We start from the raw sequence: 53,591 nt of genomic DNA on the forward strand, positions 1-53,591 counted from the left end.
ATGCCGGAATCCAGTTTGGAATGACTGTAAGACGATTGAATATCATCGAGCAAAAATGCTCGATGCACAAAAAACAGTTTAAGGGAATTTATTTTTTTTCTTTTTTCCCCCCGCAGTAAATACACTCAGAACCAACCTGCACCTTAAATCCGCATTCCGGACAATCCCATTCCTCGGTTTCTAAATCTGAATATGAATCATCCTCCCTGTTTCGGTTGGCAATCAGCATGGAAACCGCAATGCCGCCTGTGACGATAAGAAAAAAGGTTATGAGGTAAATGCCCATAGCTGTAGCAGAAAATTAAACAGATTGAGTAAATGAACTGTCACACAAACTCGGCATAAAACATTGAGCCTAATCAGCCCATAGCTTAGATACGTTCCAACAACCACGGTAAGGATCGCAGCCGACAATGGAATGATTGGATTTACATATCCAAAAGAGGTGAAAATCAGCAAGACAGCATAGACGGGGAAAAAGATGATTCCGAATTCTGCATTCGGTCGTCCAAGCATTTTGCCAAAAGGGGTTTCAACAATCGAAGTGCATTTCGATGTTTCTATTCTGATAAAAGACGGAATCCACCACAGGTGCTTTTGGAATTTTCCGGAATACACACCGTGGAAATAAAACGAAAGAGCCCCGCCGACCGATGCCAACAGGGCTCCCAAAAGATAAACGATTTGATTCACTTTATTGCTTTAAGCGGTAAACACAACCTTCCACAGTTGACAGAAATTTAATAACCTGCGTCTGAGTGTGAAACATCAAATCCATCGGTTCATATGTATCTATCGGATAAAAATAGGCATCATATTCACGCAAAAAATTGGCTTCAAGTTTTACAATCATATCCCGTAGGACTTGTTTTGGTAGTTCTTTGGACCTTAAAAAATTGATTTGAAGATTAAGCTGTCCTTCAGATGTCATATGGAAAAGCGGAATGATGCCAACATCAGAATTCGTCCGAAAGGTAAATGTACCGTGATCCTCGCCTCTTCCCCATGTTACCTCTTCGGCATATTTTTCTGAAAAGTCGATTATTTGTTCGCCAATTTTAGCAACTTCGCGGCTACATTTATCCCGCATATCCTCAATAAATATTTTTTTTGTCCATTTTGGCATGTTTTTTCCCTATATGAAGTACCAGAAATGCTATCGAAAACGCAGAAGTAATTTAAGTCAGTTTATAACCTAGAAAAAAGCGTAGAATTTCTTTTAGCACATTTATGGTAAAAATCCCGGCGTGTGGCGAGGTTTTTACTCGAATATTCTTTATTATTTAGAACCCTTGTATTGTTGCCGACTTCTTATAAATCTGAAATACCAAATGCCAACCTACAATGACAATTACCAATAACACACCATATCCGCCAAGATAATGAGAAACTTCAACGGTATGTTCATTGATCATGGTCCAAATCAACGGAACGCTCATATAGGTATTGTGCTTGGAACGAAGTCCCGCCATGCCTGCATCAGCTGGATCCGGCGCATCACCATTTTTAATTGCGGTAATGATTCTTTGCTGTGCGGGCCAAATCCTGAACCAGACATTATAAGCCATCATCGAGCCAAACATGGCGCCGAGATGAATATTGTATGCACGATATTCCACCATTTCGGAAACACAAATCAACAGACACAAAACGCCTGCAATTCCCAGAAAACTAATGATTGTTGCAACCCGCGTATTTTTTGCCAAAGGACTTTTATAGAATGCATCATACACAAATACCATAATAAATGGCAATAAATACGCTAAATGTTTAAACGGGTTGGCATCTCCATCCATTTCAATTTCCTTAAACATTTCATCATTCATCCCCATCCAAAAGACAAGCAGCATCAAGACCAATCCTGTAATCCACGTCCACGCCGCGCCCCAGCGGAAAAAGTAAAGGGTTCTTGGCATCAGCTCGGGAATGACTTTCTTTTTTGTATCGCCATCCATTGTTGCTGCAACATGGCCATTGATCCAGTTAAAGAAATAAAGCAACCCAATCCAAAGAACGCCGGCAATAATATGTAACCATTTAAATATGGGGGTAATGAATTCCATTGTTATTCTCCTATTTGTAATTAATTATGTTCAAAAATAAGCCCGGAAAATAAATCTTATTCAATTACCTTCCAAACCAAAGAGTCGTTTCGCCTACACCTATCCTGCATTACATTATTTGACAATTAGTATTGGGCAATGGCAGGATTTCATCACCTTTAAGGGTTTACTTCCTTTAAAAAATTTCATGATTGGATTTACATTGGATGCGCCCATGACGATAATATGATTATCTGATGCTGTTGATACAATTTTATCTTTAAAAGATCCCGTCTCAAAATTTATCGTATGTTCTGTCTCACTACGGCGCATCATTTTTGCCGCCCAAGCAGAAGATGCTTTATAATCTTCACGAAAAATCGTTGATTCGGATATCGTCAACATATCTACACCAAAATTAAATGCACGCGCAACCCTTACGCCAAATTTAACCGCTTTTTGAGTATTCGTTGCATCATTCACAGCTAACAAAACACGATAATCTTGATCAGGATTATATTCGTTTACAACAAATATCGAACTGTCAATGTATTGAATCAAGTCATGCGCCATTCTGCGTTTTTGACTTCCCCCAATAATGGTTACATCAATTTCACTTCGATTCACCTCATCTCGCAACTGCGATATGATTTCGCCATTTCGCAAAATGAGTTTTACTTCATCAGATTGCGTCCCTTCTAGATAGAGTTCACAACGGTCATTATCTGTCTGCACTAATTCATTTTCGGTAATACTACCTTCACCCTCAGGAACTGCAATATATTGTCGTTCTTTCAGGATATCGTAAGCCCATTCCAACACTTCCACACCGGGACGATTTACATCCCAATTGGCAAGGTTTTCCTGAGCCATTAACACTTCACTCGTGCTAAATGAGCTAATTTTTTCACCGACGTAGGCGATTGTAACATCCGCATTGAATGCGCGCGCAACTTTCATCCCGAGCTTTAAGGTCGGGCCAGAGTACTCTTTACTTCCGATGGCAATAAGAAATTTCATGCTATGCTGATATTATTCCCTTCTCATTTGAAAATCACCCAATAGGTATTGACGTAGATTAGGAGTAAAACGATGGATACCAATCCAACTTTCCATCCTGCTTTTAAGAAATCTTTTGCATGCACCATACCGCTGGAATATACGATAGTGCAAGCAGGAGCTGCCACAGCTGTAAAATATCCAAATGAAGATGCAATAGCCGTTACAATCCCGGCATGAAGCGGATCTGAAGTCATATTCAAAGTTATTGGACTCAAAACTGCAACCGTGGCAGAACTGGATAAAATGTTTGCAAGAGTAGCTGTCAATCCTACGATCAAAGCATCTGTCAAAATTGGAAAAGTTTCCAGTACGGATCCTGCTATATTTACCAAATGATTGGCTAACCACAAAGCGGCCCCCGTACTTTTTATATAAGACCCGAGAGAAATTGTAGATCCGAATAAAATGATTACCCCCCAATGCGTATTTCGATTGATATCCTCCCATCGAACCAAACCTGTAACGAGATACAAAAAAACTCCAGCCAGAGCAATGGTGCCAAGTCCAAATGTTTCACTTAAGAAAATCCATCCTGCAAATACAAGCAGAAAAATGACAATTGCCAGGGTTGCTTGGGTTGTCATTCTTCCCGATTTCGCAACTTGCACAACCAACTTTCGCACTCCGCTATCCAAACGTTTGTATTCTGGTTTAAAACTGGTAAGAAGAAGAATTGTGAGGATTGGTATTTGTATAAGTACAAGCGGATACACCATTTTCATCCAATCAACATAGGATATTGAAACATCAAAAAATTGTAAGTATGTGATCAAAATAGCATTCCTTCCTCCTCCGGAAGGGGTTCCGATCGACCCAATCAGGGCACCGTACGCAATGGATAATAATAGAAGGGCCGACAATTCTCTAACTCTCTTCTGATCTTTAGACGTATTTCGAATCAGTGTCATTGCTAGCGGAAGCATAAGTGCTGCAACCGTGTGCTCCCCTATAAATGAGGACAACAATGCTGACATCGTTACAAATCCAAAGACGATATTTCTAGTCCGATTCCCCGTGATACGAATAATACCAAGTGCAATACGGGAATCCCAACCTTGTTTCACAAAGGCAACCGCAAGCATCAAAGAACCCATGATAAAAAACACTGCATCATTCATGAAGGAAGATGCTACACCATCCGGAGAGTCAAGCCCAAGAAGCACCTCCATAACAATAATTAAGATGCCGACAGCAGGCAAAGAGATGACTTCACCAACGATTAATATTAACGCTGTAACTGCAATAATAATGGTTCTATGCCCCTCCGATGAAAGTCCTTCGGGAGACGGTACATAAAACAAAATGATGCTGATCCCGAATGCAAGAATGAGCCACTTTTTGCGCGTGATCCAATAAAGGGCATTGCTGATACTTGTATTAGATAAGCCAAACACGATGGGCTAATTTATATTAAAGTTTTGGGATCATCCAGCAGTCGTAATAGATTTTATTCAATCAATTAGAAACCAAATAATTCTTACTAAAAAGATAAAACGATGAATTAATTACACTCCGCCATGGTGTTTTCAATCAGCATATCAACGACTTCTTTCATAGAATCATTTTCTTTATATTTCTGTAATTGCCGATCTGCACTGGTACCTTCTTTCATAATCGTGCGGATATATTCAATTTCCTTTCTGCTTCCCAACGGATCCACCACATCATCCACAAATTCAAGGATTTCTTCCATGAGTTGTGGAATGGGCGTTTCAATATTTTTTCCCAAATCAATCAGTTTCCCCTGAATACCATCCTTCATAGCTCGCCATTTATTTTCTGAAATAAATCCGGCTCTGTAATGTCGCCATGTTAGATTATTTCTTCTCAATTGGATTAATTTCGCAACCAATGCCTGAATCAAAGCTGCAATCGCTGTTACCTCTTTTATTTTTGTTGTACAATCACAAATCCTGAATTCTAATGTAGGAAATTTGGAATGGGGACGAATATCCCACCAAATTTTTGTCGGCTCATCAATACTTCCGCATTTAATTAAGGTATCCACATATGAGTCATAATCAGCTGCCGAATCAAAATGCTCAGGATTCCCAGTTCTGGGTAAATCCTCAAAGATAATGCTTCGGTAAGATTTAAATCCGGTGTCTTCACCATGCCAAAAAGGCGAAGAAGTGGATAAAGATAAAATATGAGGCATAAAATACCGCATTTGATTCATGACATCAATTCTCAAGTCTTTATCTTGGATGCCAACATGAACATGCATCCCAAAAATGAGCATGCGTTTAGCTACAATTCGCATCGAATCAAAAAATCCGTGGTATCGTTCCTTATCGGTTACAATCTGATCACGCCATTGGGAAAACGGATGGGTTCCAGCTGCAATGATCGCCCGATTATTTTTTCCGGCCAAATCACCGACCATGCTTCGTAAACGTCGAATTTCTTCCGTTATTTGCTGAATATTTTGGCAAACATTTGTCCCAATTTCAATTTGAGATTGAAGTAATTCCGGCTGTAATTGATCTCGAAAAAGGAATGCACCCTGCTCCAAAAATTTCCCTACATAAGATGTAAGCTCCCGGCTTTCAGGATCAATAATTTGATATTCTTCTTCTACACCAAGGGTCAGATTTTTAATGTCATTCATTTACTGATCCAATTTATCAAGCCTTGTCTGATGCCTACCTCCTTCAAACGGTTCATTGAGCCACAACTCAACCACATCGAAAATTTCATTCTCACTCATAAATCGGGCGCCTAGGGACAGGATATTTGCATTATTATGTTCTCGTGATAGTCTAACAATTTCTTCCGGACCGTTATAAAATACTGCCGCACGAACTCCTTTTATCCTATTGGCTGCCATTGCCTCTCCTTGTCCACTTCCTCCTAAAATAATTCCGCGACTTTCCGAATCAGCTACAACTGCGTGAGCACAAGGGAAAATGAAATCCGGATAATCATCCAATGCATCATATTCATGAGCGCCGTGATCCGTTACATCATGACCGTTCTCGATCAAATATTTTTTAAGCACATTTTTTAAATCAAGTCCCGCGTGGTCTGTGGCTAAATGTATTTTCATCTTGGTCTAAATTGCAACAATTGGTACCATTTTGTAAAGATTAAAGTTACTCCTGCTTAAACGGTTGGTAAACCAGCGATTTATAAAAAAGATAGCTTTATGGTGCTTCCCAATATTGCCCGTTTATCATTATTTTATTTTGGCGGATGGTTGAAATACATTACAATCGCCCCTAAGATGCAGGATACACCAGCAATGATAAACGGAATCATCCAAACTGACGGATCGTTTGCGGATTCCGCAGAATCCTTGAAAAACCCTGCTATAAACGGCCCGGCGATTCCGGCAATTCCATAAGCAGAAAACACCCAACCATAATTACTTCCAACATTCTTATTTCCAAAATAATCAGCAGTAATTGCAGGAAATAATGCAAAATTTCCTCCAAAATTGAACCCAATAATGGATGCAGAAATTATGAACCCGATGGATGAACCAACTGATATAAAAACGTGATATACCATGAGCATTATTATTCCTTGAAAAATCGTCATTACAATGATTGAAATTCTCCGCCCAATTCGATCGGATAGAATTCCCCAGATAATCCTTCCTGCGCCATTAAAGATTGCATACCACGCCATTGCAGTTCCAGCCAATATCCCTGCATTTTGCACTCCATGATATTTTAGCGCATCAACACCAAATAGTCGAATGCAATAAATGACCATAAGTCCAGACAATGCAGAAAAAATAAAAGTTCCCCATATAAAATAAAATTGAGGTGTCCTCAACATTTGTCTCGAAGAGAGTTCAACTGATTCTACATGTCGACTCGAAGTAGATTTTTCTTTCCAACCTTCGGGATAATAATCATCAGGAGGATTTACCATCACAATGCTTCCCAAGAGAACTAAACCAGTGAATACAATTCCATAAATAAGGAAAACACTTTGAACATTCGGTAAGCCAAAAAATGAAATGGTGTTAAGTAATCCACCAAACCAAGAATCAGCTAATTTAACCCAAATGGTAGCACCAAAACCAAACCCTGCCACTGCCAACCCGGTAATCATCCCTTTTTTATCAGGAAACCATTTTACACCAACTGAAATGGGAACAACATATGCCAAACCAATTCCGGCACCGCCTAATATTCCAATAAAAATAAATTGAGTTACAAATGTAGATCCAAAAATTCCGCTAAAAATATATCCTATGCCAAAAAGAATTCCGCCAGACACAGCGATTTTTTGCGGAGCATATTTTACCTGCAGTTTCCCTGCAAGGATCATTACAAATGCAAATGTGGCTAATCCTGCTGAAAAGATTAATGCAGTTTCCTTTGCAGTAAATTGGTACACACCAACTGGATCCGTCAGTATTTTTGTAAACACACTCCAAGCATAAATTGCACCCAACGCCAATTGAATCATTACGGCACCAACAACAACAAACCAGCGATTTTTAATTTCTTTTATCATGTTTCAAATCCTTTTATTATTTTCAAAATGTTAAATAAACAGCAAACAATATGCGGTGGTTTGCTACCGGTTTTTCTTCCATTTTTTTTGGTTTCAGAAAATCCGTGTATTCGGATGTAAAGTGTGCCTCTGTTCTGTCATATTCCAACGCAAATCTTAAGCTATTCCTTTCCCATACAATTCTTGGACTCACGCGAATCACAGATAAAATTTCGGACGATCGAGCCTCGAATGTGGAAACGTCATCCTGGCTGATATGAGTGTCAATTCCATTGTTTTCTGTATATCCGGCGAACAACCCAAATCTAGTATTGCTTAATAGAAATTCTAGATCAATCCATGCGCTTTTTAGCATTGTTGGATAGAAACTCGGCACTTCTTTATCAAAATGATCAATTTTAACATAACCACCGAGCATGATATGATCTGCAAGGTCATTTCCGGAAATATATTTCATTCGAAAATTGAGATGCTTCAGCGCCAATTTGGAATAAATGGTAAATGCATTGGATTGAAGAATGTCACCACCTTTTTCCGGTTTTAACGATTTGGTGTACCCACCTATTCCAAAAAGCATTTTGCTCTGTTTCCATATACTATGCAGATGAAATCCCGGTAGTCCGGACCGTTGCTGAACATTTTTTCCAGAAATTTCCTGAAACGCATCGAGTTGCATAGATGCCGATCCAAGCAGATGTAACGATTTAGTGATTTTCCATTGAATTGAAATTTGGGGGAAGCGGGCGAATGGCTGGAAAGGAACCCCAGTATTAAAATTCACAACTTGAGGAAACACATCCACTGTAAATAATGGACTCCAGTATTGTCCAAATAAAAATTCAATTTTTGTCCATGACATTTTTATAAACGCATGCCGAAGACGTAAATTATTTTCCAAGCCGGTGCCGGTACCAAAAAAGTCAACTTCCAATTTGCCAGTCAAATTTGCCTGAAATGCAGAATACCCATGGATCTGCAACCAAACGCGAGATTGAAACAAGACCATATTAATTAATGGATCGGAATTCAGGTCGGTGTTACTTGAATCTAATTTGTTTGCCGGATATAAATAAAAATGTCCCTCTCTTGCAGAAATAACCTGGCGAGAATTCCAAAATGAATCAAATTTGATAAAACCACCATGGGATAAAGATTGAGCATTTAAACCAACCAGAGCTGTGAGAAATAGTTGAAAAAATATGCGGTTCATAATGGTGCGAGAATTGTATTAGAGTGAAATGGCGCGAAAAAACGAATTAACCAGTAATTTTTTATTTTGACTAGAAACTGCATAAAATTTTCTAAATATTGAACTAGAAAATAATCTATTGTATTTATGGCTCAAATAATTCATTATAAATAGATGAAAAGTTTTTATCGTATTTTGCCATTTCTCTAAATTTCTGCCCTCCTTTTGCAATTGCAAAATTCAAGTATTTAATTGCTTCTGATTTATGATCAAGTTTTAATTCTGCTAAGGAAAGATTGTACCATCCAAACGCATCATTTGGCTGAAACTCAACTACACGTGTAAATTCCTTCTTTGCTTTAGAAAACTGACCTATTTGTAAATACAAAACACCTAGATTTCCATGCGCTTGCATTAAATCTGGCTGCAGATCGACCGCTTGTTCCAATAATTTTCTTGCTTCGCCGAACCTTCTCTGGCTTACCATCAAAAGCCCAAGATCTTGCATGACCTGTACATCTTGATTATTAAATTCCAAAAATTCTTTATAACTTTTTTCGGCGAATGATAATTTTCCTATTTTTTGATAAATCCTAGCCAATGCATACCGTGCCATTTGATTTGTTGGTAAAAGACGAATAGCTTCCAAAAATTCTTTTTCTGCAAGGATAAAGTCTTTTTTTGCAGCCGCAAGCCGACCTCCCTCATAATGGGCGAGCGAAGAATGTGGATTTGATTTCAGAGCACGGAATAAATATTGATCGGCCTTCAACAGATCACCACGCTGGAAATGATATCTGGCTAATTCTAATAATATAAATATATTTTCACCACCTTTTGTTAGAGCTTGCTGATAAAGGCTAAGACCTTGTTTATCATTCCCATTGGTAATCATTATATACCCTAACATGCGGACAATATCTGAATCCTCATTTCTTATATTTAATAATTTGTTTAACTCTTCTGCCGCCAATTTGTACTCTCCTAATGAGAATAATGCTGATGCATATTTGTATTTCATCCAAGGGGTTGTGACAATATCGGAAATTTTTATTAATTCGAAAACTTGTTTGACTTTAGAATACTCTTTATCATAGAAATAAGTATTAAATTTATTAAGCAATGGATTTTCAAATGCTGAATCGAGCTGAATTGCTTTATTATAGTGATCTTTCGATGAATTAAATTCACCGATCTCTGTTTCTGCGATACTCAGGTTAAAAAGTATCCCAGCATTTGGATTGCCACCATCCAAACTTGATTTATAATAGTGTATGGCAGCATCATAATTTCCTTCTACCATACACGAATCACCCTTTTCACTGTTCTTTAATTTTTTATAATAGTCAATGGGTAACTCCTTACCATATTCAAGTAAACAACGTAATTCTTCTGCTAAATGAGCAAATGAAAGTGAAGTATAACCATTCGGGATGGATGTAGAAATTGTGACTACCTCAGCAACAATATTTTTATTTTTGAGAATGTTGATTGTTTCAAATGGATGATGTTTCGGACGGGACAACCTGTCCAAATCGAGGGCACTATTAAAATTATAGTAATCAATATCAAAATCCAGCAAAACAGGCGAATACATTTGAGGTATGTCAGCGATTGGTGTAATAATAACTTCTACATTGTACATAATTCCTTTAATAATCGAACCTTGAAAATGAAATGATGCAATGTCCTCTTCCGATAAATTATTGAAATAATTTCTAAATCTAATTTTCAAATCCTCCAACCAAAATACTGTAAGAGTATCATCTGGAACCACCCAAATGACCGTATTGATAATATCACTCCGCATTGCCGGATAGAGCCAATTGGCGACGGTTAGAAATTTTTCATCAGGAATATAATATGAATACGGATGTTGAATATATTGTTCTATCTCTTCAATGTTGACAGCTGAAACTATTTTTTCCAGCTCAGATGAAGGCATAGGTGCAATATCTATATGGGAATCAAAATGGATTACTGTTTTACTTTTGGGCTTCTTCTCAATCCATGTGATATATGATTTATAATGGTTTTCAAAAAATGCTATTTCCTGGATAGAATTAATTCCGATTCGATTCGAATTGTTCAAATTTGGATCATTTGTGCAAGTATATACACCAAAAATAATCAATATTATAAATGACCATCTTTGAAGATTCTTTTGGAATGATTTTCTGTTTCGTTTCATGAAAAACTCTAATAGGAATAAGAAAACCCCCGAAAACTTCGGGGGCTTTCCGCACTCTTTAAAATGCACATTTACTATACTCTCTTTTATTATTTGAGTACAGTCATTTTTTTCGTTACACTTTTACCATTAACCATGAGTTCATAGAAGTATATACCAGAAATAAAATCGGTAGAATTTAATCGTACTTCATACTCACCTGGACCTAAACGTTCTCCTTCAAAGACAGTCATAACTTCCTGCCCGAGAATATTGAAAACCCGCAAGTTTATATCACTCATCTCATTTGTGTTGAACTTAATCGTAGTCGATGGGTTGAACGGATTCGGGTAATTCTGTTCTAGTGAGAATATCTCCGGGATATTGATATTTTCATCATCAATAGATACCCAGTCAGATGCGAAGCGGAGGTACTCAAAATTTACACCCTGATGAGAGTGTAGATTCGGATAAACTCCACTACTTACTGGTTGTGTACCGTTATCGATGAGACCAACAGCAAATGCATACTGTTTTGTCAAATCACTAAATATCACATCGTGGTCTGGATCATTGGTGTCCAAAGCACGCTTAATTTCAACCGTCCACTGGTTATTTGCCCAAACCGGGCGAATTTCAATATCTGCCCGTGCTGAACCTACGTCCGGAACTTTCATGATGTATTTCGGAAGTTTGTCGCCATCTGTCCATCCGGCATTTGCATCATAAGCTACTGCAGTTTCAGCCCAACTTCCAGCATAAGGTACTGCATCAAATGACGTATCATATAATGCTTCCGGATTTGCATCATGTGTTGTGCCCATCCACTGCGGAACATCATTAGCATCTCGATTTCCAAAATAGGCAAATGTAGATCCTGAAGCATCACCATGACGGCCGCCATCTTCCTGGCTGGATGGATCTGCTTCATACGATAAGTATTTATCATCTACGTAACCGGCTGGCCAGCTGCGGGCACCTTTAGAGTGCCACATATCGCCAAGTTCACCATCTACAGTCAGATATTTGCCCCAACGTTCGCGAGTGTTGTGACAGGTTGCCATACAACCACGGCTTTCAAAATCGGTTATCTCTGTCATCGGCCAAAAGATACCTATCCTATCTTCTCTTATAGCATTGGTTTCATCCGTAATGCTCCACGAGCCGCTCTGATACACTAGCTCTTGGCGCCGAACAGTTTTAGAATCATCAGCCCACCAAGCAGCAATATAGAGATCATCATCTGTGTAAGCAGCCTGCATAAATACTTCCATTGCGGAATTATTTACGCCTTCAACTGTCATACGGATCGTATCGATTTGAGCACTAGCCCAAACAGCATCATCTAGGGCACCATCAAAAACAGGTGCGGTTGCTACTTTGACTGCGGTAAGAACATTACCGACCGCATCAGCATGTTCAGCATTATCCCACATTCCTCTATACAATTCTCCCCATTCGGAAATCGTAGTATCAGAAGATTCAGACCAATCTCCTAAGGTTAGATCTACTGCCCCTTCACCGACTCCATTATCCCGATGACATTTTGTTGCGCATGAATTCGGCATATTGTATGCAAGGGTTTTCGAAGGTGAAATAGCCTCAAAAGTATGTGATCGAATGTCGTATTTAATGGCAGACTTAATGCTCAATGGCATATGACATTCTACACAATTACTTGCTCCTGTACCTTCAGGGTCGTAAGGATGTTTCGTATGCTTCTGCACAACCGCTGATATTGCAGATAAATGAGTATCGTAGTCTGCAATCATTTCTTTCGTTAATGCTTCAAATTCTCCGTGAGATGCATGACAAGCAAGACAGAGTGTGTTGTCATCACTAGCAGTTGGGATCTCCAGATCAGGAACATAATCACCATCAGTATCTTCCCAAATACTCTCAACAATTTGATGCTCCAAATTGTTATGTACATCATGGCATTCATAACACGTCACCTGATGGTAAGCAAATGTCGGCTTTGCACTTTCGTAGAGATCAAAATACTGTTGGTGGTGTTTACTGGAATTTGTTACATCCTCCGATGCATCTGAATCGCCGTAATAGCCGCCATGATCTACATAGTAATCAGCCCAAACATCACCTACATCCCAATCTTCTAAATTCGCATCGTCAAATGGGAAATGGAAAGTTTCGTTAGGATAACTTGAACCGCGGGAGTGACAAAATCCGCACATATCATTCGCCTGCTGACTTGTTAGGTCAGACGGGTTTATAATATCAGTTGCAAGAGCGGAAGTGCTATGAGTAGAACCAGGACCGTGACATCTTTCACAACCTGTATTCATCAAATCAAGCGTCCCGTCACCATCAACATCGTACACAGAAACGCCGATGTCACTTGCTCCGGCATCGGGAGCATCAGCTATCCATTCTCCCTCTGCTGTTTCAGTCATTACCGTATGATCAAAGTGACAACCTACACATTGCTTCTCAAAATTCCGTTTTTGTGTATTCGCAGAAGCAACTATGTCTGCAATCGTTACAGTAGCTGCACTGAATAGAGGCGTGTAATCTCCGTTTGCTGGATCTGTGTACCACGCTTCAGGATGGTAACCCACATATTCATGAGTGACTTCGTTATACTGAACTGGCGACACATAGTGGCTGACTGTTTCACCTGCGTTTAAAATAGGAACTTTCACTATGTAGCGCTGCTTATACAACCCGCTACCACCATAGGTAAGATATACTGGTAAGGTAATATCACCTATAGTTACTGTATATTGATCATTACCGCTGTCATAACCCAGAACTGGCGCATTTGATCCATAATCTGAAAACGACGATGTTATAGATGCGTCTGATAAACTCAAACCATCTTTAAAATCGTCAATCCCATTTTGATCCGCATCAGCTACAATGCCATATAAATCCACCATGGAGTTAGCACCTATAGGAACACTAAATCCGTTGGCATGCATGGTTGGTTGCATCCGTTGCAACGGAACCGTTGTGACATACCAGACATGCTTCATTACCGACATACGTTTGGGCAAACAAAATGCCAGTAAATACGAACATGGATGATAACATTTTCTTCATCATTTTCTCCTTTATTTATGTTAGTAATTAATGTCTCGATTTGTTATATAGAATTTACCCTAACATTATATATGATTTCAAGGTCTTAATATAAAATTTATATATTTTATAGTTTAATTTTTGTGTATTTGACAATTCAAAATAATCATATTAATACAATTATTGGTTATTTGAATTTGATTCGTTTTATCAAACTTTACTGAACTCTTTTACCCGGTAGTTCAGTTGGGAATTCAATCTCATCATGACAATCTGCACAGACCGGTGAATTATCAAATATTTCATCTGTATGACAATCTACACACTCATTATCTTCATGGTCTTCATCCAATTCAAGTCCAACGATTGAATGCTCAAATGTATCCAAATCCCAATCATGACAATCGAAGCATGATTTTGATGGAACTTTGAAATTTTTTGTTTCGCCATGACAGTCTTGGCAGGTTGCGTTACGATGCCTTTTTTTCAAAGACCAACCAATAACATCAGTATGGTTAAATTGTGGTTTTTCCGTAAGGCTATGACAAAAAGCGCACTGGTCATCACTATGACAGGAAACGCAGGTTTTTACGTGCTCTATCTTCTCCCGCTTGTGACCCAATTCGTGACATCTTCCGCAGTTATCTCCCTGATGACAACTGGTACACGTCAATCCAAACTGGTCAACGTGGTCGCTGTGGTGAAAGGTAACTATGGGAGCTGGCTCGTAAAGTGTTTCATAAACATATTTCTTTTCGGCAATGATTCGTGGGTGAGGAATTCCAAGAATATCAGACTTGTCAATAGACGGTTCAGAAACTGTTGATTTATGCTTTACCTCATGGCAGGCAACGCAACCCGTTTCATGACTCCAATCCCGATGGCATCCAATGCATTGACGATGATATGCTCCTTTAAGTCCCGGCTGCTGAAGATTACCAACCGCCGGAGAAATTTCGTGGCATTCTCTACATGGAGGGACATCCTTGTCTACTTCAGAATAATGGTGACAGAAGGAACATCCACCACTCATATCCGCCATTGAGGCGTGGAGTTTGTGAGCAAAAGGAACTGGTTGGTAAAGATTAACCAACTGATCCAAAACTACAATATCCGGTCCCTCTTCTATTTTATGTTCACCCTCGAGGTGTCCCCCATGCCGCGGGCAAATTGTGAGACATGGATCTACGAGGGTTGGTTTTTCGCACGAGTGGCAGGTTTCACAATAGGAACTCCATGCTTGCTGCCCATTCTGCCCAAACACCAACATTGAAGTAAGAAAAGCAAAAACCGTAAAAAGGTATTTAATCACTTTTATATCCTCCAAATCCGTGGATGACCGGTAATTTCATAACCAATAATCGGTACACCAGAACTAATGTCGAAATAAGACCAACGGTTACGGCAATTTCTGTCCAAGCCGGAATGTAACGAGCTTCAGCGTAAACAGGTTTAAAACCCAAAATGAAGACATTGTAGCGATTAAGTGCCACACCCAGTACTACTAAAGTTGAACCCGTGAAAAGCCACGATGATTTACTTCGCAACGAGTGGATGGAAAAAATCAACATTGGGAAAATCACTCCAAAAATGATTTCTACAAGAAAGCTGATGCTCTCTGGCGTACCGTCAATTAGATAGACGTACGTTTCCCGATTCACCATATCAATGAGCTTCGCAGCCAAGTAAATACCAAGAAGAATAGGAATAATTCGACTGATACTTGAAAGCACTATAGTCTCCGGTTTGAGATGGAACGATCGACTCGCCAGCAGCGACTCAAAGATCACCATCGGGAATCCCACAGCAAAGGCTGATAATAGAAACAGCAGTGCAAGAATTGGTGTGTGCCACAAAGGGTGAAGCTTTGTGGGAACTATTGTCATAAGAGCCCCCAGAGAAGATTGATGCATACATGAAAGAACAACACCTAAAATAATGAAGATGAACATAACGCGTCCAACCGTCCTATTGAGGAAGCGGATTAGCCCTGATACAACACCATCCATTTTGCGAAATAGTCCTGGAAGTTCCACTCCCCTTTCAAAGCGTTCTGCAACAACCGGAATAAACTCAATGTACAACACTGTTAAATAGAGCATAACACACATTCCTACTTCGAAGAGTGCTGAATTCCCTTGCCACATAGACGGAAGCATCGGGTGCCAAACATTGTAATATCGTCCCAAATCCGCCAGTAATCCCAGTGCTACAAATGTATATCCCAAAAGAGCCGTTAAAAGAGCCGGGCGTACTAAAACGTGGTATTCTTTTCTGTGAATGATATGAACCAAAAATGCAGTTGTAAACCCACCTGCAGCCAATGCTACGCCTGTTGCTACATCAATTCCTATCCAAAGTCCCCAAGGGTAACCATCAGTGAGATTGGTTGCCGCAGATAGACCATAAATAAAACGATAACCCGCTGAACTCAATCCAAGAAGAACAAAGGCAACCAATACCCAAACTCCTGAAGTAAAATACTTCTGCTTTCCAATAGGAGTTATAACGAACTCACTCATCGTTTTCTCCCTTCCCTGTCAGTCGCATAAGCAATCCCATCAATCCGAATAGTAGGATAGGTCCGTTAAACCACTTAAAGATTCCATGCTGTACCGGTTCCGTATATTTGGTTGGGCTCTCTTTTGGCAAGTCCGGGAATCCAATATCAGTAAAGGGCGCGCTGGCAAGATACAACCATGATGTACCGCCGACTTCTTCTTCGCCGTAAATATGATCCACATATCGTTCAGGAAAACGATGAATTTTCTCCCGTGCATGCGTCAGCAGATCATCTCTTTTACCAAATGCGAGAGCTTCTTCAGGGCACATTTCCACGCACCCGGGTAATTTCCCTTCATCAAGCCGAGAGGAACAAAGAGTACACTTCATCACCCGTGGTGTAAACGCATCGTCATATTCATACGCAGGAACTTGGAACGGACACGCCACCATGCAATAACGACAACCGATGCATTTCCACGCATCATAAGATACAGGTCCGTTTGGTTGTTTCTCAAGTGCACCCACAATGCATGCGGAAACGCACGCCGGATCTTCACAATGCATGCATTGGATTTTTATATCAAGTGGACGATTATCGACTCCTTTTCCTTCGTACCTGTTTACTACAGTGAATTGAGTGTCAGTGAGTCGTCTTTCATCGGAAAAAACCGATTTATCATCAAAATTAGTCAGGGGTTGATTGGGAAGATCATTGACATCATTACACGCATATTCACACTTACGACAGCCGATACAAAGTGTTGTATCAACGAGAACACCTATTCGATCGGAATTAAGAGTTTTATTTGTTGAAGCGTTAGCATTATTTGTACCAACCAATGATGCGGTAACAATACCTGCAGTTTTCAAGAAATCTCGTCGGTTTGCCATAATCACTCTCCTTCGTCAGGTAGATCCTTTTTTATTTCACCAATTTCTTTCTGAGCCCATTCTATTGTTTCGCGCTTGGCTTCTTCTATGTAATCAGGATGCTCGTGTTCATACATATCCTCCGGCATGCGTCCGGTGATCCAGGAAGGATTCATTGGATAGACATGTGGATTAAATACCGTAGAATACAAATGCCATACCAAAACAGCCAGCGTTGCCAGCCAGGCTTCCCAGTAGTGGACAACCAGGGAAACATCAAGAACTCCTTTAGGAAAAATGGAAATAACGAAGTTGTCAAACCAAAGTAATAATCCCGTGGCAATCATAATGATTGTGCCCCAAACCAATGCCCAATACTCTGCTTTTTCTATATAGCTGAAACGTCCAAACTTCGGTGGTGTTTTTTCACGTCCCAAATTATATCGAATACTTTGCAGAAATTGCCGAAAATCTGCGAATTTTGGCCACATATCTTTCCAGAAAATGCGACCGCGTTTTGTAAAGAGAAAAACCGCATGCCAGACAATGGTAATCATAAAAACAATAGCCGCCCATCGATGTATTTCTCCACGGAGTTCAAATCCCCGTCCCCAGCCGAAGAAGAAAGAAGAAATCCACGATTCACTAAACCTAAGAGCAAAACCTGTAACAACTAATGTGATAAAACTGAGCATCAGGAATGTATGCTGAGCAACTTCTCCGGGGCGCATGCGACGAACCTGAGGTTTTCTCATCATTAACAGGATTTTGCGGATTAGGTCAAGCAACCAATGAATTACCATTAACCCTATAATGATAATAATGACCACGATATAGATTTTTTCAATCACATCTGCCAAAGGCGTTCGCAAGCCTTCTCCACTTATGCCATGGATGGGCGTTGCTGCCAGCTTTGCGGATATACCAGGGTGGCATTCGCCACAGGTATCTTGAAGATTATTAGGATTTATCGTGGATGTCTTATCATAGCTCGGAAGAATTCTGTGAACCCCATGGCAGGAAGCACAGTTGGCAACCTGAATATCTCCCGCTTTACTCTTTAGTCCATGATAACTATCTATAAAGGTTGCCAATCGTCCGGCAGGTAAACCGTACTTTTCGTTTAAACGGGTAGATTCATGGCATGGAGCGCACGTTACTTCCGCTACTCTTATTCTTGATACGGGAGATCGAGGGTCGCTCGGTGAAATAATACCATGTTCTCCATGGCAATCAGTACAAACTGGAGCATCTGTTTCACCCCTGTCAACTAGTTTACCATGAATACCATCCCAGAAATCGCTCTCAATCCCCTTATGACACTCGCCACATGTGGAAGGAATGTTAAAATGATTCACAGATGATTCTGCATATCCCGGTGAAAGTATTCGGTGAGCAGTGCCTCCTGTGGAATGGCAGTCATTGCATGTTGCCGCTACATAAATACCCCCTTTTGTTGCCTTACCGTGAATGCTGTTTTCATATACTTCAACCGGATGATCAAGAAACATCTCATACTTTTTGGTCAAATCAAGATCTTCATGACATTTTCCACACGTGGCGGGTAGGTTTATCGGATGCACCTTGGACAACTTCACCGTTGAAGGCAAAATATCGTGATCGCCATGACAACTTGCACATGTTGGCATATCTACTACTTTTCCAACTTCGAGTCGACCGTGTATCTGATATTCGTCGGACGCATCATCATGACATACACGGCAGGGATCGCTCCCAGTAACAAATCCCGTATCTTCCTTGTGTGGAAATGTGTCCATGTCTTCGTGGCAATCGAAACAGTTGAAGTCATTATGAGAAGATTTTGCAAGATCATCTTCTATTGCTGTATCGTGAGCACCGGTCTCGTGGCAGTCAATGCAGGAATCATCTTCAATAAACTCATATTCTTCGTCCGTTTGTGCCGTAATAAAACTCATAGAAATGAACATTAGCGGCAGAATTAATCGCCATATTGGACGTTTCCGGGGTTCTCTATCGTTCTTTTTTATCAATTGTAAAATATTCATTAATCATCTCATCTTTTCATGGTAATTGAATTTCTTGTGGTAACGTTTTTAAGATTTCATTGTATTCGGTAAGTATTTGCTCTACAAGTTCAATATTATGAACACCTTGACTCCCGTCATTTTCAATTTTTTCAACTCCGGATTTAATTCTCCCTAAACTCATATGTTGACTTTCCGTAAGACGGGACGTTTTCACACGGTTTAATCCAGCCCTGATTTCTGAAATTGACTCATCAGATTCACTCTGCCACTCAAAAACCATATCTTCATATTCATCATCATGACAGTCCACACAAGAACGCTGACCTTGTATACCAGTAATTATACTGCGGTCAAGATGACATTCCGCACAAGTTACTTCCTCATCATACATAACATCAGGAATTTCTTCATCTGACAAATCGGTAAACCCGGAATAAATTTCAGCTTGAAGTTCATGGCAACTTTCACAATCCACTTCTTCTTGCGTATGATGACAAGACAGGCAATCGCTTTTGGACATGAGCAATTCACCATGCTGTGTACGATTGGAATGGCATTGTGAGCATTCCAGACGATTTTTGACAAGATGAATATTATGTGAAAAATTAATGTCAAAGACCCTGACTGACACATCTTCCATTCCAAAATGACAGTTGATACATTCTGATGGAACAATTTTTCCATAGGATGAAATATCCGGAATGACTTCATCAGATTTTAGTGATTTTAATGCACTTTTCAAGTTCCGATGAACTGATAAAAGTAATTCATCCGAATAGGCTACATTATGCACGATATTTCCATCTTTGACCAGTTGATAATTATATCCTGCTTCTTCAATTAAGGATTTTACATGCTGCCTGGATTTATCCTTAACATTGGATAGTTTCATTTCCCTTCTTACGCTAGCCAATGCTGATTCGGTAGATTCCATTTTTTTCAACATCAATTTTTCCCATTGATCGAGAATTTTGCCGTATCCTTTACCATGGCATATTTCACATGATTCAGCTTTGGCTTCCATGGTCTGACTTAAATCTCCATTTTCTCCATTTACGCTGTGAAACACATGGCATGCTTGGCAATTTAAACCGCCTTCATACATAGGATTCGGATGGGAAGGCACATGCTTCCCCCCTGTCCCGGAAAATAAATAATATTGTGAAAGATGTGAATTTTCATGGCAGGATTGACAATCAGGAATAATATCTGCAGATTTGGATACGGATTTATGCTGGATCAGGGAATGGCAATTCTGGCATTCAACTTTATGATTTGTGACGTGATTCAGATGAATAAATTCAACTTCATTGATGCGTTCAATCTTGCCGATTTCTGCATGACATGAACTGCACCGATCCACAGGAACTGCCCCATCTCCCACTTGCATAGACCCATGACATTTTTTACAATCAATTTCTTTTTCTACTACAAAACGGTGGTCATAAGATAGTTCAGGATCCGTACCCACGGGTGCAGCATGACACCAGGTACAATCATCAATAGGCGCATTTTCCGGCTGATTTTTAAAGTGACATAAAAAACATGTATTTTCAGTAACAGTCATATGATCGCCCTGAACAATCTGTGAATGGCAACTGGTGCAACGCAGTTTCTTTTCACGGCGAAGTTTGGTTACGTGAGGTTCATGGTCAAAAATAATTCCTTCTTTAAATTCTACTTTTCCTTCCAAAAGCCTTTGCTCATGGCATCCTGATCGCAAACAGCTTTCATCAGTTATTTCCGCCCACGGTTTGCTTTTTTTATATACACCGGTAAAGTAATTCACAACCATAGAGGCTGCTGTTAATTTCCCCTTCAACTTAGACTTCAATCCCGGTGGAAAATGGCAATCCGTACACGTAACATCTGAATGGGTGGATGTTTTCCACCCATCTACATAAGGTTGCATAAAGTGGCATGTTGAACAAAATTCCGGTTTTGATGTGTATTCCAGAGAGGAGTACAAAACAATCAATACACCCAAAATCAAACCACTGATTAGTAATAAGGATCTCAATAACTTTTTCTTCATACGTTCATCTTAAAAAAACGATCCAATAATAATCACAACAAGCAGAAAAAAACCAATTGCTAAAAACGTAAATCCGGCAATATAAAATAACCGTTTCATCCAAAGGGGCAAGGGTGAAATTAATCGAGCTTTATATTCAGCTTCCGAAAGATTTTCAAATTCAAGGGACCGTTCTTCTTTAAATAATTCCTCAGTCATTCGCCCCGTAAATATCACTTCATCCATTGGAAATGCCCCAGGGCGCATGTGGGTATTAAAAAAGTGAACTGTAAAAATAAATCCTGTTGCCAACAAAGCTTCTTCTGAGTGTATGATGTGTGCCGCATTGATAAGCCACCCAGGCATAATTTTTGTGAAAATTTCCGGAAACCAAAGTGTCAACCCTGAGGCGCCAATTATTCCCATTCCCCAAAAGACAGCAAAATAATCAAATTTTTCCCAATAAGTCCAACGACCGAATTTTGGTGGATATTTCTTTGCCCCAATGAAATACGCAATATGATTGAAAAAATCAAGGAAATCCTGCCAATTTGGAACCAAGCTATCCGGCCCCCAAAATACACCCTTTTTCTTCTCGCCAAACCGCTTATAAAAAATGGTAGCAAGATGTACGGAAAAAATGATGAAAAATAAAGAAGCGCCCAATCGGTGAAGAATCGCTGCAGCACGAAACCCAACAATATTATTTGCAATCCAATTTGCAAATTCCGTGTGGCTATATTTGAGTGGAAGCCCCGTTGCAGCAAGTGTTAAGAAAGAAAGAATTATTCCCAAATGCATGAGACGCTCAACTTTTCCAAACCGACGCACTCTGAAAGCTGATTTGGGTTTTTTCTTGATGGGGCCTTCAGATATTCTGCGAATAATCAAACGTATAAGCCATAAAAGCGTATGACCACCAAAAACGATTAATACACTCCCAAGTAAGAAAATCATAAAAGAATGAATACTACTTAAAATTGCATTTTCATCATGAATCATCGGTGAATAGTGTTGGAGGTATTTCACAAAATTGATATTCACGTTTTCGTGGCATTGTCCGCAAGTTTCAATAATGTGGACTTGGCTAATGGTGGAAGCCTCATTTTCATCGGGCAAAATTGAATGATTATCGTGGCAAGAAACACATGTAGCGAAATCCTCTCCCTGATATCCCAACTGGTACATTTGACCGTGATAAGAGGTATTATATCCTGACAGAACATCAGGATTTAACTGGAATTTCATGGTCATGGATCGATCTCCATGACATTTTCCGCATAATTCTACAACGGATTTCCCTTTTAATGATTCACCCGGTTTTTGAATAATACGCTGTCCATGACAGTCCATGCACCCCGGAGCTTCTTCGTGACCCTTTTCTTTTGCAATAAAATGAGAAGAGCGTTCATATTGATGTTGTTGATCAGGATGGCAGTCTGCACAGGATTTTTCCAAGCCTGTTTTCAAAACATGATCCGGTGCCTGAAAATGATAATCGTGGCATGAACCACAATCCGATTTCTCTCCGGATTGTATTTTTTCAATTTGACTCCGATGAATTTGTCCATGAGCATCATTTTCCCCGGTGATCAATGAAGTATTATGGCACGTCAAACATACTTCTGTTAGATTTTTTTCAAAAACAGATGATATGGCATCAGCAACCATTTCTGTAGAATGACCCGTATGGCAAACCACACATGTTTCTAATCTTGGATCATCATTTTTCTCAGGACGATGGATGGATTTTTCGTAATCCATATGACAAGTAGTACACACCTGATCCAATTTTGCCACAGAAACATTACTTTCAGAATCGTGGGGTGAAAGCACTTTGTGCTTTGCATGACAATCTGAACAAATGGGTGCATCAATATTGCCTGATTTTACCTGCTTGTAGTGACCACTTTGTGTATAATTTTCAACTTGATCTTTATGGCATTCGTTACAGGATTCTGTGACATGGATTTTCCAGTCCGATTCTGAAAAAGAATCTTTTTCATGTTTGAAATGTGGATCATGGCACGAAACGCAGGTAACTTCAGATTCTTCATCTTCTTCATTCCAATGAGCAGAATGAAGAAATTCATTTAATACATCTTGATGGCAGACCCCGCAAACTTTGCGAGGTTGTCCTTTCCATGTTATTTTATGTTTACCATGACAATCTGCGCAAGCAGGTATGGATGTATATCCTTTATTGACAAGTGGTTGAAAAAAACCATCCACAAAAGCAGCTTGAGCATCTTCATGACAGGTACCACAGTCTGGTATCTCCGGGCGGAATTCATGGAAATCTTCTACTCCATCTAAATCAATATGGCAGTCAATACATTCAAATCCTTCGTGAGGTGTCCCGTTGAATAAAGCTTCATGAACGTAGAGCGATATGCTTATTCCTCTCCGATTAACCTCCAATGATTCATCATCATGACAGGCGAGGCATGTTTCGTTATCCTGAGCCCATAAGAAAAAAGGGATTATCAGAAACAGAAACAACCATTTAAGGAAAAATTTCATGGATTCCTCTTACATTTCAAACTATTTCATATCATCCGGATAAGGGTGAGCTATTTCCTTCAAACGTTTTTCATATTCAAATGGCTTATAAGTAGGACTGGATTCATTATGACATTGTTTACATGTTCCTTCGTCAATTCTCCATAATCCTACGGAAGCCGAATCCATTTCACCTTTATAGACTGCCGTCATTACTTTTTTCTTTTTGTACTTGGACCCGGGACCATGACATGCTTCACACCCAACACCTTGTAATCCGGTCATCCGTTTAACTGCTTTTTCAGGTTTGCCGTTTTTCTTTGTTTGTGCCCAAAATGCGTCATCTTCCAATTCATAGCCACCAGAGCCATATCCTGTAGTATGACATTTGAGGCAAACGGGAGCTTCCCATGGAGAATTTTCCAATCCTAAATCTGACGCTATTTTGATTGATTCTTCAGATTTCAAGGTTTCAAATGAATTTGCATGTGGACTACCCTCCCATTTTTTATACTGCGCACCTTTCTTTTCGCTTTTATGACAGGTCTTGCATTTCCCCGTTCCTATATAATCGAAACTCTGGGCATGGATGAAACTGATTATTGACACGACCATTATTAATCTAATCTTCATGATAATCTCCTTTAATTCAAGTCAACTTGACCATTAATATGTTTTGTTTTATCTATGATAATTCCATTCGCATCTAACACGGTAGAGTGACAAATAAAACACTGTTGTTTCGTCCATGTACCTGTATGGCCATCCGGTGGCAGTCCATGACATGTGCCACATTCCGCGCTTTCATAATCAGTCCAGATAACAGATGAATTATTTCCAGTAATTAGACTATCTCCGTAGGAAAATGAAAATGCGCCATGACAATAGATATTACTGCAGGAAGTATTAGATCGATCCCAGGTAGGTGATAAAACACTGCTGTCCGTAGCAACAGAACCAAATATGACTTCGGCGATATTGTCAGAATCAAGATGGCCATTATCCAAATAATTGGTTGGAACCTGGTGGCACTCATCACAATTCACAGTTGAAATTTCTGATTCCATGTGTACCCGATGAGCACCGACTGTTATTAAGGACGGGTCCGTGTTGTTATAAATATCCTTTGGAGGATAAGCTACCCCAGAAACTGCATCGCCGTGGCAGGTGGTGCAAGATCCAATCCCGGAAGTATGGCAGGTGTTGCAACTTGAGCCGGTTACGCCACCAGCGAAGTCATCGCCATGGCATTTTTGACAATCAGTAAAATCCCACCCATTTTCCCAAAATATTCTGCCATGGTAATCGGAAGAATCCGGGCTGATCCATGCAAAAAATTCTGGATGTCCGCTGGAACCTCCGGCATGACATTGATTACACGAAATACCGCTCGACCCTCCATAATAATCTTTACCATGACAAACGCTACAGGTTTGAACCCCACTGGCTTCAATTTTCGCCATGTGTGAATTCTCGGCACCTTGAATAATCCACTCATCCGGATGTATTGACGGATTTGCCGTTTCATCGCAAGCAGGAATCATCAATAAAATGATGAATATCGGTAGTGTTTTTGAGTTCTTCATCTTTTCTCTAATGGCAATCCCTACAACTTGGATCATTGGATGGTTCGTGACAAACCTGACATACATCCGGCGCATCTAATGCAGATGATCCATGTTCTCCACCGTTCGGTAAAAATACGCCGACCCAATTGGGGAAATTATGATTCATAGGCATTATATTTTGTGACGTATGGCAGGATGTGCAATCTTCTTCTCTGCTGTGACACGTAGAACATTCATATACTCCAGCTGAAGCTTCAAAACCGTGGATTGATAAATAATCTGAATTGTGTACTTGCAACGCAACTTGCTGATATTGGTGACAATTATCGCAAGTGTTGTTGTCATGGCAGAGTGCACAATTGTCACCGGTGAAATTATTCATTGAAAAACCATGTTCATTTTTCCATCCAGCAATATGACTCTTGGGTTTCTGATATGAATGGCAGGATTGGCAATCGTTTTCCTTCCACACGAAAGCGGGTTCCGATCCATCATCACCTTCAATACTGCCATGACAGACTAAGCAATCATCGTATGTATCCAAATGTTGCTTGTGTGAAAAATCAGGTCCTCTTCTTGAAATAAATGGCAAATATGTTAATGGATTATCTGCCTTTGTATGGCACAATTCACAATCGCTATCTTCTGAATCCTCATCTACTGCATTTTCATGACAATCCGCACAGACTTCATCCATAGATGGAAGTAGTTCACGATCATTTATCGTCGTGGATTCTTCAACATTTTCATGACAATCGCTGCAATCCAGCTCTTCTTCAATGTGGAAATCATGCGGAAAATATATCCGATCCCTGTCTTGGGAAAAACCCAACGATAACAGAACAATGAGCATTGTGTTACATTTTAACATAAACAATCACTCCCGCTCGACCATCTTTTTTGTAATACGCATTTACAATATACCTGCCGAAAAACTTGATATTTAATTTTTCTATTAGATTCCAGTCCAGCCACCCATACACGCTAGATGCATTGATTGGCTCGATGATATCATTATAATTAAAAATATTAAATGAAACATTGCCACCAAATTTCACGGTTTTTCCTGCTTTCTTGGCCATCCCAACCGTGCCACCATACACCTCGTTATTTTCTCGAATACCTGCAATAATTGAGACATAATATTGGCCATAAAATAATTGTGAGTTATAAAATACTGTGCTGTTTGTTCCGGCTCTGAAATTTACTTTTTGCAAAATTTCCATTTGCGGTTTGAGACTCCAAGCCCATCCGGCAGTATAGGTTACAGGGATATCCATTTTTTCAACCCAGGGCCATGGATGTATTCCATTTAATCGTAATTGGTGAACGCCAAATTTCAATCGATGACTTTTTAAAATTTTGCTGATCGACAATCTAGTATAGTTCAATTCACTTTGGTCTAAATCCATTACGATTGTCTCATGAATTATCAGTCCAAACATTTTCCAATTTGAGGCGAATCCCACAAGAGGACGAAGTGTGTCATTTCCGCCTTCTGTCATATAGGATATATTGATAAATTTATTTTTTTTGTAAAAACTCCATGAGGTTTGAAAAAGTATTTTATTTATATATACACCATCAGAAAAAAAGCTGGGTTGAACATAAGTAGTATCGCTGAAATCAAGAACTGACTTAAACCCACCAATTAATTCAATTTTACCAAATCTCTTGGTAGAAAAACCTGCTTGAAATCCATCCACATTGACATTGGCATAAGAAGACCAATAATTAAATCGCCCTAAGGTAATTGAGAAAGGATGATGTTTCCAATTCACATTGAATTCATACATTCTGAATGGATTAATGTATTGGCTCGTTTCTGAACCGTACTCAAATCGAGTAGATAGCTTAAAGGAACCAAAGGACTGATGATAATTAAGCAATGAGCTCAAATAAGTTGATTTTATATCAAATGTTTTCAATCGGGGATAAAACACAGAGGTTGTAACCTCTAAATTGGATTGAGCGATTCCAGTTCGTGGTAAAATTGTAAGGATGAAAACCAAGAACGTGAGAAAATAATATCTCATCACTTTATCAAATTTATTGAGGTTACAACCTGTCATGTTAGATTAACCTATGTTCATTTTATGAATTATTGAACATTTTCCGATTATTAATTACTGTAAGGGTTTGGCCATTTATGACCAGGTAGCTCTGACCAATACATATTGTTAAACCCAAATTTAATTGATTTAACATCGTAACCGATTACAGTTAAATATGCAATGGACGCTGCAGCAGTCTGTCCCGTGTAGCAGTAAAATATATTGCCACCGGCAGGATCAAAAGCTGACAGATTTTCACTCATTTTCAGTGTTGCTGGAGTAAGTTGATATGATCCATCAATATGTCCATGACCTATATAATCGGTTTCGCTCCAGTAATTCATGATATTATAAGCAGATGCATTACTAATTACATCACCAGCTGTAACAAGTAACCCTTCACCCCAAGCCGTAATTGCTCCACTTATTCTTGCATCCAGGATTTCTTCGGCAGTTTCAAACCCTGTATTTAATTCAGGATAATCAAATGACGGTAATGATGCAGATGCTGTAGTTACAAGATCAGTAGCATATTGATCTGAACAATTTGATGTCCATTTGTCCAGGCTTTCATCATACGCACTCATACCAAACTTCATGACGTATGCATCATATCCTTTTAACCTTAAAAGTGTATGCGCAAATGACGCCGATTGACCAGAATAGCATGTAACCAAGATGGGCTTACTTGCACTGGCGGCTTCATCAAACATGGATGTTAGCGTCACATTCACCGCATTATCAATATGCGAAGCGGCGAAGTCATCAGCAATACGCAGATCGAATACGGTGTAAGCTGTATAATCAAAGTCAGCGTCCAACACACCGGATCCCAGGATCCAGGATCCCATATTATTTACGTATCCACCGTCAGTTCCTTCAAGATATTCAACGAGTACTTCAAACTCATTGACTGCTTCTGCATTCTCATCTTCACACCCCGGAATGATAAAGAGTGTAATGCTGAAAAGCAGGATTAGGATTTTGTTTAACTTCATGTTAACCTCTCTTTTTTGTTGTTAGTATTGTGGCCATTCAATAGGTAAACGGCCATTCACTGTTATACTTGAATTGGCATTTACTTCATCGGAGTAAAGCGAATCCAAAAAACTTTCCCATAAAAATTTATGCTGATTCTCATCAATTAATTCGGATGTAAGGTGACAGCTTTCATTACATCCTTTTCCACCAGTAGTGTCTGTTTGTGCAGTCCATTTATTAATATTGTGTGGACTTGTGTATTCCCATGTTGGTCGATCATCATAGTAAGGCAAATCAGCATGCCCCCAAGGTTCATAAGAATCTCGAGAAATAGGTATATGCCTCACTAATACCCATTTGCCATCATGCAATTGTGGATCAGGATTAAATCCGATTTTAAAACCAGGATATTCGCTGTAATCGTGTAGTCCCTCTTTCCACTCACCCTTTGTATGGCAATTGTTGCAATTATTATATGGTTGAGAATGGCAAACAAAGCAGGATAATTCACCTTCTTCTCCTCCATAAGTCCAATGTTTGGTATGCCAAGTATTATCAGGGTTTTCTTCTATTGTATGGCAATCAATACATTCAGGTAAATCATTTATATGGTATCGGGATTCTGCGTAGCTGGCGTCTTCGTGGAAATCTTCCCTATGGCAATCGATACAGTGTTTACCTCGTAATTGATGAACATCCGGATTATTCCCTTCTAACTCACCGCGATAATCCACACCAATTCGGCTTCCATGACAAGCCATACAATTATTTTCCTGACTGGGTTTTTTGTTAAACTTGTGGCTATTAATAAATCCCCCTTCTACGCTGTTAGGCCGACTAATATGGCATTGCCCACAGGTTGTATGGCAACTGGAACATTCTTTATCAAAATTTTCCGTTAATTCTGCTGGACATTCATCAAAGTTATTGTGATCTTTATCGCCACCTAACTGTCTTTGTGCAATCGTAGTCATTTCTCCCCATGCTTTGGTATGCATAGAATTCATATTCGTGTTTACAATTGTTTCATGACAAGGGGAACAAAACTCTTCTGGATATTTAGATGGATCTTTAATAAATGTAGAATCGTGGGCTTCTTCAAATTTTGCCGGTTCTGTTCCACCGTGACAATTGACACATCCGATGATAGCGTGAGCCGGATCGATATCAGAAAAAGATGCTTGATTACCAATAAGATTAATAAAAACTTTTTCCCAAGGATCCAACGGAGCCACAGACCCACCTCAGCCACCACCGCCGCCATTTGAAGTTCCAGATTCTTCAGATGCTACTAAGTTTACCAAAGCCTCCTTATTAATATGACATCCCTCACACGTAGTAGAATCACCCAATTTAGAGGTGACAATTCCGGTATCGCATGTGACTATAAATAGCATTAGGGCTACGGGGAAAATAATGAAACTAGTATTGGTTCCGTTTTTCATATTTTCGTCATTAGATAATATTGTTTTAAATGATTAATATTCCCCGAAGCTAAATAAACATCACAACGCCTACATTCTGCATCCTGACAAGCCTGAGAAGTGTCTTTGATTTGCCAGCACACTTGATCATCCGCAAGATACGCTGGACAATTTTTTCGTTCTTTTTCTGTGCAGGGTTTAATATCCCAGCAGGGAATGAGAGCTAATAATCGCCTGATTCCAGCTAAGTTCAATTTATCTTTAAGAATTAGTTTACGTATACAAGCTAGCCACTCAATATCTTTTTGAGTGTAAAGTCTTCTGTTAGATCGAGTACGGTGGGGAATTAATAATCCAACTCGTTCGTATAATCTCAGAGTTTCAGGTGAAACACCTATTTTCTTTGCCGCAAGGCCAATTGCATAGACAGGTTCGAATGGATCAGACTTAATGGATGGCGATATGTAGGATATCATATAATAAACCTGTATTTCTACCTACAGGAAATTACACATCCCAAATTATACAAAACAAGTATTTAAGACCAAATTATCCTTTAATTAATTTTCTGCTATTTTCAATTCAGATCGATTTCAGAATTCTATTTGAACTAGTGATCGTGCTCACACTTACTTGGCATTCGTGAACCATCTTCTAAAATGGCCCATTTCCAAATCGGAACTTGTTTCTTTAATTCAATAATAAACCAAGACATGGCATCAATGGCTTCTTTCCGATGCTTTGACCAAATAACTACATGGAGACTGGTTGCGCCTACTTCCACCCTTCCGATTCTATGTTTACAAAATAAATCATGGATAGGAAATTTTTGACAAGAGTCTTCTGCAAGCTTTTTGAGCTCTGCTTCTGCCATACCTTCATATTGTTCATATTCTAATGCCGTAATTGAATTTCCATATTCTGTGGCTCTAACACGGCCATTAAAAATAAGTTCTGCGCCATCTTGTTCCCGAGTATCATCATTCGGGAAAAAAGAAATGGGACCTTTAATGATTTCGACTTTAATCATATTATTATCCGCCCTGAACCGGTGGAATGAATGCCACTTCATCTCCATCATTCAGCTCAATATTATTAGGCATATATTTTTGATTCACCGCAATTCGTAAAGAAATACCATCCAACTTTCCACCGGCCTCCGACCGAATTTTTTGTTCTAATTCTGAAGCCGATGTACCTGCATTTAATTCTATCACAAATTCATCTACACCCAAGGCATATTTTACTTGTGAGAAACATTTTACTTTAATTTTAATCATATATTTATTATTTGAGTTGAATGGTTTTTACCATCATATATCAGCAATTTCCCCATTAAGTCTGGTTTTATGCCTACAATGATTTTTATGGCTTCTAAGGCTTGAATATTCCCAATAATTCCCGGAAGCATTCCCAATACACCTGCATCAGCACACGTTTCTTCACCGGATGGTGGGTCAGGAAATAATTCTTTATAACCTGGGCTTCCATTAACGTTCAATACAGCAACTTGCCCTTCCCATCGATACAATCCTCCATAAATCATGGGTACATTAGACTGTTTAGATATTTGATCAATCAATTGCCGCGTTTGAATATTGTCTGTCGCATCAATCACAATATCACATTTTTGGATAATTCCCAACCCATTGGATTCGTCTATATAATCTTCAACACATTCAATGTGCGTAATTGAATTGATGTGGGTCAAAGACTTTTTGGCAGAATGAACTTTCTTTTTCCCAATATCATTCATTCCATGTAATGGTTGACGATGAAGATTCGATAATTCAACATGATCGCCATCAATCAGAATCAATTTCCCAATACCTGCTGCAACCAATGACTGAGATACTGGGCAGCCTAACCCACCTAATCCAACGATTGCCACGCTTGCATTTAAGAGCTTTTTCTGACCTTCCAGCCCAAATTCCGGTAAAACCGTTTGGCGAGACCATTGGCTTAAATCTTCCTTCTCCGATTGAAATTCAATCCATGCTTGAGCGCCGCCTAATAAACTGAATGTATCTTTTAAGTTCTGTTCAATAATCATTCCTTCTGTCACAATCCCAAATTGACACACCAACACCTTTTTTCCTTCAATTTTTTGAATCAATCCTTCTTTGGAAATAATAGCGTCAATGCCATCCATTGGAAATTCATTCTGCTGAGATTTTGGACGTACATCAATCACAGTGAATTCAGATTGCCGCTCAAAAAGTTCTTTAGGCGTTAGAATCATTTAATAGATTTCCAGGGCAATATATTCACATTAATTTTTTCATCGACTTGTAATGACGATTCGCCGGGTTCTGAAGATAAAATACAATTGGCTATTAATGATGATGACAACATATGGGATCCAGTTTTGGTTGAAGGTTGGCACACCAATTGTCCATCTTCAATCCAAGCATTACCAAATAAAAATCGATATTTCATTTTTTCCCGGGGAAATGGCTTTTTCAAAATTCCCTTTACTTTTTCGGATTCCTTCTTCCCCATCATTGATTCCAAGACAGGCCAAACCCACTCCATGAATCCGATATAAGCCGATACTGGATTCCCAGGTAAACCAAAAATTAATGTAGAATTTCCTGTGCCAAAGAATAAGGGTTTCCCAGGTTTTTGAGCCACTTTCCAAAAATGTTCTTCAACACCTAATTCCATAAATACTTCGCGGACATAATCATAGCGTCCCATAGATACACCACCAGATGAAATAATAATATCACACGTGTCCAGTGCCTCAGATAGAAATAATCTTAAGGATTCTTTATCATCCTTAATAACATTTTGCAGGATAATGTCTGCCCCAGCCCGATTAACTAATTCTGAAAAGACGTATAAATTTGAATTATAAATTTGTCCTTCACCTAACGGTTCTCCCGGCTCTACCAATTCATCTCCCGCTCCAAAAATGGCTATCTTTGGTTTCTTAAAAACAGAAAGATTCGCATACCCAAACGTAGCACAGGTCCCTATTTCGCTGGGTGTGATAGGCGTTCCTTTTTGAATAAGTATTTCACCCTCATTAATTTCTTCGCCCTTTTTCCGGATATGTTTTCCAGGAGTAGCTTCAATGGTAAACCTGACAGAATCATCGTTAGAGAATCCACTGGTGTCTTCTACCATAATGACGGCATCAGCGCCATTTGGAATTTTCGCGCCGGTCATGCATTGGATGCATTCACCCGAATTTAATGTGATATCACTAGGCGTTCCCGCAGAACTAATGCCAACCAATGTTAATGTAACTGATTTTTTTTGTCTGGCACCTTTCGTATCCGCAGATTTTATCGCAAATCCATCCATGGCAGAATTATCAAATTGTGGCGATGAAAAGGACGCAATTATATCTTGGGCTAATACTCTTCCACCTGCTTCATGAAATGGAATCAATTCGGATTCTAATGTAAATAGATGTTCGTTAATGATTGATTTTGCTTCATGAAATGGTATCATAAGAGTCCCTTTATTAAAAATAGAATGGCAATAATAATGACGCCGCCCATTATTTTTTGAATTGTTTTTGGTTCAAATTTAATTGCACCCATATAGGAACCAACAAAACCACCTACAAGTACGGCACCCGCTAAAGGTAAAATAAAATCTATTTCAAATGTGCCTAAATTTGCCCGCGTAATCACACCCACAAGTGAATTCACCCAAATAAACATGGCACCGGATGCAGCCGCTTCCTTTTCGGTTCCAAGCCCAAACATAATAATTAATGGCACCAAATATATACCACCGCCAATACCAACAGCGCCAGCGATAAATCCCAATGTTCCACCTAAACTCAAACAAAAAATCCATTTCTGAATTCCGGTTAATTGAATTGAAAGTTTCAAATCATTTAATATGTATATCCGTATTGCCACTAAAATGAGTGTTGCCAGTAAAAATAATTTAAAAAATGTTTCAGGGACATCTAATGAACCAGCGATAAATGTCATTGGAATTGATGTGGCTAAAAATGGAAGTATAAGATTGAGTCGTCCGTGGCCATTTTTCCAGAAATGTATCATGCCAATAAATGTAACCACTAAATTCATGGTCAGGGAAGTTGTTGGAATCACCTGATAACTCACACCAAAAATAGCCATTAATGCGGTGTATGATGAACCACCACCGAGCCCCACAGATGAATATATCAGCGCTACGAAGAAAAATAAAATTGGTAAAATAAATTCGGTCATTCCAATTCAATTAACTTTGCGAATCCGCCAGCTGGCGGATTCGCAAAGTTCCCATTTATCCAATACTCCATAAATCCAGTATTCCATTTTTAATGCTTCTCACCTTTTATCATATGGAATGAATGAAAAACTGTTGGTATCAACACGTTTATTGCATCTTTGACAGCACCAGTACTTCCGGGTAAACAAATAACAACTGCCCCATCCACAACGCCTGCTGTCAAACGTGATAGCATGGCAGATTTAACTTTTCCTCGGCCGTATGCATGGAGAGCCTGCTCGATACCCGGTAGCTTGGAATTAAATATTTTATCCAATGTTTCAATTGTCAAATCACGTGGTCCCAATCCTGTGCCACCTGTTGTTATGATCAATTCTACACCATTTTTGATCCACTCATGAATGGTTGAGACTAAATCTTCTGACCCATCCGGTAAAACAATATGTTGGTCAACAGAACAGCCCGCATTCCTAAATCCATTCGCTAAAATAGGTCCGGATTTATCTTCACATTTTCCTTCAGAGATACTATCACTTAAGGTGACGACGCCAACTCTTGGACGATAATCCGTAGCATGATCTGACTTTCCACCCATTTTTGTCACCAATTTTATTTCGCCAATAGTCATGGTTTTGTCCACGCTTTTGCACATATCATAAATAGTAAGTGCTGCTCCAGAAGCAGCTGACAACGCTTCCATTTCAACACCAGTCGCTTCTTTTGTCTTTACTGTAGATCGAATCCCAATAGCATTTGGCTCTAATTCAAATTCAATATCTACAAAGGATAAATTTAATTGATGACACATGGGGATCATTTCGGCAGTTTTTTTCGCTGTTTGAATTCCGGCAATTTTGGCTGTGGTTAGCACATTCCCCTTTGGAAGTGCGTCATCTTGAATGGCTAATATCGTTTCAGGGAGCATAGAAATTTTCCCTTCAGCCTTAGCCATTCGTGTGGAACTCATTTTATCAGTCACGTCAACCATTTTGACATTCCCAAATTTATCTAAGTGTGTAAAATCATTCATATCATAAATTCCTTTATTAATCTTTAATCCAATTTGGATCGTTTTGAAATTCATAAATCATTTTATCTTTTTTCGTTTTTAACTGCCATGATGACTCAATTCCATTGATAATCAATAATTGAATTTCTTTACGTGAGAATCCAAAAATATTATTAAGATTCATATATTCTTCAGCTAAAGAATTATTAAACATTTTTGGATCATCGGTATTCACAGTTACTATAATTCCATGATCGATGTATTTTTTTATTGGGTGAGACTCAATTTTTGTTATCACCCCTGTGCAAACATTTGAAATTGGACACATTTCCAATGGGATTTGATATTCTGCAAGATAATCTAATAATGATTCATCTTCAAAAGCGCGAGTTCCATGACCAATTCGATCTACTTTAAGTTCCCGTATTACTCCCCAAATACTGCTTGCTCCTGCAGCTTCACCTGCATGAGCCGTCGTCCTAAAACCATACAGACGAGCTTTTTCATATATAGTTTTAAAACGTTCAGGCGGAAAATCATGCTCTGCTCCACCAATACCAATCCCAATAATCCCCAACTCTTTCACTTCATGTTTTTCGTCAAGAATCAATGCGGCTCTATTTAGTTTTGTATCTCGACTTAAATCTGTAATTAGTGCAATTTCAATTTCAGATACCTTCGATAGACCTCGTCGAATTGCTTCTGCTATTTTTTGTGTTTTAAGACCAACTGATTCGAAGTCAATTGGCGTAAAAAAAGCTTCAACATATTTAATATTTTGTTTTTTTAAACTGATTGCAATTTCTTCACATATAAAAGTAAAATCTTCATATTCTCGAATAAATGTGTTCTTCCATGTCCAATTTTCAAGAAAATGTGAGAAATCTCTAAATTTAAATTTTTCTTTAAGTGCCTTTATATTTTGAACACTTGAATCCCCACCATACTTTTGAATAAGTGTCCACAATGCATCAAAAGGAATCGCTCCTTCAAGATGTAAATGCAACTCTACTTTCGGAATACTATTATACCAACTATTTGATAAATTATTTTTCACTTTATTGAATTTATCCCCCTATTTGGGTCATTGATTCTCGGTTTTCATTCCCTTGATTTTGGGCATCCCAACCATCTTTAAATTTTTTATTCATGGTATCCTTAATCATTTTTTCTATTTGTTGGCTATCTTTCCCATTACGCATTGCATCTCGAAGGTTAATTTCATCTTGGCTGTAAAGACAATTTAACAATTTTCCGTCAGCTGTAATTCGGATACGGTTACAGTCACAACACAATGTTCTTGAATATGCAGGAATCACGGCGACTTTTCCTTTATAATCATTCACTCGAAAAACATGATGCTCGGTTTGTGATCCATCAACCGGAATTAATTCTTCCACTTGTTTCTCTAAATCAGCGACAATTTGATCTGCTCCATAAAATTTTCCCGTCTTCCAAATTTGGTGTGAATCAAATGGCATAAGTTCAATGAAGCGAACAGTAATATCATTTTCCTGGGTGAGTGCTATAAAATCCATGAGTTCGTCATCATTAAAATCACGCATAGCAACCACGTTTAGTTTGATGGATTGAAAGTTGGATTCCATGGATTTTTTAAGACCATTTAATACTTTTTCCAATCCATCACGGCGTGTGATTCGTTTGAATTTTTCAGAATCTAATGTATCGAGACTGATATTGATTCCAGTCAAACCAGCAGCTTTTAAAACATTAATATTATTAGCAAGCAATTTCCCGTTAGTCGTTAAATGGATGGATTCTACTCCATCTAACTCATTTGCAAATTGAATAATTTTTACAAGATCAGGTCTTAGAAGTGGTTCACCACCGGTAAATCGAATTTTGGATACACCCATTTGAGATATTAATTCGATGAGCTGGAAAATTTCTTCAGTGGAAAGGAGTTTATCTTCGATGCGGAAATCTATTCCTTCTTCCGGCATGCAATATATACAGCGGAAATTACATTGCTCGTTTAAGGCAAGGCGCAAATAGGTAAAGGTTCGACCGAATCGGTCTGATATAGATGATTGCGTCGTGGGAATTGACGCATCACCAAAGTTCTGGATGATTGGGTGTTTTTTTTCCATTCTCTTTCCAATTCACCCCGATATAATAATGTCGGGGATCGGGAGCAAATCCTGACGTTTCCATCAGAACCGTATCGGCCTCAATCCTTGTCCGCAAACTGGCGGATTTAGGTTTTTCGGCTACGAGAGCTATATTAAAATATTACTATTTTATTTTTGGATCAAATCCTTTATTTATATCGCGCTTTAAATTCATCAGATGCTTTTTTACGTCGTGCCTTTTCAGCTGGATCCATTTCCCCTAAAAACCATCGATGATTCTCTGATTTCAATGTTTTTGTTAATAGCTTTTGGAGTTTCTTTGCTGCTTTCACATCATTCCTATCACTGGATTTTAAGCCATGTGAAATTATTTCTTCAATTTCAGGAATAAATTTAGAATAGAAGTGCTTTCCTAAATCATAAGTTCCATGCCAATGAGTGTAATCCGGGGCCATCATAGAAGCGCCATGTCTTGCTCTACGTCCTTCGTGATGCCAAAGTTCAAACCATGTAAAATCGATTGGGTCTGAAAACTTAATATGGTTTCCATCACTATCTTTTCGAAGTAATGGTAATGCAGCTTTATATAATTGTTCTCCAGGTGTGGCAAACTTTTGGTCATATAGGTCAATAAGTCCTTCATACTGAATAAAGAAATTATCTGTGAAATTGTCATTATGGCATCCAGCGCATACATCTTCCATATTTTCTCTTCGAGTATCTGCATGAATTGATGCGGATTCTAATCCCCATTTTTCATCAGTCTCATGAGATAATTTGGAATGAACCGGACGATTATTCCATTTTATTCTTAATCCAATATTATGTGAAATATCTTGATTTGGTGTAGCAGACATATGGCAAGTCGCACAGGTAGGAGCAGCATTATAATCTTCGCCAACAACCCATTTGGATGATTCTAAATTCATTTTATCTACATTTGCATAAAAGTTAATACCGTGTTTTGACTCATCATAAATTTCTTTCTGTGGATGATCTGGACCTAGGTGACATTTTCCGCAATTTTCTGGCCGACGAGCTTGTGCGATAGAAAATTCATGTCTTTGATGACAAGCAGAACATGAACCCGCTGAACCGTCTGGATTAATTCGACCAATACCCGAATTTGGCCAAGTAGCAGGATCAAGTGTTCCATCATCATTAACTTTTACTTGGGAGCCATGACATTGCCAACATCCATTCACAGCTGCAGCAGAATTTCCATGAGGAAAACCATCTGTAATAAATCCACGATTACCTTCAACCACTTCTGCCAAAACATTATCCAATGAGCCCATAATTTGCCCAGCCTTTGAGTGGTGAGAATTAACAAATTCATCCACTTCTTTTTCATGACAACGAGCACAATCATTTGGACTCACAATAATTGAAATCAAATAATCATTATGTTCAAAAGCATCTGCATCACCTTCTTCAGCTTTGTGACATTCATAACAGCCAACATTTGCGCCATAATGTTTACTATTCCCCCACTGTTGATACAAACTCACATCATCAGATTTATGACACTCCAAACATTCAATCGACTCTTCAGATAATTCATTTGGTAAAATATCTTTTGAGGATCCCATTGAAAGGGAAAGCGCAAATCCAATTGCGATTATTAATACAGTTTTATTTCTTTTCATGATTTTATCCTTTAATTAGGAGTTATTTATCCATTTACGTTCAGAAATTTACTATTGTCATAAGGTATGCGAAACTCCCATTTGCTCCACTATCCGATTTCAGCTTACCCGGCATAAATAAGGAATATCCACCCATCACTTTTACATTTTTCGCAATGGGTTTTATCAACGTGATATCCAATTCATTCCCAAAGGAATCAGCACTTTGGTCTGCACCAAACATGTGGTAAGCGACTTTTACGGTATGTCCCGCAATTTTAAACCCGGATAATTTTACATGAAAATCAGACAATCCCAATCCACCTGTATGCTCAGGAACATTCAAAAAATAATCCATATATCCATAATATTTATGATTGGTAGCATAGAGCGTATTAAAAGACTCATTTACGTCAGTCGTCGTTGAATCATCCCCAGACACAAAATCCATTCCGGCTGAAAGAGTCATACCGCCAATTTTATAGTCCGCATTCAATCCATACATCATTCCGCCATAATTTACATTGTCTGATTCTGCACCATTCTGCATAGCAAATTCCAATTCGTAACTCACACCGGCAAAAGCACCTTTTCCATATCCGCCAAATGTCATTCTCTCTCCATCCTGAATGGCGAATGCTTGTGTTTTATGACCTTCCATTAAGCTTAAATGGGTATAAGCACCACGGACATTAAAATCATCTTCGTCATTCACAGTGCTTGCTTCCACTTGCTTAAAATTGAAAAAATCTACATTCGCAAAATCGTTCTTAAAATTGAAAACAACGCCATCAAAGCTTCGCCCAATATTATGCCAACCCACAGCGCCAATGAGTCTTTGTGGACCATAAGCTGCTTCAAATCTTCCCACCTTTGCACTTAATGGCATTCCAAATAAATTTTTGAGTTTAAAGTTTGCTTGGTGAACATCCAATGCATCTGCAGTTCCGTCTCCCAAAGTGCTTGTTTCCGTTCCGAAAACACGGGAATCCTGCAATTGAACAAATGTGCTGTAATCGTCATTATCATAGGAAACAGCAAAACGCGTCCGAAGATAATTTTGGTTATTAAATGATGTTGTATCTGTAAAATCCTTATCTACCATTTCGAATCTTTGTCGAACTTGACCCGAAAACTTCAACGGGTTTCCTTCGGCTATTAACATTCCGAATAGTGAAATAAGTATGAGTGTGTTTTTTAACATGGGGATTCTCCTTTTATTGGTGTTATTGGTGTTTTTTTCAATGACCTTGATGTCAGAATTTATCCATTAAATAGGATTATATCCTCCTATTTAATGGACTTATTTACTTGTTTTCTCTTTATAGGTTTTAAGTATGTAAGTGTAAACTTTCTTGCAAATATACTTCGTTTTCCGGCACAGCTTTTTCTTTGGAGAATGCGCTTACAAATGCCAAAACCGTTAAGGAAAGCGTTCCGGTAAACATGGCAATTTCCATAAATCCAAATACCGGAGATTCCAAATGAGGTGGGAAAATCATCATATATAAATCTACCCATCTTCCAACTAAAACCAGTGATGCTGCAATAAGTAAACTTTTTTCGTTGCGCTTGGTTTTTCTGAATAATAAAATAACAAATGGAATAAACCAATTTAGTAAAATATTTACCACTGTGAGCGAACCAAAAACACCCACATGTCGCTTAATATAATAAACCGTTTCTTCTGGGATATTGGCATACCAAATAAGCATGTGCTGGGAAAACCAGATGTAAACCCAAAAGGTAACGAAACCAAAAAGATAACGGGACAATTCATACAAATGATCAATTTTGACGATACCTTTCATAACACCAATTCGGCGTAGAAAAATAAGGGCAATGATGGTAAATGCCAGTCCGCTGGTAAACATTCCGGAAAAATTATACAGCCCAAAAATGGTGCTATACCAATGGGGTTCCAGTGACATAATCCAATCAAAGCTGGAAAAGATAAACATGATGCCACCGATATAAAGCCAAAATGCAGACAGGCCCGTTGCCGATTTTGTATGTGCCGGATTTCCATCCACATCCATGGCGTGGGATTTGGAAATAATTTTCCGTCCAACCCAAATCCAAAAGACAAAATAAACGGCCATCCGAATCATAAATCCCATAGGATTTAGCCAAGCAGATTTCCCGGAAAGAATCGGGTCGTTGGCGACCACTTCTTCGTGAGACCATTCATAAATATCATGCATTCCGAAATACAATAATGCCATCACAACAAAACCAAAGGGTAACACAGAAAACATGGCTTCCGGCACACGGCGAATGGCGACATCCCAACCGGCGTTGGATACATAATGAATGGCAACCATCATCATGCCGCAAAAACCGATTCCCGTGAGAAAATATCCGTTTAAAAGTAAATTGGACCAAGCTCGAGTCGGATCGGTAAAAATACCAATTAGAAAGGTCAACACACCTAAAACCATGAAAAATTTTAACCAAAGTTTTTGACGATTTGTTAACATTTTTATTTTTTTCATCGGCATTCTAATTCCCCATTGTCTTTAAATATTGAATCACTTTCCATCGGTCTTCTCTTTGCACTTGTGAACGATAAGACGCCATATTCCCTTTTCCATTTGAAATGATGAAATACAATTGTCCATCCTTCATGTTTCTTACATTGTCTGAAAGAAGTGATGGTGGCGGAGGAACACCCCGCTTTGTTACGGGTCCGTCGCCCAAACCTGTCATTCCGTGACATACAAGACAATAATTACGATACACCCATTCACCACGAACCCTATTCTTATCTGAATTTTCTATGGGGCTTTTCAGCACGTTTCCAGCTAATTCTTCTGTGAGTTCACCCTGGGAATATTCGGGAAGAAATCCCCGAGCAATGGTCCCTTCCGCCGGCATTTGTAAGGTTTGACCATTAGGGTAATTCGGATTTTCAGCAAAGGCATCAAATGGAACAGAATGCACCATTTCCGGAATAAATTCAACATTCAATTCACGAGGTTCGTTTGTGAGACATTTTTGCAGTCCGAATAACAATACCACCACAATTCCCAGTTTAATGATTGATTTCGTGTCCATCATTCTGATTCCAATTTTTCGTGCCATTCAAGGGCATTGTGTTGGCTTGAAATTTCTTCTGCTTTTTCGCTGTTAAACGAGCTCAATTCTTCCGTAAGGACAAGCACAAATTTATCATCAGTCACATCCGCCGCATAAATTTTTGGCTTTCGTCCGGGCAAAACGCCTGTCCGCCAAAGTAAGGTAAATACCGTTCCCAATCCAGCGAAGAGCACGGTCGTTTCAAAAGCAATGGGCATAAATCCTGGCATGGAATTCCATGGTTTTCCCCCAATATTGATAGGCCAATTCACAGCAGAAATCCAATATTGTCCATATAAACCGATCGCCAATCCCAAGAGAGCAAAACCAAAACATATTTTCCCCAGTCGGGACGGTTTCAATCCCATTGCTTTATCCAATCCATGAACTGCGTAAGGCGTAAAGGCATCCATTATGGTGAACCCTTTATCTCTAAAATCCTGCGTTGCTTTCACTAAATCATACTCATTATCGAAGGATACGATGAAATACTTCTTCATTCCTCCCCTCCGTTTCGACCTTTAAACTGCAGGACATTCTTTACTTCTCCGATGGAAATAATGGGCATGTATCGGATGAATAACATGAATAGCGTAAAGAATAATCCAAAACTTCCAATGAGCGTGGCAATTTCCACATAAGACGGTGTATACATGGCCCACGCCGACGGTAGGAAATCTCTGTGTAAGGATGTTACGATAATGACAAATCGCTCAAACCACATGCCGATATTGATGAAAATTGATAGGATGAAAACCATCATCATATTGGTTCTTATTTTCTTGAACCAGAAAAATTGGGGCGTAAGCAAATTACAGCCGACCATAATCCAATACGCCCAAGCAAAAGGTCCCATGGCCCGATTTAAGAAAACAAATTGCTCGTATCCATTTCCCGAATACCAGGCCATAAAAAATTCAGTGGCATAAGATAAAGTTACAATCCCACCTGTCAGAATAATCACTTTCGTCATATTTTCAACATGATTTACCGTAATATATTCTTCCAATCGCATGGCTTTTCGTGCAATCAAAAGTAAGGTCAAGACCATGGCAAAACCGGAAAATACTGCGCCGGCAACAAAGTATGGTGGGAAGGTCGTCGTGTGCCAGCCGGGAATGGAGGACGTTGCAAAATCAAAACTCACAATCGTATGCACCGACACCACCAAGGGCGCTGCCAATCCTGCCAACAAACCATAAACTGTTTCGTATCTATGCCACGTTATAAACGAACCGGACCAGCCAAAACTCATGAATCCGAAAATTGCTTTCTTTATTTTTGTTTTTGCTCGGTCTCGAACGGTGGCTAAATCTGGAATCATACCGATATACCAAAAGACTGCAGAAATAATTAAATAGGTCCCGATGGCAAATACATCCCACGCCAGTGGCGAGCGGAAGTTAATCCAAAGTGGTCCCCGCGTATTGGGATAAGGAAACATCCAATACGCCATCCATGGTCGACCCATGTGAATGATGGGAAATAATCCGGCACACATCACGGCAAATATTGTCATAGCTTCCGCAGATCGATTGATGGATGTCCGCCACTTTTGTCTGAATAAAAAGAGAATGGCAGAAATCAACGTTCCAGCATGCCCTATTCCCACCCAAAAAACGAAATTGGTAATATCAAAAGCCCAGCCCACAGTTTTGTTTAAACCCCAGGTGCCAATTCCAGTCATGATTTGGTAGGAAACAGCAACAACCCCCAATGTCAATGCACTTAATGCAATTAAAAATCCAACCCACCATAATCCGGTTGGCTTTTTGTCCATGATACCTACAACATCATTGGTGATAGTTTTTAAATTTTTATTTCCATGAACCAGGGGTTCTCTTATAGACTCAAGCTGATTAGCCATGATGATTTCCCCCTTTTTCTTCTTCGCGATTTCTAACCATAGTCAAATATCCAACAGTTGGTCGCGCATTCAACTCTTCCAAAACATGATAATGACGAGGGTCTTCCACTAATTTTGAAATATCAGATTCCGGATCATTCAAATCGCCAAAAGTAATTGCGTCAGCTGGACATGATTGCTGACACGCTAATTTTATATCACCATCCGCTAATGGAATTCCTTTTGCTTTTGCTTCAATTTTCGCTTCTTGAATCCGTTGAATGCACATGGAACATTTTTCCATGACGCCTCGGCTTCGCACCGTTACATCCGGATTCAAAACCATATTTTCTAATTCATCATTATGAGCATAGTCAAACCAATTAAATCGTCGAACTTTGTAGGGGCAATTATTGGCACAAAATCGCGTTCCCACGCAACGATTATAGACTTGCTGATTCAATCCTTCCGAGCTATGTACCGTCGCCAAAACAGGACAAACTGGCTCACATGGTGAATTATCACAATGCTGACACATCATGGGCTGAAACGCCACATCCACATCGTCCCCTTCGCCTGAATAATATCGGTCAATCCGCATCCACGCCATGTCGCGACGACGAAATACTTCATCTTTTCCTACAACCGGAACATTATTTTCCACTTGGCAAGAAATGACGCAGGCGGAACATCCGGTGCACGCACCCAAATCAATCGCCATGCCCCAATGATGTTTGTCGTAGGGATGGTCATCCTTCCATAGCGTTACCACTTGATGACCATGATGTGCTCCCGAAGATGGATCTTTTTTATATTCGTCAAAAGTCGTTTCTTGGATAAAAGGTCGCACTTTCATAGAAGGTGGTGCGGTATTTTCAGGATTTTTTAGCGTGTTATATGTTTGGGTTAACGCCAAATCTGCGGTTTTCCCTGTCTTGGAAATGCTCACTGAAATACCAGAAAACGAAAGGGCGTTATCGTTTCTTTCAAGAAGATGATTGATGCGTTCACCTACCAATTCACCTTCACCAAGTGTCGCTTTTTTCTGAATCCAGTCCGGTCCGAAATTTTTAAACCGTTCCGTGCCTTTTCGTCCATAACCCAGAGACACAGCCACCACTTCATCGCTCTGCCCTTCTTGAATATACACGGGCAATTCTACCGATTTTCCGCTGGCTTTTATTTGAATCACATCTGATTGACTTACACCCAATTCTTTGGCTTTTTTCGGGGAAAGATTCGCTGCATTATCCCAAGTTAGTTTTGAAATGGGATCTGGTAATTCTTGCAACCAGGGATTTTCTGCATGACGGCCGTCCAGCATTTGCAATGACGGATAAGCCACAAGCGTCAATCCATTTTTCAAGAGTGATTTCGCCATTGCACCTTTTTTAAATCTGCTCACAGAAACGGATTTGGGTTTAATCTTAACAAAACCGTCGTGAACCAAATTATCCCACCATCGATTAAATGACTGGCTTCCTTTTTTGCGAGTCGTATAAATTTTCTTCCAATAATTGCGAACCAAATTTCGTTCGTCGTCGTCGATCCCAGCCCAGCCTGTAACGGATTTTCGTAAGCTTTTTGTGTCACCCAAAGCTTGGATAGCTGGTTGAGTCATGGACAAAGTTCCGGATGTAAATTCATCATCGGACCAGGATTCTAAATAATGGGGCGACGGGCAAATAGCATTACATAATTCAGTGGTTTCGTTTTGTTTTGCGGAAAAACAGACTGTTGTTGGAATCGTTTTCATGGAATCCGTAAACGCTTCTCCTTCCGGTAAATCGTAAACAGGATTCACGCCAGCAACCAATAATGCACCCACTTTTCCCGCTTTCATATCAGCGATTAATTGTACTACTGAAGCATCATTCCCGCTCTTTTGTAAATTTGGGTTTTTCAAAATAACCGTCTTCCCAACATTCCCTAAAGCATGGTTAATTCTATTGACACTCTCTTGCATGGCGGGTTCGTTCATACTGGAAACCACCAAACTTTTTCCCTTATAATGCTTCAATTCTTTAGCAATATCTGATGCAATTCCATGTCCGCCTTTTCCACTTAATGCATGCTCGATGTCTTTGGCAAGTTGTAGCATTCCTGCCGGAGATTTTACAATTCGCTCGTCCGCTTTTGCACCGGTTACAGATAATCGAGATTCAACTTGAATATGCTTTGAAATGTGTTTCGCATCCAAATTTCGATTCTTCCGATAATCTTTCGTAAACTGTGTCGGCGAAAGCCAAGTGCCAAGAAAATCAGCATCAAAACTCAAAATCATGTCTGCTTTTTCAAAATCATATTGGGGTAAAATCCGCTTGCCGTAATTCATTTCATGTGCATCTAAAATGGCGGAATAAGAGATAGGATCATATTCCACATGATTTGCATTGGCATACTTTTTCAAGAATTTTTTGATATAATATTTTGTAGAAGGACTTGTCACTGTTTCTGTGAGCAATACAATTTTTTGTCCGTTTTCCCGAGCTTTTTGCAATCCTTGAACCACCGATTTATCCAAAACATTCCAACTGACTTCTTCGCCAGAAAGTATCGGATGAAACAAGCGTTTTGAATCATACAATTCAATCACACTCGCCTGACATACAGGACATAACCCACCTTGACTCACCGGATGGTCAGGATTTCCTTCCAATTTGATGGGACGGCTGTCTCGATTTTTCACCAACACGCCGCACCCGGAACCACAGGCATGACTTGTAGAGGCATACCAATAGGCTTTACCGGGGATAATTTCTTCCGGTTGGATCAAAAATGGGATGGCTTTATTCACCGGTGTTTTTGAACACGCCGTCATAAATGCAGCCAATGAAAATCCGGCTGTTTTTAGGAAATCTCTACGATTCCACTCTGTGGATGCTGTTTCCAAATCTGCAGGACCGGCAACAGATTCTATTACCGAAATCTCATCTTTGCTCATCCAATATTTTTTATCTTTACTCATAATCAAAGGTATTTTTTCGCCACGAAGACTCGAAGGTGGTGGCATTTTTAATTTTTAATAGTGGCATGTTGCACAATCCAATAAAAGTTGTGTCCGTTCCGGGGCTGCGGTGAGCGATTCATGGTCTTTCCGGTGGCAATCCAAACACCAACCCATAGATAAATCTTCTGTCTGTTTAATGCGTTCCATCGAAGCCACATCGCCATGACAATCGGTACAATCCACGCCGGCAGCAATGTGGGGTTTATGACTGAAGAAAACGAAATCTGGAATATTATGCACCTTTACCCATTCCACCGATTTTCCTGCTTTTCCTTCCACCGGATTTCCTTGGGGGTCGTATCCCATGGCGGAATAAATTTTGATAATTTCCAAAGATGTGAGCGGACGCATTTCTCTGCCTTCTGCCATTGCCTGTTCTTCTTCCAACCGTAAATCATCTTTTGTAGCAGATACATACTTGTGACAATTCATACAAACACTTGTGGCAGGAATGCCTGCATGGCGACTTTGAGACGCTCCATAATGACAATATTGGCAAGGCACTTCCATTTCGCCCGCGTGCAGACGATGGGAAAAGTCAATGGGTTGTATGGGCTCATAATTTTGTTGATTTCCCGGCATCCTAAATGTGCTGTTACTGAAAATCACCAAGAGTCCACCGACCAAAATCAAAAGCGTAATGAGTTTTAATTGCTTTTTCATTAAAGAGTATTACCCTAAAAGTTTCTCTTCCAATTCCAACGCCTTTGGAAATAAAATATTATTTTCCAAATGGATGTGCATATGAATATCATCTTCCAAGGCTTGAATATTTGCGTAGGCAGCGCGATAAGTATTACATCCATCTGCCGGCGGTTCGTAGCCATTTGCCAATGCGTTCATCTTTTTTAGAATATCTCCAGCTGTATCATGTTCAGCCATCATCACAGAAATGGGACCATTCACAAACGCACCATTGCTTTGCGATTGCTCTGCCATTTTCTTAATGTAAGGGAACAGAATTCGCTCTTCCTTCATCATGTGCTGATGTAAATCCTGCATGAGTTCATTGAATAATTTTGCCACTTCAACCGTTTCAGGGTGACGCTCGCCATGAACCCGTGCCACCTTACTTATGAAATCTGCCGTTATAGATCCATTCTCATAAATGAATTGATGGTGGGTGTTGAAAATATGGTCCACCAATTTATCCAAAGGCATGGATTGAAAATCATCACTTGATTTTTGATCGCTCAATACAAATTCCAAATCAGCAACAATTGCTTCCAAATCAGCTCCTTTATTGCTACAGGCTGTTTCTAGTTTTTCTCCACCACCGCAACAAAAATCAAAGCCGTGTTTTTTGAATACATTTGCAGTCCGAATATCTTCCGCAACAATTTCCCCTACTGTTTTTTCTTTTAACATATTATTTCCTATTTTTTGGATTGCATTAACCGTGTTAATTCTCTTTCTATTAAATCAACACAGTTGATTTAATCCATATTTTATGGATTTTTATATTCTGCTTTCGGCCCCAAATAATACCAATAATTCAAGATAGCACAGACCGCATAAAAGACGGCAAAACCATACATGGCAAGTTCCGGTGTTCCAGATTTCATATTTTCACCGATAATCTTTGGAATCAAAAATGCACCATAAGCGGCAACGGCAGATGTCCAGCCCAAAACAGGTCCCGCTTGCTCTTGATTAAAAACCATGGATATGGTTCTGAAAGTTGATCCATTCCCAATTCCAGTCGCAGCAAACAAAATGACGATTAGAATAAAAAATGGCATGAAATATTCTTGGGGTGTTGCTGATTGATAGGCCAAATGGGCATAATATCCCACACCAACTGAACATACAACCATCACAATTGACACAACTTGCGTAATGATGGCGCCACCTAATTTATCTGCCATTTTTCCACCAATTGGACGAATTAAAGCCCCCACAAAAGCACCCACCCAAACATACATAAAAGTTGCAGGACCATCAGGATTTGCAATATGTTGCCAAGTGCCATCTGCACCAAGGATATGCTTTACGCCAAAAATAAATTTAATGGCTAATCCCACCGCAGCAGCAAAGCCAATAAACGAACCAAAGGTCATGGTATAAATGATAGTCATGACCCATGTATGTTTATTATCAAATATTGAAAACTGACGGTTTAAATTTTCTTTAATTTCTCCTGGAGATATAGCTTTCATCAAGAAAACAGTTGAAGCAATTACTGCAGGAAGAACAATCCATTTCACCCACGTTAACGCTTTGAATGTTAGAATAAAATATAGACCAACAGCTGCCGTTACGAAGCCAATAGCCAACAGAAATGCTATTCGACCAAACGATGCAACCGGACCTTTGATGTTTGGAGAAACCGCCTCCGTTCTAATATTATTCAACCGTGTCCACCCAAAATATGCTAACGGGATAAGCCACAACATCCAAACCCAACCTGCATTTGCAAGCCACGTTTCGGATCCTGCTGCAATCCGTTTAAAGATTGTGCCTGAATTACTCGAAAGGATTAATGAATCGCCACTTAATGCACCTAAAAACGGGAGAGTCATGACAAGCGGAATTAATATTTGCATGGTGGTAACACCAAAATTCCCTAAACCTGCATTCATTCCAAGGGCATATCCCTGTTCTTTTTTCGGATAGAAGAATGAAATATTGCTCATGGATGAAGCAAAGTTTCCACCACCAAATCCAGACAGAAATGCCATGACAATAAAATAATTAAATGAAGTTGTTGGATCTTGAAGTCCAATCGCAGTGCCAAATGCGGGTATCATCAACAAAGCTGTGGTAAAGAAAATGGTATTTCTTCCACCGGCAAGGCGGATAAAAAAGGAACTGGGAATCCGCAAGGTTGCACCTGTTAATCCTGCAATCGCCGGCAACATAAATAATAATCCCATGGCTTCTTCAGGCGATTTCCCAAATGTAAAACCCAAGTTCTTCATTTGAACCGTAATAATTCCCCACATGAGCCATACGGAAAAGCCGACCAATAAACTTGGGATTGAAATCCATAAATTCCGGGTAGCAATGGCTTTCCCCGTTGAATCCCAAAATCCTTGGTCTTCAACGTCCCACTGTTTTAAATCAATATTACTCATTATTGTATCTCCTTGTTTCTATTTTGTAAAATTTTTATTCTTCAGCAAACGAGCCTTTGGGCTCTTCTAAAAATGCCCAACAGTAGAAAAAGCTCAAAAATGCACCGCCAGCAATAATGAAAAAGAATGTTTTCGCATCCACCAAAGAATATGTTACTAGATAAATAACCGCACCTACATTTCCATAAGCACCTGCCATCCCTGCAATTTGCCCGGTCATTTTCTTATTGATCATAGGAATAACAGCAAATGTCGCCCCTTCGGCTCCCTGCACAAACATAGAGGCCATAACGGTTATAACAATGGAAACAATAAGCCAACTCATTCCGTCAAACATAGGCACAACCGTTTGAACACCGTTCACTACAGGTCCCCATTCGCCAATATGTGCCATACCCAAAAATCCCATGGCGATTCCAAACATATAAATGAGCATGGTCTTTTTACGATTTTTCATAGTGTCAGACAAAAGTCCGCCCAAGGGTCTTGCAAAAAGATTCACAAATGCAAAGGATGATGCAATGAGTCCGGCGAGCGTAGCTGTCATAATATAACTTCCATCTCCGCCAGTTAATTGGGAAAACGTTGTTTCGAAAAACATGGGTAACATGGAAACCACCGCAAGCTCCGAACCAAAATTCGCGAAATAAGTGCTATTGAGTGCAGCCACACTTGACCAATGATATTTTTCTTCTTCCGGAACGCCTGCTTTTAAAAAGGGCAGATTTATTTGCAGTGTTTTGGCTACATGTGCAATATAAATCAACGCCAACACACCATACACCATGGTCAAAATGTCAGAAGAGATAAGTGGGATTCCATCTACCTTAATTCCGCCAATTCGCCAGGCTAAAACGCCCATGGCTCCAACCAATGGAAATGACCACACAATATATTGAACCAAATCCCCATAAGACGTTACCATCATGGGTTCGGTCTTTTTCGTCTTTGCGATGGGTCGGTCAGCAGAATGATCTTTTACCAAGAAATAATACATTATGCCGTAAACAAAGGATACTGCTGCATTCAAAATCATGGCATATCGCCACGCATCTTCACCAAACCCAAGCGTATCTCTGAATACAGAAATGGCAATCCAAGGCAACGTCATGGCTGCCCAAGCGGAACCAAAATTTCCCCAACCGGCATAAAATCCTTCGGCTCTGCCAATCATTTTGGGCGGAAACCAGTTGGCAACCATTTTAATTCCAACTACAAAACCGGCACCAATGGAACCCAAAATCAATCTGGAAACCAGCAGTTGCGTAAAGGAATCACCCAAGGCAAATAGCCAAGCAGGAATCGCCATAAGAACCATTAGACCTGAAAAAACAATTCTCGGGCCGTAGCGGTCAATGAGCGCTCCGATGATTATTCGTGCGGGAATGGTTAAAGCAACATTACTTATTGCCAACACTTTCAAATGTTCTCGTGTGAGCCATCCAACATTTTTCAGCATGGTTGTCGCCAATGGTGCCATATTAAACCAGACATAAAATGTGATGAAAAAGGCAATCCATGTAAAATGCAGGACTCTAATTCGCTCTTTTCCAAAGTCGAGTAATTCCGGTATGGGTCGCTTATTGTTTCCGTTAGTCATAATAACTCCTTGATTGTGTTTCTAAACTATAAATTTTTTGAGCTTCTAATTGATTTGCGATTCCAATTCCAGCGAACCACTTGGGGTTTGCGCCAAAGGTATGGATTGGGTAAAACTAAAATGTGCACCAAGCGCGTGTATGGGAATAAAAGGAGAATCGAAAATGCACCAATAATGTGCAATTTTATCGGAAAAGGTAAAGCAACAACATAGGACAAATCCGGGCTCAATTTAAAGACAGACCATAAATAGGGTGCCAACGACGATGCAAACCAGCTTGAGCCCCAGCGATGAAAATAAGCCGTGTATAATCCGCTTAAAACTTGAATTGCTAATATGCCCAAAACCATCCAATCTGCAGATGATGTTACAAACTTTGCACGAGCGTTTGTATTTCTTCTCGAAACCATATTGATTAAACCAACGAGCGTCATGAGTCCAAAAATAAACATGGCAATTTCCATGATATAAAGACGAGCTGGAACACTATTCCACCACAAAACAGTTTCCGGAACCAAAAACCAAAGAAAATGAGCCGTAAGCACAGCAATAATTCCATAATGAAACGGAACTAATCCCCAAAAATGTTGACGGTTTTCCAAAAACTGGGAAGACAAACTTGAATAGGTAAATGCCTTTGAGCGGTACCGCTGTATGGTAACGACAAAAAAAGTGAAGAGTGTTACATACGGAAAAAGCTGAAAGAAAAATGTATCAAAATATGTTTGAAATTGTTCCATTTTGCTTAATTCTCCTGTGTTTCGGTTTGGTGCGAAAGGACACCATAAATAAATTGAATTAAATGTTTATACGGACTTTCCGTATCTCCGAAGCCTTTGATAATTTTTTCCGTGGCAGGAATAACGCGTGTTTGGACGAATTCATTTCTATCATCTTCTTCCATTTTCGGCAAGACCGATAAAATATGAGTCAAATGGTCCGGCAATTCTGATGTTTCGGGGATACCAAATTCTCGAAGCATTTCTCGCACACGAACCATAAATACACCTCGCTCATAGTTCTCTCCGTGTAAATGCCAACCCAAATCCAAACAGGTGTTCGGGGTAAAATCAAATAGTTGAGTAAACTCTTCCTGTAGTTTTGTCAATTCAGTCTCATTCACATGTTGACTGAAAATGTGAAAATCGTCTGTTTTTTCTCCATTCAGCGATTGACTCACTTTTTCCAAATCAGAACGAATATCCGATTCAGGATAGGAAATTAAAGGAACAAGTTGTGTATAAATTTCTTTATTCATTTTACCAACCCCGCGCCGGTGCTTCTTTGAATCCAAACCCAGTTTCTTGTTTATGTTCCAATGGGTCTTTCATCATTTCGATAGCTTCTTCACGGTGAGCTGCTGGAATTACAAATCGATCTTCGAATGTGCAAAGTGATGTCAATTCATAAATATCATTTGCTTCGTTTGGATTGCAATCAGCTTCAATCAATAATTTTTCAGCATCAATTTTTTCGATATCTCCCACTGTTTCTGCTCGACGAAATGTTCGAATGGCCGATTGCTTCTTCAAGACATATCGTAAATGGCTTTCATTTCCACCACCAAACATTTTGGCTAAATATTTAATGGGAGCACGTGCTTTATCAAAATCAGGGAAAAATTCTTCATTAATGCTTCTGACAGATTCCCCTTCTTGTGCGGACATAACTGGCAACATAGGCGGAACATAAAAAAGCATGGGCAATGTTCTGTATTCCACGTGTGGTGGAAGTGCAATGCCCCATTCTTTCACAAATTTATATACAGGCGAATCTTGAGCCGCTTTAATAGTTGAATCAGCGATGCCATTTTTCTTTGCTTCCCGAATCACATTTTCATCAAATGGATCCAAAATCATTTCCCGCTGTGCATCCACTAATTCTTCATCGGGACGCTTGGCGGTTTCTTCAATTTTATCTGCATCATAAAGCAAGACGCCCAAATATCGAATTCGTCCAACACAGGAATGAAAACACGCCGGCGCTTGCCCTGTTTCAACTCGTGGAAAACAGAGAATACATTTTTCGGATTTTCCCGTATTCCAGTTATAATATGTTTTTTTATACGGACAAGCAGAAATGCACGAACGCCAAGCACGACATCGTTCTTGGTCTAACAATACAATCCCGTCTTCGCCCCGTTTA

48 protein-coding genes are annotated in these 53,591 nt (G+C 39.4%); all 48 read right to left on the reverse strand.

All coding sequences use genetic code 11. From position 1 onward, the window contains the following. Positions 1–88: 88 nt before the first annotated feature. Positions 89–286, reverse strand: a complete 198-nt coding sequence (locus tag HOD97_02585) for a hypothetical protein (protein MBT4280499.1) — start codon at positions 284–286, stop codon at positions 89–91. Then, positions 268–693 carry a vitamin K epoxide reductase family protein gene (locus tag HOD97_02590; protein ID MBT4280500.1) on the reverse strand — a complete coding sequence of 142 codons (426 nt, stop codon included), beginning with the start codon at positions 691–693 and terminating at the stop codon, positions 268–270. Before HOD97_02590 ends, HOD97_02585 begins: the two co-directional genes overlap by 19 nt. Position 694: 1 nt before the next feature. After that, positions 695–1,126, reverse strand: a complete 432-nt coding sequence (locus tag HOD97_02595) for a hypothetical protein (protein MBT4280501.1) — start codon at positions 1,124–1,126, stop codon at positions 695–697. Positions 1,127–1,283: 157 nt separating this feature from the next. Then, positions 1,284–2,063: a hypothetical protein gene (locus tag HOD97_02600; GenBank protein ID MBT4280502.1), complete on the reverse strand. Its 780-nt coding sequence runs from the start codon at positions 2,061–2,063 to the stop codon at positions 1,284–1,286. Between the two features lie 114 nt (positions 2,064–2,177). Then, positions 2,178–3,062 carry a universal stress protein gene (locus HOD97_02605; GenBank protein MBT4280503.1) on the reverse strand — a complete coding sequence of 295 codons (885 nt, stop codon included), beginning with the start codon at positions 3,060–3,062 and terminating at the stop codon, positions 2,178–2,180. Between the two features lie 23 nt (positions 3,063–3,085). Next, positions 3,086–4,474, reverse strand: a complete 1,389-nt coding sequence (locus HOD97_02610) for a DASS family sodium-coupled anion symporter (GenBank protein ID MBT4280504.1) — start codon at positions 4,472–4,474, stop codon at positions 3,086–3,088. A gap of 131 nt (positions 4,475–4,605) precedes the next feature. Next, positions 4,606–5,715: a carboxylate-amine ligase gene (locus tag HOD97_02615; GenBank protein ID MBT4280505.1), complete on the reverse strand. Its 1,110-nt coding sequence runs from the start codon at positions 5,713–5,715 to the stop codon at positions 4,606–4,608. Next, positions 5,716–6,153: an RpiB/LacA/LacB family sugar-phosphate isomerase gene (locus HOD97_02620; GenBank protein MBT4280506.1), complete on the reverse strand. Its 438-nt coding sequence runs from the start codon at positions 6,151–6,153 to the stop codon at positions 5,716–5,718. A gap of 134 nt (positions 6,154–6,287) precedes the next feature. Next, on the reverse strand, positions 6,288–7,577 hold the full coding sequence (locus tag HOD97_02625) for an OFA family MFS transporter (protein MBT4280507.1): 1,290 nt from the start codon (positions 7,575–7,577) through the stop codon (positions 6,288–6,290). A 22-nt stretch (positions 7,578–7,599) separates the two neighbouring features. Next, positions 7,600–8,787, reverse strand: a complete 1,188-nt coding sequence (locus tag HOD97_02630) for a hypothetical protein (protein MBT4280508.1) — start codon at positions 8,785–8,787, stop codon at positions 7,600–7,602. A 124-nt stretch (positions 8,788–8,911) separates the two neighbouring features. Continuing rightward, the gene (locus HOD97_02635; protein ID MBT4280509.1) at positions 8,912–10,957 is read right to left on the reverse strand and encodes a tetratricopeptide repeat protein; all 2,046 of its coding nucleotides are present in this window, start codon (positions 10,955–10,957) and stop codon (positions 8,912–8,914) included. Positions 10,958–11,046: 89 nt separating this feature from the next. After that, positions 11,047–13,932: a T9SS type A sorting domain-containing protein gene (locus HOD97_02640; protein MBT4280510.1), complete on the reverse strand. Its 2,886-nt coding sequence runs from the start codon at positions 13,930–13,932 to the stop codon at positions 11,047–11,049. A gap of 263 nt (positions 13,933–14,195) precedes the next feature. Beyond that, positions 14,196–15,290 carry a cytochrome c3 family protein gene (locus HOD97_02645; GenBank protein MBT4280511.1) on the reverse strand — a complete coding sequence of 365 codons (1,095 nt, stop codon included), beginning with the start codon at positions 15,288–15,290 and terminating at the stop codon, positions 14,196–14,198. Further along, on the reverse strand, positions 15,283–16,500 hold the full coding sequence (gene hybB, locus HOD97_02650; GenBank protein ID MBT4280512.1) for a Ni/Fe-hydrogenase cytochrome b subunit: 1,218 nt from the start codon (positions 16,498–16,500) through the stop codon (positions 15,283–15,285). The genes HOD97_02645 and hybB overlap by 8 nt, the downstream gene beginning before the upstream one ends. Continuing rightward, positions 16,493–17,374, reverse strand: coding sequence for a hydrogenase 2 operon protein HybA (gene hybA / locus HOD97_02655; GenBank protein MBT4280513.1), 882 nt, complete (start codon positions 17,372–17,374; stop codon positions 16,493–16,495). The genes hybB and hybA overlap by 8 nt, the downstream gene beginning before the upstream one ends. 2 nt (positions 17,375–17,376) lie before the next feature. Further along, positions 17,377–19,380, reverse strand: a complete 2,004-nt coding sequence (locus HOD97_02660) for a hypothetical protein (GenBank protein MBT4280514.1) — start codon at positions 19,378–19,380, stop codon at positions 17,377–17,379. 16 nt (positions 19,381–19,396) lie between these two features. Continuing rightward, a complete protein-coding gene (locus tag HOD97_02665; GenBank protein ID MBT4280515.1) occupies positions 19,397–21,397 on the reverse strand; it encodes a hypothetical protein in 2,001 nt (666 codons plus the stop codon). A 9-nt stretch (positions 21,398–21,406) separates the two neighbouring features. Then, entirely contained in the window at positions 21,407–23,899 is a 2,493-nt protein-coding gene (locus HOD97_02670) for a hypothetical protein (protein MBT4280516.1), read from the reverse strand. 21 nt (positions 23,900–23,920) lie between these two features. Next, a complete protein-coding gene (locus tag HOD97_02675; protein MBT4280517.1) occupies positions 23,921–24,511 on the reverse strand; it encodes a cytochrome C554 in 591 nt (196 codons plus the stop codon). Positions 24,512–24,522: 11 nt separating this feature from the next. Further along, positions 24,523–25,500 carry a CxxxxCH/CxxCH domain-containing protein gene (locus tag HOD97_02680; GenBank protein MBT4280518.1) on the reverse strand — a complete coding sequence of 326 codons (978 nt, stop codon included), beginning with the start codon at positions 25,498–25,500 and terminating at the stop codon, positions 24,523–24,525. Further along, positions 25,472–26,317 carry a hypothetical protein gene (locus tag HOD97_02685; protein ID MBT4280519.1) on the reverse strand — a complete coding sequence of 282 codons (846 nt, stop codon included), beginning with the start codon at positions 26,315–26,317 and terminating at the stop codon, positions 25,472–25,474. Before HOD97_02685 ends, HOD97_02680 begins: the two co-directional genes overlap by 29 nt. Next, a complete protein-coding gene (locus tag HOD97_02690) occupies positions 26,304–27,518 on the reverse strand; it encodes a hypothetical protein (protein MBT4280520.1) in 1,215 nt (404 codons plus the stop codon). The genes HOD97_02685 and HOD97_02690 overlap by 14 nt, the downstream gene beginning before the upstream one ends. A gap of 50 nt (positions 27,519–27,568) precedes the next feature. Beyond that, the gene (locus HOD97_02695; GenBank protein ID MBT4280521.1) at positions 27,569–28,498 is read right to left on the reverse strand and encodes a hypothetical protein; all 930 of its coding nucleotides are present in this window, start codon (positions 28,496–28,498) and stop codon (positions 27,569–27,571) included. A 21-nt stretch (positions 28,499–28,519) separates the two neighbouring features. After that, a complete protein-coding gene (locus tag HOD97_02700; GenBank protein MBT4280522.1) occupies positions 28,520–29,716 on the reverse strand; it encodes a hypothetical protein in 1,197 nt (398 codons plus the stop codon). Positions 29,717–29,725: 9 nt separating this feature from the next. After that, entirely contained in the window at positions 29,726–29,926 is a 201-nt protein-coding gene (locus HOD97_02705) for a hypothetical protein (GenBank protein ID MBT4280523.1), read from the reverse strand. Then, complete coding sequence (locus HOD97_02710; GenBank protein ID MBT4280524.1) at positions 29,923–30,381, reverse strand: MerR family transcriptional regulator; 459 nt, start codon at positions 30,379–30,381, stop codon at positions 29,923–29,925. Before HOD97_02710 ends, HOD97_02705 begins: the two co-directional genes overlap by 4 nt. A 134-nt stretch (positions 30,382–30,515) precedes the next feature. Continuing rightward, positions 30,516–30,935, reverse strand: a complete 420-nt coding sequence (locus HOD97_02715) for a molybdenum cofactor biosynthesis protein MoaE (GenBank protein ID MBT4280525.1) — start codon at positions 30,933–30,935, stop codon at positions 30,516–30,518. A 4-nt stretch (positions 30,936–30,939) separates the two neighbouring features. Then, on the reverse strand, positions 30,940–31,185 hold the full coding sequence (locus tag HOD97_02720) for a MoaD/ThiS family protein (GenBank protein ID MBT4280526.1): 246 nt from the start codon (positions 31,183–31,185) through the stop codon (positions 30,940–30,942). Next, positions 31,182–32,147, reverse strand: a complete 966-nt coding sequence (locus HOD97_02725; protein MBT4280527.1) for a HesA/MoeB/ThiF family protein — start codon at positions 32,145–32,147, stop codon at positions 31,182–31,184. The genes HOD97_02720 and HOD97_02725 overlap by 4 nt, the downstream gene beginning before the upstream one ends. Then, positions 32,144–33,367, reverse strand: a complete 1,224-nt coding sequence (locus HOD97_02730) for a molybdopterin molybdotransferase MoeA (GenBank protein ID MBT4280528.1) — start codon at positions 33,365–33,367, stop codon at positions 32,144–32,146. Before HOD97_02730 ends, HOD97_02725 begins: the two co-directional genes overlap by 4 nt. Next, positions 33,364–34,104 (reverse strand): sulfite exporter TauE/SafE family protein, encoded by a 741-nt coding sequence (locus HOD97_02735; protein ID MBT4280529.1) that lies wholly within the window; start codon positions 34,102–34,104, stop codon positions 33,364–33,366. Before HOD97_02735 ends, HOD97_02730 begins: the two co-directional genes overlap by 4 nt. An 89-nt stretch (positions 34,105–34,193) precedes the next feature. Beyond that, positions 34,194–35,135, reverse strand: coding sequence for a bifunctional molybdenum cofactor biosynthesis protein MoaC/MoaB (locus HOD97_02740; GenBank protein MBT4280530.1), 942 nt, complete (start codon positions 35,133–35,135; stop codon positions 34,194–34,196). A gap of 16 nt (positions 35,136–35,151) precedes the next feature. Next, a complete protein-coding gene (gene add / locus HOD97_02745; protein MBT4280531.1) occupies positions 35,152–36,171 on the reverse strand; it encodes an adenosine deaminase in 1,020 nt (339 codons plus the stop codon). 10 nt (positions 36,172–36,181) lie between these two features. After that, positions 36,182–37,225, reverse strand: a complete 1,044-nt coding sequence (gene moaA, locus HOD97_02750; protein ID MBT4280532.1) for a GTP 3',8-cyclase MoaA — start codon at positions 37,223–37,225, stop codon at positions 36,182–36,184. Between the two features lie 170 nt (positions 37,226–37,395). Then, entirely contained in the window at positions 37,396–38,799 is a 1,404-nt protein-coding gene (locus HOD97_02755) for a hydroxylamine oxidoreductase (protein MBT4280533.1), read from the reverse strand. Between the two features lie 97 nt (positions 38,800–38,896). Further along, complete coding sequence (locus tag HOD97_02760) at positions 38,897–40,039, reverse strand: alginate export family protein (GenBank protein MBT4280534.1); 1,143 nt, start codon at positions 40,037–40,039, stop codon at positions 38,897–38,899. A gap of 127 nt (positions 40,040–40,166) precedes the next feature. After that, positions 40,167–41,330, reverse strand: coding sequence for a hypothetical protein (locus HOD97_02765; GenBank protein MBT4280535.1), 1,164 nt, complete (start codon positions 41,328–41,330; stop codon positions 40,167–40,169). Between the two features lie 7 nt (positions 41,331–41,337). Beyond that, on the reverse strand, positions 41,338–41,895 hold the full coding sequence (locus HOD97_02770; protein ID MBT4280536.1) for a cytochrome c: 558 nt from the start codon (positions 41,893–41,895) through the stop codon (positions 41,338–41,340). Then, entirely contained in the window at positions 41,892–42,413 is a 522-nt protein-coding gene (locus tag HOD97_02775) for a DUF3341 domain-containing protein (GenBank protein MBT4280537.1), read from the reverse strand. Before HOD97_02775 ends, HOD97_02770 begins: the two co-directional genes overlap by 4 nt. Further along, entirely contained in the window at positions 42,410–43,780 is a 1,371-nt protein-coding gene (nrfD, locus tag HOD97_02780; protein ID MBT4280538.1) for a polysulfide reductase NrfD, read from the reverse strand. The genes HOD97_02775 and nrfD overlap by 4 nt, the downstream gene beginning before the upstream one ends. Continuing rightward, positions 43,773–46,727: a 4Fe-4S dicluster domain-containing protein gene (locus HOD97_02785; GenBank protein MBT4280539.1), complete on the reverse strand. Its 2,955-nt coding sequence runs from the start codon at positions 46,725–46,727 to the stop codon at positions 43,773–43,775. Before HOD97_02785 ends, nrfD begins: the two co-directional genes overlap by 8 nt. A gap of 54 nt (positions 46,728–46,781) precedes the next feature. Continuing rightward, positions 46,782–47,432, reverse strand: a complete 651-nt coding sequence (locus HOD97_02790; GenBank protein MBT4280540.1) for a cytochrome c3 family protein — start codon at positions 47,430–47,432, stop codon at positions 46,782–46,784. A 9-nt stretch (positions 47,433–47,441) separates the two neighbouring features. Further along, positions 47,442–48,137, reverse strand: a complete 696-nt coding sequence (gene ric, locus HOD97_02795) for an iron-sulfur cluster repair di-iron protein (GenBank protein MBT4280541.1) — start codon at positions 48,135–48,137, stop codon at positions 47,442–47,444. A gap of 80 nt (positions 48,138–48,217) precedes the next feature. Then, on the reverse strand, positions 48,218–49,846 hold the full coding sequence (locus HOD97_02800) for a NarK/NasA family nitrate transporter (protein ID MBT4280542.1): 1,629 nt from the start codon (positions 49,844–49,846) through the stop codon (positions 48,218–48,220). Between the two features lie 34 nt (positions 49,847–49,880). Further along, positions 49,881–51,446, reverse strand: coding sequence for an MFS transporter (locus HOD97_02805; GenBank protein ID MBT4280543.1), 1,566 nt, complete (start codon positions 51,444–51,446; stop codon positions 49,881–49,883). A gap of 26 nt (positions 51,447–51,472) precedes the next feature. Further along, positions 51,473–52,186 (reverse strand): respiratory nitrate reductase subunit gamma, encoded by a 714-nt coding sequence (gene narI / locus HOD97_02810; protein MBT4280544.1) that lies wholly within the window; start codon positions 52,184–52,186, stop codon positions 51,473–51,475. A 5-nt stretch (positions 52,187–52,191) separates the two neighbouring features. Then, complete coding sequence (locus HOD97_02815; protein ID MBT4280545.1) at positions 52,192–52,704, reverse strand: hypothetical protein; 513 nt, start codon at positions 52,702–52,704, stop codon at positions 52,192–52,194. Position 52,705: 1 nt separating this feature from the next. Then, on the reverse strand, positions 52,706–53,591 hold an 886-nt coding region (narH, locus tag HOD97_02820), incomplete at its 5' end, for a nitrate reductase subunit beta (GenBank protein ID MBT4280546.1).

The sequence above is a fragment of the Candidatus Neomarinimicrobiota bacterium genome (assembly GCA_018651745.1).
Classification (GTDB): Bacteria; Fidelibacterota; Marinisomatia; order Marinisomatales; family TCS55; genus JAAZYX01.

Coding starts and splice junctions, on each gene's coding strand:
- HOD97_02640 (MBT4280510.1), bottom strand. CDS start 13,932: ATGAAGCATGTCTGGTATGTCACAACGGTTCCGTTGCAACGGATGCAA.
- HOD97_02775 (MBT4280537.1), bottom strand. CDS start 42,413: ATGAAGAAGTATTTCATCGTATCCTTCGATAATGAGTATGATTTAGTG.
- HOD97_02800 (MBT4280542.1), bottom strand. CDS start 49,846: ATGAGTAATATTGATTTAAAACAGTGGGACGTTGAAGACCAAGGATTT.
- HOD97_02595 (MBT4280501.1), bottom strand. CDS start 1,126: ATGCCAAAATGGACAAAAAAAATATTTATTGAGGATATGCGGGATAAA.
- HOD97_02735 (MBT4280529.1), bottom strand. CDS start 34,104: ATGACCGAATTTATTTTACCAATTTTATTTTTCTTCGTAGCGCTGATA.
- HOD97_02790 (MBT4280540.1), bottom strand. CDS start 47,432: ATGAAAAAGCAATTAAAACTCATTACGCTTTTGATTTTGGTCGGTGGA.
- nrfD (MBT4280538.1), bottom strand. CDS start 43,780: ATGGCTAATCAGCTTGAGTCTATAAGAGAACCCCTGGTTCATGGAAAT.
- HOD97_02625 (MBT4280507.1), bottom strand. CDS start 7,577: ATGATAAAAGAAATTAAAAATCGCTGGTTTGTTGTTGTTGGTGCCGTA.
- HOD97_02705 (MBT4280523.1), bottom strand. CDS start 29,926: ATGAAAAACGGAACCAATACTAGTTTCATTATTTTCCCCGTAGCCCTA.
- HOD97_02710 (MBT4280524.1), bottom strand. CDS start 30,381: ATGATATCCTACATATCGCCATCCATTAAGTCTGATCCATTCGAACCT.
- HOD97_02630 (MBT4280508.1), bottom strand. CDS start 8,787: ATGAACCGCATATTTTTTCAACTATTTCTCACAGCTCTGGTTGGTTTA.
- HOD97_02690 (MBT4280520.1), bottom strand. CDS start 27,518: ATGACAGGTTGTAACCTCAATAAATTTGATAAAGTGATGAGATATTAT.
- HOD97_02600 (MBT4280502.1), bottom strand. CDS start 2,063: ATGGAATTCATTACCCCCATATTTAAATGGTTACATATTATTGCCGGC.
- HOD97_02680 (MBT4280518.1), bottom strand. CDS start 25,500: ATGATCCAAGTTGTAGGGATTGCCATTAGAGAAAAGATGAAGAACTCA.
- HOD97_02605 (MBT4280503.1), bottom strand. CDS start 3,062: ATGAAATTTCTTATTGCCATCGGAAGTAAAGAGTACTCTGGCCCGACC.
- HOD97_02635 (MBT4280509.1), bottom strand. CDS start 10,957: ATGAAACGAAACAGAAAATCATTCCAAAAGAATCTTCAAAGATGGTCA.
- HOD97_02615 (MBT4280505.1), bottom strand. CDS start 5,715: ATGAATGACATTAAAAATCTGACCCTTGGTGTAGAAGAAGAATATCAA.
- HOD97_02770 (MBT4280536.1), bottom strand. CDS start 41,895: ATGATGGACACGAAATCAATCATTAAACTGGGAATTGTGGTGGTATTG.
- HOD97_02685 (MBT4280519.1), bottom strand. CDS start 26,317: ATGTTAAAATGTAACACAATGCTCATTGTTCTGTTATCGTTGGGTTTT.
- hybA (MBT4280513.1), bottom strand. CDS start 17,374: ATGGCAAACCGACGAGATTTCTTGAAAACTGCAGGTATTGTTACCGCA.
- HOD97_02715 (MBT4280525.1), bottom strand. CDS start 30,935: ATGATTAAAGTCGAAATCATTAAAGGTCCCATTTCTTTTTTCCCGAAT.
- HOD97_02730 (MBT4280528.1), bottom strand. CDS start 33,367: ATGATACCATTTCATGAAGCAAAATCAATCATTAACGAACATCTATTT.
- HOD97_02585 (MBT4280499.1), bottom strand. CDS start 286: ATGGGCATTTACCTCATAACCTTTTTTCTTATCGTCACAGGCGGCATT.
- HOD97_02740 (MBT4280530.1), bottom strand. CDS start 35,135: ATGAATGATTTTACACACTTAGATAAATTTGGGAATGTCAAAATGGTT.
- HOD97_02695 (MBT4280521.1), bottom strand. CDS start 28,498: ATGAAGTTAAACAAAATCCTAATCCTGCTTTTCAGCATTACACTCTTT.
- HOD97_02760 (MBT4280534.1), bottom strand. CDS start 40,039: ATGTTAAAAAACACACTCATACTTATTTCACTATTCGGAATGTTAATA.
- HOD97_02675 (MBT4280517.1), bottom strand. CDS start 24,511: ATGAAGATTAGATTAATAATGGTCGTGTCAATAATCAGTTTCATCCAT.
- ric (MBT4280541.1), bottom strand. CDS start 48,137: ATGTTAAAAGAAAAAACAGTAGGGGAAATTGTTGCGGAAGATATTCGG.
- HOD97_02670 (MBT4280516.1), bottom strand. CDS start 23,899: ATGAAATTTTTCCTTAAATGGTTGTTTCTGTTTCTGATAATCCCTTTT.
- narI (MBT4280544.1), bottom strand. CDS start 52,186: ATGGAACAATTTCAAACATATTTTGATACATTTTTCTTTCAGCTTTTT.
- HOD97_02765 (MBT4280535.1), bottom strand. CDS start 41,330: ATGAAAAAAATAAAAATGTTAACAAATCGTCAAAAACTTTGGTTAAAA.
- HOD97_02620 (MBT4280506.1), bottom strand. CDS start 6,153: ATGAAAATACATTTAGCCACAGACCACGCGGGACTTGATTTAAAAAAT.
- HOD97_02785 (MBT4280539.1), bottom strand. CDS start 46,727: ATGAGTAAAGATAAAAAATATTGGATGAGCAAAGATGAGATTTCGGTA.
- HOD97_02720 (MBT4280526.1), bottom strand. CDS start 31,185: ATGATTAAAATTAAAGTAAAATGTTTCTCACAAGTAAAATATGCCTTG.
- HOD97_02755 (MBT4280533.1), bottom strand. CDS start 38,799: ATGGGATCCTCAAAAGATATTTTACCAAATGAATTATCTGAAGAGTCG.
- HOD97_02725 (MBT4280527.1), bottom strand. CDS start 32,147: ATGATTCTAACGCCTAAAGAACTTTTTGAGCGGCAATCTGAATTCACT.
- moaA (MBT4280532.1), bottom strand. CDS start 37,225: ATGGAAAAAAAACACCCAATCATCCAGAACTTTGGTGATGCGTCAATT.
- HOD97_02815 (MBT4280545.1), bottom strand. CDS start 52,704: ATGAATAAAGAAATTTATACACAACTTGTTCCTTTAATTTCCTATCCT.
- HOD97_02660 (MBT4280514.1), bottom strand. CDS start 19,380: ATGAATATTTTACAATTGATAAAAAAGAACGATAGAGAACCCCGGAAA.
- HOD97_02805 (MBT4280543.1), bottom strand. CDS start 51,446: ATGACTAACGGAAACAATAAGCGACCCATACCGGAATTACTCGACTTT.
- HOD97_02665 (MBT4280515.1), bottom strand. CDS start 21,397: ATGAAGAAAAAGTTATTGAGATCCTTATTACTAATCAGTGGTTTGATT.
- hybB (MBT4280512.1), bottom strand. CDS start 16,500: ATGAGTGAGTTCGTTATAACTCCTATTGGAAAGCAGAAGTATTTTACT.